The organism is Pseudomonas sp. Irchel s3b2 (genome assembly GCF_900187445.1).
GTDB lineage: Bacteria > Pseudomonadota > Gammaproteobacteria > Pseudomonadales > Pseudomonadaceae > Aquipseudomonas.
This window is the reverse complement of record NZ_FYEB01000021.1, coordinates 1-57671: the sequence shown is the minus strand read 5'-3', so window position 1 is coordinate 57671 and position 57671 is coordinate 1. Positions and strand designations below refer to the sequence as shown.

Below are 57671 nucleotides of genomic sequence, written 5' to 3'. Positions count from 1 at the left end.
TGGAAACCGCCAAGGCGCTGGTGGACATACCCGCGCCCTACGATGGGGTGGTGGCAAAAACGTTCGGTGGCGAGGGCGACATTCTTCACGTTGGCGAACCTCTGCTCGGTTACGAAGGCGAAGCGGATGCGGGCACTGTGGTCGGGCGGCTTGAGGGTGGCGGTACGAATCAGGAGGATGCATTTTTCATCGGCGCTGCGCCTTCGACTCGTGAGCATCTGGCGAACCGTGCCACGCCGGCGGTGCGTCAACTGGCTCGGCAACTCGGTGTTGAACTGAGCGGCTTGACGGGCTCCGGTCAGGACGGCCAGATCACCCTCAGCGACGTAGAAAACTCGGCCCAGATGAAACGCGAACGCTTCGGCGGCGAGAAGCTGCGTGGCGTGCGACGCAGCATGGCACTGAACATGGCCAGGTCCCATGCCGAAGTGGTGCCGGTGACGATTTTCGGTGATGCCGATCTGCATCGCTGGGGACAGGCACGAGAACCGCTGATTCGTCTGGCCAAGGCCATGGCTGCCGCCTGCGCCGTAGAACCGGTGCTCAACAGCGCCTTCGATGGCAAAACCCTGGCGCTAAAACAACACGAACGGCTCGACCTGGGCATTGCCGTGGATACGCCGGACGGCTTGTTCGTGCCGGTGCTGCGCGATGTCGGTCAGCGCACGGCGGCGGATTTGAAAGAAGGTGTGATGCGCCTGCGCGCCGACGTGCAGGCGCGCTCGATCCCGCCCCAGGAAATGATGGGCGCGACCCTGACCCTGTCGAACTTCGGCACCTTGTTCGGCCGCTACGCCAATCCGGTGGTGGTGCCGCCGCAAGTGGCGATCCTCGCTGCCGGGGCGATCCGCGACGAGCCGGTGGCGGTCGAGGGCGCGGTAGTGGTGCATCCGATCCTGCCGCTGTCCCTGACCTTCGATCACCGCGTGGTCACCGGTGGCGAGGCGGCGCGGTTCTTCAAGGCGTTGGTGGAGGCGCTGGAACAACCCGAGGTATAGGTTTCCCGCAGGCATGAAAAAGGCCCTGAGCCATTTGACTCAGGGCCTATTCAATTCGGGCATTGTTTACTTCGGTGTCTTGGCGGCTTTGGCTGGCTTGGTCGGCTCAGCGTCCGTCACTTCAACAGGTGCAGCAACAGGTGCAGCTGCTTCAACAGGTGCATTCAGCAGTTCGGACAGTGCGTCCGGCTGGCTCTTGAATGCCTTGGCGAATACATCACGGTTCTTCGCCATGTAGATCCCGGCTTCTTCCACTTGCTGTTCGGTCAGGGACGGAACGGCTTTTTGCAACACTTCAGCCAGCAATTCGGCCAGTTCGAGCATTTTGTCATGACGGTCAGCTTCGGCTTTATCCATGAACAAGCGCTCCAGATCTCGGCTGCTGCGGTATACCACTTCGACGGCCATTCACCACCTCACATGCCTTCACATTAGTTGTCTGTTTCGACTACTGTATTTATATACAGCGAAAAGGATAAGCGAATCCCTGCGCTTTGGGTAGTGGCTTTTTAATGTAGACCGAATTCAGGGTTTGTCAGGTGGACGGTGGTGCTCCAATCGCGAGCAGGCTCGCTCCCACAGGTTCGGCGATGTCCGGGGCAGGTGCGACCAAACGCCACGGAGCGCGTTTTAAAGCACCTCGCCATCATGTTGCAGGCAACCTCTGGCCTTTTTTCTGCATGCAGAACAACCGTCACGTCCAACCCGCATCATCCGCTCGAACCGAGCTAAGGAACAATCATCGTGAAAATCAACTGGGCCGAGAACCTGCGGCAGAACGTGCATCAACTGGCCGAGTCCCTGGGCAACCTGTTCGTCGAGACCTTCCACTACCTGGCACTGTTCGCCATCGGTGCGGTGACCGCCTGGGCGGCGGTCATGGAATTCCTCGGGATGCTCGAACAGGGGCACATCAAGATCGATGACATCTTGCTGCTGTTCATCTACCTGGAACTGGGGGCGATGGTCGGGATTTACTTCAAGACCAACCACATGCCGGTGCGCTTCCTGATCTACGTGGCGATCACCGCACTGACACGGCTGCTGATCTCCAACGTCTCGCACCACAATCCGCCAGACCTGGGGATCATCTACTTGTGCGGCGGGATTCTGCTGCTGGCATTTGCGATTCTGGTGGTGCGTTACGCCTCGTCGCAGTTTCCTTCGGTGAAGATCGAACACCCGCAACGCAAGATCGGTGCGGGTTCCGGTGAGCATCCCGAAGTGGAGAAGGGCGAGATTTAAAGCCCCATTGAAGGTCGGGGCCGGGATTTGACCAAGGGCGGCGGCGGGTTGCGATTGTCGCCGTCGGTCATGGCTTCGAGGATGGCCACGGCGCTATGGCCCTGTTCGATGGCGATGCCGAATTGAATGCTTTGCACCAGGCGTTTGAGGCGCTTGGGATCATTGCGCTGTTCGGCGCTGATCATCCGTTTGGCCACCACGCGGCCACTTTGGGAGAGGGTCAGCATGATGCTGCCGTCCAGTCCCTGAATGCTCAGGTTGATTTGATAATCCGGTGCAAAGGCATCGGTAATGAGTTGAAAGGGGTTGTCCATGATGCGTCACCGCCTGATTGAACGTGCAGTTGTTGACCGGCCGTGATCGGGATTAGTTCGCAACACCAGACCATCGGCCTTCCATGTTCATGTACTTTCATCCGTGCAACGCAGGAGGCAAAGCAAGGGGCATGCCGGAAAAATTGTCGAACAATGAACACGGTAAAAAAACGGCGGGCAACATGGCCTCGCCTTCTTTTTGCCTGCCCGTTTCAGGGCATGAACGAGTAGATGATCGCAGACAGTGCAATCAAACCGACCAGCCACGAACACGTTCGAGGCCTGGATTTTATGCGACGGGCGCGCTGAGTCATCCGGGCGAGCGTGCGGTGCATGACTGGCTGGTGAAAGAGGCGGGGATTTTTCGTGATCTGCATCCGCTGGGGGCGGGTTGTGAGCAATTGTGACTGAAGAGCGGGGCGACCGAACTCCCGACCTTAACAGCGCTTTTGCCCGTTGTCCGGCTTTTTTTGCGAATCAATATTTATCTTTTTTTAGGGCTTGAATTGTTCAGCGTACAGACCGATTGTGTAACCAAGAGGTCACGGTGATGACGCCCAAGGGCTAGCTGACCGGCCTCTCGCGAGCTAGCTGAAATAAGGGATGAACTATGCAAATCCAAGTCAATAGCGATAACCATATTCAAAGCAGCATCCGACTGGAGGAGTGGGTACGTACGACCATTGAGAGCACACTCGAACGATACGAAGAGGACCTGACCCGCGTCGAAGTCCACCTGCGAGACGAGAACGGCGACAAGCCCGGTCCCCACGACATACGCTGCCAGCTGGAAGCGCGGCCAAAAGGCCACCAATCGATTTCTGTCACCCATAAAGCCGCTAACCTGGAACAGGCGATCGACGGTGCGGCCGAAAAACTCGAACATGCGCTTGAACATCTGTTCGGCAAACTGCGGGGCAAACCACGTGCCGCTGTGGTGCCGTTCGAAAGGCCTACCGCCGATGCGCTGCTGGAAGACGAGTTTCTCGAGAACGAACAGGCTGCGCTCAACGGCTGAGGCCTGATTCACTTTTTACCTTCCCATAGAAAACGGGTCTGCATAAGCAGACCCGTTTTTATTTGGGCGTCTCTATGGCGAGGGGGCTTGCCCCCGAGTAAGGCCTGCTGCGCTACCGCAAAAACGCCTGCCGATATTCCCCGGGCGTGCCCCCCAACGCCTGGCGAAACCGGTTGGTGAAATGGCTCGCACTGGCAAACCCACAGGCCAATGCAATATCCCCCAACGGCTGCGACGTCCCGCGTAACAACTCTCGCGCCCGGCTCAGTCGCCGAGCCAACACATACTGATGTGGCGGCAATCCGAAGCTCACCCGGAACATCCGCGCAAAGTGGTATTCCGACAGTGCGCACAACGCCGCCAACTGCCCAAGGCTGATCGCTTGCGCCAACTGACTGTCAATGAATTCCACCAACTGCCGCCGCTGATGCGCGGCCAGTCCGCCCTTCAAGCGCAAGCCCTGACGAATGCCGACCTGGCTGAGCAGCGTATGGCTGATCAGTTCGTGGGCCAGACTGCTGGTCAGCAAACGTTCACCGGGCTCGTCCCAGTTGAGTGCGAGTAACTGCCGAAAGCGTTGCGCTTGTTGCGGGTCCTCAAGAAAGGTCTGTTCACGTAACTGCAATTCCCGGGGCTCGCGATCCAACAGCGTCACACAGCCCAAGGCAAATTGTTCTGCGCTGAAATACAGGTGGGTCAGGCGAATGTCGCCGTTGATCACCCAGCCTGACTCGTGGTCGGCAGGCAGGATGCACAGTTTGTCCGGGGCGCCCTTGTTGTCCGGCTGTCCGCGGCGAAAAGTACCGGTGCCGCCGGCGATGTAGCAGGAGAGGGTGTGATGGCTCGGAGCTTCATAGTCCCGGGCGTCGTGATGGTTGCTCCACAAAGCCGCAGCCATGCCGTCACCGAGCTCGGCGCTGTGCTCCAGGCGAGCATTGGGCGAGCGGTTGAGGGCTTGAAAGACTTGCAACGTTTCCAGTGCGGCCATGATCGGTTCTCTCCAACGCCTTGCATCCTACTCCGTAGACATTGGCCTGCCAGCCCAACGGCCGACAAAAGCGCAAGTTTATGCAAGTGCAAAAGGGTTTAGCGCCGGACACTGAAGGCCTATTCAGGAGTCTTTACCATGAACATTTCGCTGTATCTACTGACCGTGCTGATCTGGGGCACCACCTGGATCGCCTTGAAATGGCAATTGGGCGTGGTGGCCATTCCGGTGTCGATCGTTTATCGCTTCGGCCTTGCCGCGTTGGTACTGTTCGTGCTGTTGCTGCTCAGCCGGCGCCTGCAACCGATGAACCGTCGCGGGCATCTGATTTGCCTGGCGCAGGGGCTGTGCCTGTTTTGCATCAACTTCATGTGTTTCCTCACCGCCAGCCAGTGGATCCCCAGTGGTCTGGTCGCCGTGGTCTTTTCCACCGCCACCTTGTGGAACGCCTTCAATGCGCGGGTGTTCTTCGGCCAGAAAATTGCCCGTAACGTGCTGATGGGCGGCGCGTTGGGCTTGCTCGGGCTTGGCCTGCTGTTCTGGCCAGAGCTGGCCGGTCATACCGCCAGCCCCGAAACCTTGCTCGGGTTGGGTCTGGCATTGCTTGGAACCTTGTGCTTTTCGGCGGGCAACATGTTGTCGAGTCTGCAACAGAAGGCCGGCCTGAAACCCCTGACCACCAATGCCTGGGGCATGGCTTACGGTGCGGCGATGTTGTCGGCGTGGTGCCTGGTCAAAGGCATCCCGTTCGACATGGAATGGAATGCCCGCTACATCGGCTCGTTGCTGTACCTGGTGATTCCGGGCTCGGTGATCGGCTTCACCGCCTACCTGACGCTGGTCGGGCGCATGGGGCCGGAGCGGGCGGCGTATTGCACCGTACTCTTTCCTGTGGTGGCGCTGAATGTGTCGGCGTTTGTCGAAGGCTATCAATGGACGGCACCGGCACTGTCGGGGCTGGTGCTGGTGATGTTGGGGAATGTGTTGGTTTTTCACAAACCCGGGTCATTTCGATTGTACAAGGGGGCAAAAACGGCCTGATAGAGGGCCGTTCGCCAAGGCGTCAGTTTTCGTTTTTTAAACTGATGTAAATGAGTGCGGGAAATATGAAGTCGAGTATCTGCGTCGCCCACTCGTCGTAGTTCCAGGCGTCTGATTGATCCATGTTGAACCATTCGATACCGACAATCCGAATGCAGATGTAGTAGACGAATATGGCGACCAATAACCCGATCAGTGCAAGTTTCTTAGCGTCGTGGAACGCTTCGGTGCTGGCATTCAACTGTCGGTAAAGTTGATAGGTGCCCATCAGGCAAAACACCGTGTATATAACTTCGAGTGTAATGATGAACCAATAGATTCGATGGTGAAGCATGGGCGAGGTGATCGCCCGGTAGCCATATTTCAGCTTGTCGCGGGTGGTGTCCATACTCAATATGTGTGCGACATATTCATAGTTGGTAGGGTAGTCGGTCACATTGCTGTACATCATCAATAAGCCTACAAAACTGATAAATGACATTAATGCCAGTTTGCTGATTCTAATGGTTTGGTGTGTTGTCAGGTTGTTCAAGTTTTAACGTCTCCAGAATGAATGCTTGTCAGGCAAGTATTGAGGAGAGGTTATAGGTTGGGTCACTACTTGGTCGGGTTACTGATTTGCAAGTTGTGTAAGTGTTTTGTCGCAAATGTCGAAAGTTTACGGGTTGCGGGCAGAACGTTGAAACGCCTGCCCGAACTTTTTTCATTTGAAAACTTGTGGGTTTACCAAATCCTGTGGGCGCCCCCCCAACAGCGCACTGCGTAAATTGGCCAGTGCGCGATTGGCCATGGCTTCACGGGTTTCGTGAGTCGCGGAGCCGATGTGCGGCAAGGTCACGGCGTTTTTCAGTTGGAACAATGGCGACTCGGCCAGCGGTTCTTTCTCGTAGACGTCCAGCCCGGCGCCACGGATCTGGTTGTTTTGCAGCGCTTCGATCAGCGCCGGTTCGTCCACTACGGGGCCACGGGCGATGTTCACCAGAATGGCGCTCGGTTTCATCAGCGCCAGTTCACGGTGGCTGATCAGGTGCCTGGTTTTTTCGCTGAGCGGCACCACCAGGCAGACGAAATCGGCTTCAGTCAACAATTGATCAAGGCTGCGGAACTGCGCACCGAGCTCTTGCTCCAGTTCTGTCTTGCGACTGTTGCCGCTATAAATAATCGGCATGTTGAAGCCCAAGCGACCGCGACGGGCGATGGCCGCGCCGATGTTGCCCATGCCGACGATGCCCAGGGTTTTGCCATGCACATCACTACCGAACAACGGCGCGCCGACGGTGGCTTGCCATTGGCCGGCCTTGGTCCAGGCGTCCAGCTCGGCGACGCGGCGGGCGCTGCTCATGAGCAAGGCGAAAGCCAGGTCGGCGGTGCTTTCGGTGAGGACGTCAGGGGTATTGGTAAGCATGATTCCGCGTTCGTTGAAATAGGCGAGATCGTAGTTGTCGTAGCCGACCGAGACGCTGGAGACAACTTCCAGTTTGCTGGCGTTTTCCAGTTGCGCGCGGCCGAGTTTGCGACCGACACCGATCAGGCCGTGGGCGTGTGGCAGGGCTTCATTGAACTGGGCGTTGATGTCGCCGTTTTTCGGGTTCGGCACGATCACGTCGAAGTCTTGTTGCAGACGTTCGATCATCGGCGGGGTGATACGGCTGAAGGCGAGGACGGTTTTTTTCATTGGAGACGGCTCGTCGGGCTTGGAGAATGCCAAGCACGCTAACATTCTTCCCGGACATTTTGCGAGCGCTCGGATTGCCGGGTGTACGCCATCCAAAACCTGTAGGAGCGAGGCTTGCCCGCGATATAGGCCTGACAGCCAACCAATTTCTTGCGGATCGCGCGCGATGGCGGTGTGTCAGGCGACATCAATGGTGAATGTCACAACGCCTTCGCGGGCAAGCCTCGCTCCTACAGGGGATCAACTGTGTGGCGCGGGATTTGGTACGTTGAGGTTGTCCAGCATCCGATTCACCGCGAGCTCGGCCAGCATGACGATCTGCTGGATCGCCATGGCCGTATTCCGATGCGGGCCTTCCAGATAGGTCGAAAAATTGCTGGCCATCACACTGGCCTGGGCCAACGATTCACAGGTGTGGGCCAAGAGGTCTTCGTCTTTGATCGCCGGTGCGAGCATATACATCGTGCTGGGTTTGCGGATGGTCGGTGATTTGAGGGCCGCGGGATTGAGGTAGTGATTCAGCGCACGTTCGGCGGCTTCGTTGAGTTTTTTGGAATTGGGGGATTCGTAGGGGGAAACGTCGTCGGTTTCCGGGGGATTCGGTGTTTCTTTGATCATGCGGAAGTTACTCATTGGCAGATGAAGTGGAACTGCCATCTTTCGTTTTCCAGACGAAAGGGTGGCAGCCATGCGCGGACTGGAAAAACCGGTACACCCACCAAAAACCGGCAGACCCGAAGGTCTCCCGCGCACAGCCGCCATAACAAGGATTTGCGTGCAGAAAAAAGCGCCGCAGTATGCCATGGGGCGTGGTAAGTGTTCGCCAGGTTTTCCAGACCTGATCGCTGATTTGGCAGCGACCCACAAAGCCTACCCATTTCCCGTCTGACCCAACAACCGACAGAACTCGTCGGAAACATCCCCCAAAATCACCGCGTCTGTAGGACCGTGAAATCAATTCGCCACCCGAACCCCACCCAAACTCCCACTCAACTCATACGCCGCCAATTCCGCCTGATGCGCCGCCAATATCTCCGGCAACGACCCACGCAAGTACTCGACCCACGTCTTGATCTTCGCGTCCAGATATTGCCGCGAAGGATAAATCGCATACAGATTCAACTCCTGCGAGCGGTAGTTCGGCATCACCCGCACCAGCGTGCCATTGCGCAAGCCTTCAATCGCCGCATACACCGGCAAAACCCCAACCCCCATGCCACTGGTGATCGCAGTCTTCATCGCATCAGCCGAGTTCACCAAAAACGGTGAGCTGTTGATGGTGACCATTTCCTGGCCGTCCGGGCCGTCGAAGGTCCATTTTTCCAGCGGGATGACCGGGCTCACCAGGCGCAGGCAGGCGTGGTTGAGCAGGTCGCTGGGCTTGTGCGCGCAGCCGTTGGCTTTTACATAGGCGGGCGATGCGCAAACGATGCTGTAGGTGATGCCCAAACGCTGGGAGACGAAGCCCGAGTCCGGCAGTTCGCTGGCGAGCACGATGGACACGTCGTAGCCCTCGTCGAGCAGATCCGGCACGCGGTTGGCCATGGTCAGGTCGAAGGTCACGTCCGGGTGGGTTTTGCGGTAGCGGGCGATGGCGTCGATCACGAAGTGCTGACCGATGCCGGTCATGGTATGCACTTTCAGCTGCCCGGCCGGACGCGCATGGGCGTCGCTGGCCTCGGCTTCAGCTTCTTCGACGTAGGCCAGGATCTGCTCGCAACGCAATAGATAGCGCTTGCCGGCCTCGGTCAGGGCGATGCGGCGGGTGGTGCGGTTGAGCAGGCGGGTTTGCAGGTGGGCTTCCAGGTTGGAGACCGCGCGCGAAACGTTGGCCGTGGTGGTGTCGAGTTGCACGGCGGCGGCGGTGAAGCTGCCGGCCTCGGCCACGTAACTGAAGGCGCGCATATTTTGCAAAGTGTCCATGGGGTGCTCTCGGGTTCGATGGCAAATTGTGACACGAAGTTTCTGCTTTTTTACAGACGACTAAAGATGGACCACGGGATTATCGCGTTAACGGTAACAAAGATTCACAAGAATCCCGGCTTATCGCCAACAAACCCCACCCCTAGAATTGCGCCTGTTCTTGTAGGAGCGAGGCTTGCCCGCGAAAGGAGCGCTGCGGTGGGTCTGCATGACGGCGGTGTTCCCTTCGCGGGCAAGCCTCGCTCCTACAGGGATCTCGTGCCTCCCCCTATCTCAGGAATTTGCAGCAGTGCCGCGTCGCATCAACAGAGCGCTCAAGACGCTCAGTGTTTTGGCTTTAACCCTGGCAATCAGCGGCTGCATCGGCACCGCCGGTATTGCCCCACAAGGCAAGGCACTGGAGGCCAATTCATTGGCCACCGACGACGCCATTCAGAGCGCTGTGCAGGATGCTCATTGGCCCACCGCTCAATGGTGGCAAGCCTACGGCGACCCGCAACTGAACCGCTGGATCGATCTCGCACTGCAGGATAGCCCGAGCATGGCCATGGCCGCCGCGCGAGTGCGTCAGGCGCGGTCCATGGCCGGCATTGCCGAGTCTGCCGAGTCGCTGCAGATCAATGGCCAATCCACCCTCAAGCGCCACAACTGGCCCTCCGATCAGTTCTACGGCCCCGGTGAGTTGGCCGACACCACCACCTGGGACAACAACGCCGCGCTGGGTTTCAGCTATGCCCTCGACCTCTGGGGCCGTGAAAGCAACGCCACCGAGCGCGCGGTGGACATGGCCCACATGAGCGCCGCCGAAGCACGGCAGGCCCAACTCGAATTGCAGAACAACATCGTACGCGCCTACATCGAGCTCTCGTTGCATTACGCACAACGGGACATCGTCGCGGCAACGTTGAAGCAGCAACAGCAAATTCTCGACCTGGCACAGAAACGTCTGGATGGCGGCATCGGTACGCATTTCGAAGTCAGCCAAGCCGAAACACCATTGCCGGAAACCCATCGGCAGATCGATGCACTGGACGAGGAAATTGCTCTAAGCCGCAACCAGCTCGCAGCGCTGGCCGGCAAGGGACCGGGGGAGGGCGCGCAGTTGCAACGGCCGACGCTGTCGTTGGGCGCGGCGCTGAAGTTGCCGTCGTCTTTGCCGGCGCAATTGCTCGGTCAGCGTCCGGACGTGGTTGCCAGTCGCTGGCAAGTGGCGGCGCAGGCGCGAGGCATCGATGTCGCCCACGCCGGTTTCTACCCCAACGTCGATCTGGTCGGCAGTCTCGGCTACATGGCCACCGGCGGCGGGGCGTTGGAGTTCTTGACCGGCAAGAAGCTCAACTACAGCGTCGGCCCGGCGATTTCGTTGCCGATCTTCGACGGCGGCCGCTTGCGTGCGGAGCTGGGCGAAGCCTCGGCCGGTTATGACATCGCGGTGGCCAGGTACAACCAGACGCTGGTCAACGCGCTGAAGAACATCTCCGATCAGTTGATTCGCCGCGAGTCGATGGACAAGCAACAGGCCTTCGCCACCGAGTCGGTGGCCACGGCGCAGAAGACCTATGACATCGCGATGATCGCGTATCAGCGTGGGCTCACCGATTACCTCAACGTGCTCAATGCGCAGAGTTTGCTGTTCAAGCAGCAGCAGGTGCAGCAGCAGGTTCAGGCGGCGCGCTTGAGTGCTCATGCCGAGCTGGTGACGGCGCTTGGCGGTGGACTCGAGGCGGGCAACGACGTGCCGGAAGACAGCCAGACCGATGCACCGAAAACCCCGACTCTTTTGAAATGACCACTATGTATCAGGCAAACCCACATTTGTGGCGAGGGAGCTTGCTCCCGCTTGAGTGCGTAGCACTCACAAAATTAGCAATGGTTGCCGGAATTTTGGGGCCGCTGCGCAGCCCAGCGCGAGCAAGCTCGCTCGCCACAGGATCTCTTTTGCTTCAGGTTCTTCCAGGATGCTAATGACTCCCTTGCCCGCACCTTTGCGCTGGCTGTATTCCCTTGAATGGCGCCGGGGTTTGTTCGACTGGGCGCGCAGCGATGGCGTGACCTGGGTTTACATCTTCAAGGTGCTGCTCGCCGCCTTCCTGACCCTGTGGCTGGCCATGCGCCTTGAGTTGCCGCAACCGCGCACCGCGATGATCACCGTGTTCATCGTCATGCAACCGCAAAGCGGCCAAGTGTTTGCCAAGAGTTTCTATCGCTTCCTCGGCACCTTGGCCGGGTCGGCGGTGATGGTCGCATTGATTGCCTTGTTTGCGCAGAACACCGAACTGTTCCTCGGCTCGCTGGCGATCTGGGTCGGCCTCTGCTCGGCCGGCGCGGCGCGTTATCGCAACTTCCGCGCTTACGGATTTGTGCTCGCCGGGTACACGGCAGCGATGGTCGGGCTGCCTGCATTGGCTCACCCGGACGGCGCGTTCATGGCGGCAGTCTGGCGCGTGTTGGAAATCTCCCTGGGGATTCTCTGCTCGACGCTGGTGAGCGCCGCGATCTTGCCGCAAACCGCCAGCGCCGCGATGCGCAATGCCTTGTATCAGCGCTTCGGCGTGTTTGCCTTGTTCGTCACCGATGGCTTGCGCGGCCGCAGCCGGCGCGAGGCGTTTGAAGCGAACAACGTGCGGTTTATCGCCGAGGCGGTGGGCCTGGAAGGGCTGCGCAGCGTGACGGTGTTCGAAGACCCGCACATGCGTCGGCGCAACGGCCGGCTCAGCCGTTTGAACAGCGAATTCATGGGCATTACCACGCGCTTCAATGCCCTGCATCAGTTGCTCGAACGCCTGCGCCGCAGCGGCGCCGATCATGTTGTCGCGGCGATCAAACCGGGGTTACGGGCTCTGGCCGAAGTGCTCGACGGCTTCAGCGGTCGCGCCTTGACCAGCCCCGACGCTGCACGCCTGGCCATTGCTTTGGCAGCCTATAAGGAAAACTTGCCGGCGCGCGTCCGCAGCCTGCGGGCGACCTTTCAGGAGAGTGATCCGAGCGATGCCGAGCAACTGGATTTCCACACTGCCTACGAGCTGCTTTATCGCTTCGTCGACGACCTGCACGGTTATGCACAAACCCACGCGTCGCTGGCCGTACACAGCCACGAACGTGAACGCTGGGACGAGCCCTTCACCCCGCAAACCAACTGGCTGGCCTCGGCGGCATCGGGCATTCGCGCAGCATTTATCCTCGTGCTGCTCGGTAGTTATTGGGTGGCCACCGCGTGGCCGAGCGGAGCGACCATGACCCTGATCGCTGCCGCCACGGTCGGCCTTTCAGCGGCGACACCGAACCCCAAACGCATGGCGTTTCAGATGGCCTGCGGGACGTTGCTCGGGGCGTTGATCGGCTTCGTCGAGATGTTTTTCATCTTCCCCTTGATCGACGGTTTTCCATTGCTGTGCGTGATGCTCGCGCCGGTGATCGTGGTCGGGGCGTTCCTGACTTCACGGCCGCAATACGCCGGGGTTGGCCTGGGGTTGCTGATCTTCTTCAGCACCGGTTCGGTGCCGGACAACCTCACGGTTTACAACCCTTACGCCTTCATCAACGACTACATCGCGATGATCCTGGGCATGCTGGTGTGCGCGGCGGCCGGGGCGATCATTTTGCCGCCCAACAGCAGCTGGTTATGGCGGCGGTTGGAGCAGGATTTGCGCGGGCAAGTGGTGTACGCCATCAGCGGCAAACTCAAGGGCTTGGCATCGAGTTTCGAAAGCCGCACCCGCGATCTTTTGCATCAGGCCTACGGTCTGGCAGCGGGACAGCCGCAGGTGCAACGGGACTTGCTGCGCTGGATGTTCGTGGTGCTGGAAGTCGGCCACGCGATCATCGAGTTACGCAAGGAACAGGCGATTCTGCCGGTGCATCCGGCGTACGCCGAATCCCAGCCGTGGCGCCAGTCAATCCGGGTGATGGGGCGTTCGCTGGTGCGACTGTTTCTGCAGCCGAGCCAGAGCAATCTGGAGCGTGCGCTGGTCGCGGTGGATCACGCGATCAGCTGTGTGCAGGCCACCGATGAGCCCTTCGCGCCGCACTTCGATACCTCTGCCTTGCGCCGGGTGAAGAGCTACCTGCACTTCATCCGCACCTCGCTGCTCGACCCGCAATCGCCATTGGCCGGCTACATAAAAGCTAGTGCCATCACCAAGCCCCTAGGACTTGAACATGCCTCGTGAAATCGCCTTCCATGGCGTGTACATGCCGACCATGACCCTGATGTTTTTCATTGCGGCGGCGCTGGCCTGGGCGCTGGATCGATTCCTGTCCGGGTTCGATCTGTACCGCTTTTTCTGGCACCCGGCGCTGCTGCGCCTGAGCCTGTTTACCTGTCTGTTCGGCGCCCTGGCGCTGACTGTTTACCGTTGACTCTCTATTTCTGAAGAAGGCCCCGATGAAAAAGCTTTTCAGCCTGCTCGCGACCCTGCTGGTGTTGGCCCTTGCCCTGTGGATCGGCCGGACCCTGTGGGTGCATTACATGAACACCCCCTGGACCCGCGACGGCCGGGTGCGCGCCGACATCATCAACGTCGCCGCCGACGTTACCGGTGAAGTGGTGGAGGTGCCGGTGCGCGACAATCAGTTGGTGAAGAAGGGCGATTTGCTGATGCGCATCGACCCCGACCACTACCGCATCGCGGTGAAACAGGCGCAGTCGCTGGTGGCTTCGCGCAAAGCCACGTGGGAGATGCGCAAGGTCAACGCCCATCGCCGCGCCGATCTCGACAACCTGGTGATCTCCAGGGAAAACCGCGACGACGCCACCAACATCGCCGACTCGGCCCTGGCCGATTACCAGCACGCCCAAGCGCAATTGGAAGCCGCTGAACTGAACCTCAAACGCACCGAAGTACGCGCCGCGGTGGACGGCTACGTCACCAACCTCAACGTCCATCGCGGTGACTACGCGCGCATCGGCGAAGCGAAAATGGCGGTGGTCGACATGAACTCGTTCTGGGTTTATGGCTTTTTCGAAGAAACCAAATTGCCCCGCGTGCGCGTGGGCGATAAAGCCGAGATGCAACTGATGAGCGGCGAAGTGCTCAAGGGGCATGTGGAAAGCATTTCTCGCGGCATCTACGACCGCGACAACCCGCAAAGCCGCGAGCTGATCGCCGACGTGAACCCAACCTTCAACTGGGTGCGTTTGGCGCAGCGGGTGCCGGTGCGGATTCACATTGATGAAGTGCCAGAGGGCGTGCTGTTGGCGGCGGGGATTACTTGTACGGTTGTGGTGAAACAGGCTGTCGAGGGGTAACTGACAGACCGAGTCGTCTGCTTCGCGAGCAAGCCCGCGAATGGGGCGACTCGGTCCCTCAGGCAGATGGCGACAGTTCACTCCTTGCAAAACGTCTCATGCAAATGCCGCCAAAGCACCTTGCCATCGGCCTGTTTTTCAAACACCACCGAGGATCGCCGATCAGAATGCAGCCCCGTCGCATCGGTCTGCTGCTCGCGATAACTCACCACTGCGCCACCGTCGTACAGCGCGACACCTCGCAACTCGCTGAGCTCAATCCTGAACCCGAGCTTCTTCCCGCCCGCCAGCAGAAACAATTCATTCAACGCCTCGAAATCCAGCACCCGGCCCAATGGCGAGATCATGGAAAACCGCGGCGAAAAACGCGTCAGCAATAGCTTAAGCTCGGACGCGTCTCGCTCCTCGGCCAACCATTGCTCGATGGCTATGTGAGCCTGGATCACTTCGTCAAAGTATTCGGTGTAGTCGGTCATGTTGTTTCCTGAAAGTCTGCAAAGTCTGTTCTGACGCCTTCGCGGGCAAGCCTCGCTCCTACAGGATCGGGGTTGCCGGGGGTATTGCGAACGACACAGGACCGGGGTTGCCGCGGGCGAGGCATAACCTGTAGGAGCGAGGCTTGCCCGCGAACGCGTCAACCCGGTCTCAAAGCTGCCCGCGCAACCCGAACCGCTTCATCAAACCCGACTCCAGCAATCCCTTGGGCAACAACCCCGCCATCAACGGCAATGCCCGGCTGCCGTTACCCAAACGCACCAGACGCGGCGGCTTGCTCTGCTGCACAGCCTTGAGCAACCCGGCCGCAAACTCACTGGCTGGGGTCGGCTTATCCTGAGACGCCTTGGCCCGCGCACGAATACCTTCGCGCAGCGGCCACCACGGCGAGTGCTCGGTGATCAGTTGCTCAGCCTCATTGCCGGCATTCTTGGCGAAACTGGAAGCAATGGCTCCCGGCTGAACTTCCATGACCCGCACGCCAAACGGCGCCAGTTCCATGCGCAATGCATCGCTCAAGGCATGCACCGCAGCTTTCGAGGCGCAGTAGGCGCCGGCAAACGGCGTGACCAGAACTCCGGACACGCTGCCGATGTTCACTACCAGGCCCCTGGCGCGACGCAGCACCGGGAACATCGCGCGAGTGACGCCGACGATCGCAAACACATTGGTTTCGAATTGGCGCTGCATGGCCGGCACACCGCCATCGAGCAGCGGCCCCATGGCGCCATAACCGGCGTTGTTGATCAGCACATCGAGGCCGCCGCGCTGCTGATTGATCCGCTCGCTCAGTTGTTCGAGTGCCGGACCATCGTTCACATCCAGTTGCACGGCGGTGAACCCGGCGGCGGTTAAAGCGGCTACGTCTTCAGCCTTGCGGGCGCTGGCCCAGACTTCGTAACCGGCACCTTTGAAGGCATCGGCGAGGGCACGGCCAATGCCGCTGGAGCAACCGGTAATCAACGCAATGGGCATGGGCGCGGTCCTTGTGCAAAAGAAAAGGGATCAGTCGGAGAAACTACCCTGCAAACGCTCGGCGCGAAACTCCAGGGTTTGCGGGCGATAACCGGGGCGCAGGGGCGGCATTGGCAAACAGTCCTCCCAATTGCCGCCGGCCTGCAATTCGCCGGGGCCGCGATAGCGCGGTGCGGCGTATTGATTGTCAGCCAGATTGACCGTATCGCCCGGTGCATAAGCGGCGATGCGCCAGCGCAGTTCGGTCAGCGGCACATCGTTGCCGTTGTTCATCGTCAGCTTCAAGGGGCGATCCGCTGGACAGTGTTCGGGCGCGTAGGTGATGCGCAGCTCAAGGCGCGCCAGTTGCTTGACCTCGCGGGTGTCCAGCCAGAACACCCACATCGCCACCAAGCCCAATCCGACGGCGGCCGCCATGGACACCGGGACAGCCTTGGCCGGATAGCGCAGCAGCAGGATCAGCCAGGTAATGACCAGCAGGACGCCGATGAACATGACGCGAAACCTCGGGAAGGGAAAGAGCATCCTACCTAAGCGTAGGTGGAATTGGCGATGGTCATTCATTCAGCGGCGGCTGGTCAGGCCCCATCGCGAGCAGGCTCGCTCCTACATTGACCGAGTTCGGACTCTGATTCGGTGAACGACGCAAACCCCCTGTGGGAGCGAGCCTGCTCGCGATGAGGCCAGTTGAGGCAACAAAAAACCTAAAAAAAAGCCCCCGCCCAACCCACTGCGGATAGGGAACGCAGCGGGCTGGACGGGGGCTTAAGGTCTTACTGAACGTTACTGCACGATGGTTTTCACCGACACGCCACGTTCGATCGGGGTGGAGCGACCGTAGATATCTTCAAACCGCTCGATATCGTCTTCACCCAGATAGCTGCCCGATTGCACTTCGATGATTTCCAGCGGGATCTTGCCTGGATTGCGCAAGCGGTGGACCGAGGCGATCGGGATGTAGGTCGACTGGTTTTCAGTGAGCAGGAACACGTTTTCGTCGCAGGTCACTTCGGCGGTGCCGCTGACCACGATCCAGTGTTCGGCGCGGTGGTGGTGCATCTGCAGCGACAGGCACGCGCCCGGTTTGACCGAGATGCGCTTGACCTGGAAGCGGCCGCCCATGTCCACCGAGTCGTAGGAGCCCCACGGACGATAGACTTCGCAGTGGGTCTGGGTTTCGCTGCGGCCCTGTTCATTGAGGGTGTTGACCATCTGTTTGACGCCTTGGACCTTGTCCTTGTGGGCGATCATCATGGCGTCCTTGGTTTCGACGACTACGATGTTTTCCAGGCCGATCACCGACACCAGTTTGCCGTTGCCGTGGATCATGCAGTTTTTGCTGTCCTGGATGACCACATCGCCCTTGGTGACGTTACCGTTGGCGTCTTTTTCATTGACCTCCCACAGCGACGACCAGCAACCGACATCGCTCCAGCCTGCGGTCAGCGGTACCACGCAGGCGCGCTGGGTTTTTTCCATCACCGAGTAGTCGATGGAATTGTCCGGGCAGCAGGCGAAGGTGGCAGGGTCAATATCGACAGTGTCAGCATCCTGTGCGCTACGTTCCAGCGTCAGCATGCAGGTGTCGTAGATGTCCGGATCGTGTTTTTTCAGTTCTTCTAGGAAACGACTGGCGCGGAACAGGAACATGCCGCTGTTCCAGAAGTAACCACCGGACTGGACGAATTCGGTGGCGCGTTTCACGTCGGGTTTTTCGACGAAGTGCGAGACACGGCTGACGCCTTCCGGCAGCAGGGCATCGTTGGTGGACTTGATGTAGCCGTAACCGGTTTCCGGCTTGGTCGCCGGCACGCCGAACAGCACCATCTCGCCACGCTCGGCTGCCACAGTGGCCAGGGCCAGTGCGCGTTGCAGGGCTTTCTGGTCTTCCAGCACGTGGTCGGCCGGCAGCACCAGCATCAACTCGTCGCGACCTTCATTGACCAGCATCATCGCGGTCAGGGCCACTGCCGGTGCGGTGTTGCGGCCGAAGGGTTCCATCAGGATGCGCTGGGTGTCCAGGTTGCGGGCACTCAGCTGCTCGTTGACGATGAAGCGGTGATCTTTGTTGCAGACCACGATCGGGGTATCCATGCCTTCGAACACCAGGCGTTCCAGGGTTTGCTGGAACAGCGTGTGTTCGCCGGTCAGGGCGAGGAATTGCTTGGGGAATTGCTTACGCGAAAGCGGCCAAAGACGTGAGCCGCTACCACCTGACAAGATCACCGGAATCATGTTGTTACTCCTTCAAAATCGATTGGTTAGAGCTACTGCGTTCTGTCGTTTCACTCTTGTTCTTGTTCCGTGTCCGAATGCTTGACTCATTCCTTTTGTAGGAGCCGGCTTGCCGGCGAAGGGGCCTTGAGGACGCCGTCGCTGGCAAGCCAGCTCCTACAGGGGGCGGTCAGCAATCCGGTAAAGGTGTTAGCGCGTCGACACCGGGCGCTTGACCCAGACTGGCGACAGGCTGCTGCCGCTACCGGTGACGTACAGCACCGCGGCTTCACCGCGTTCCAGGGCAACCGGTTTCAGGTCGCCGACTTTGGTGGCGCCGTCGTACAGCGCCAGGCTGACTTTCACCGGGTTGATTTCACGTTCGCCACGGCCCTTGGCTGCCACAGACGGGACCACCTCGGTCTTGCCGTCGGCGGTTTTCAGGGTCAGGGCCTTGTCGCTGAGGTTCTGCACGCGCACCAGGGATTTCTGCTTGTTCTTGAACGGTGGTTCTTCGATCAGTTGCGGCGTGCCGCTGGCGTTGTTGACCAGGGTGTAATAGTGGTCGCTGGCCAGTTTCACCGGCAGGGTCTGGCTGCCGACCTTGGCGCTGTAATCGCCGCCCGGCATGAAGCTGAAGTCGCTGCTGGACAGCGGCGCGACTTCACTCAGGTTGGTGGTGCCAACAGTGGCGCTGACTTCAGCATTGCTGGCGTTGTAGATACGCACAAAGCTCGAACCTTTCGGTGCGGTCGGGCCGTAGAGCGCGGCGTCACCGGCAAAGGCCTGAATCGACAGGACGCTCATGCCGGCGACAAGGGCAACTGCCTTGATGGAGCGAGCAGCGAGACGGCGAGGAGTAGTAGTGAAAGTCATGGAAGTACCTCTCTTTCAGTTTTGCGCCCGGTCGGGCGTCTCGGATTTAGTGTTTGCAGCTACGTTTTGTTGGCGTGCGCCGGCTTGTTTAAGCTCTGCGACCCACTGCGGGTCGGCGTCACCGATTTCGTTGTTCACAGGCAGATATCGTTCAGGGAACTCCCAGATCAGCACTTGTGGCGGGCTGTTCTTGAAGGCGTCGCTTTTCAGGTAGCTGAGCATCGGCAGAATCGGGCCATGGCCGTCTTCGGCGTAGCTGACCACGTCGCTGTGCAGTGCCTCTTTCAGCGCACCGATGAAGTTCCAGTTCGGGTTGGCGCTGTAACTGGTGCCGATCAGGGCCACCGGCACTTCAGTGTTGGCGAACAGGGCGTCGTCACCGGCAGGCTGATCTTGCGCAGCCACGGTGTTGCGCTTCTGCAAAGGCTCTTGGGCCGGCATCAGGTTTTCGAACAGCGGGTCGAGCGGCAGGAACAACCGCAGGTCACCCTTGTGCGTCACCTTCTCCGCAGGTTCGGTGACGAAATTTTGCGGTTCGCCGCTGAGCGGAGCCTTGTCGGCAATGGTTTTGGCCAGGGTCTGGGCAGCGATTTGCGCGCCTTCCGGGGTCCAGTGGGTGTCGGTGCGCAGGAACACTTGCTGACCGTCTTGCTTGCCCTTTTGCAGCGGGCCGAGCAGGTCAGGGGCGAGGATCTTGGTGGCCGCGACACGAGCGTGGAAGTCCTTGTACAGATTGGCGTGGATACTCGCCGGCTTCACTTCACCCAGATGTTCCGGGTACAGACGCGTCTTGGCCGGAACAATCGCCATCACCAATTGCACGCCTTGCTTTTTCAAGGTCTGGCGCACGCCTTCGACCAGCGCGTAGTTGCCTTGCAGGTTCAACTCTTCGTTGACGATCGGGTGGAACTCTTCATCGCTGTAGAGCCACTGATCGCGACCGAGCACCACGCCCGGACGACCTTCGTTGAACAGTTTGAAATCCAGGGCAGCCCAAAGATTGGTGCCCAAGCGCTTGATCGGGAACTCGTCGTCGTAGTGCGTCTCGACGGCTTTGCTCCAGCGACCGTTGAGCACGGTCGCATCGGCGTTGGTACTGAAGCCGAAGAAGCTGCGTACCGACCACACGCCCAAGGCCAACAAGGTCACCATGAACAGGGCGATGTAGAAGATGCGTAATGAGCGGGTCATAGTCAGATCCCTCAGAACTGGAAGTAAAGGAACGGCGAGAAGCTTTGCGCCGAGAGTTTGAGAATCGAGGCGATAAACAGCAGCAGTACCAGGGCGCGCATCACGTAACGGGACCAGTCAGCGGTCCAGTAGGCCGGTTGCACAGTCGCTTCAACGCCGACGGTGTAACCCGGTTCGTGGATGCTGGCCGGGTTGTCGCCCGGTACGGCTTTGATCATTCCAGGCGTAGCCGCGGCAGGACCATCGGTCTCGGTGTTCGCGGCAGGCTTGGTCTTGACCGGCGGCTGGTTGCTGTAGAAATCACGCAGACCGAAGAACGCCAGGGTTGCGTAAGCCACCACCAGGGTCGCCACTTGCAGACCAGTGAGGCTGGCCTGGTTGAGTTCCGACAGCGACCAGTCGCCGAAGCTGAACATCGCGCCGTACATACGACCGGCGACGTGCAGGTTTTCTGCGCGGAAGATCACCCAACCCATCACCACCAGCAGGAACGTCAAGGCCCAACGGACCGGGTTGAAGCTGCGCGGCGAAGTGTTCAGGCCGATGGCTTTTTCGATCGCCAGCCACATGCCATGCCACGCACCCCAGATGATGTAGGTGATGTTCGCGCCGTGCCACAGACCACCGAGCAGCATGGTCAGGAACAGGTTGCGATAGGTCATCAGCGTGCCTTTACGGTTACCGCCGAGGGTGATGTACAGATAGTCACGCAACCAGGTCGACAGGCTGATGTGCCAGCGCCGCCAGAACTCGGTGATCGACTGGCTGATGTACGGCTGTTTGAAGTTTTCCATGAAGCGGAAACCCATCATCAAGCCCAGACCAATCGCCATGTCGCTGTAGCCGGAGAAGTCGAAGTACAGCTGCGCGGTATAAGCCAGGGCGCCGAGCCAGGCGTCGCCCGTGGTCGGGTTCTGCAAGGCGAAGCAATGGTCGGCCACCACCGCCAGGGTGTCGGCGATGAAGACTTTCTTGATGAACCCCTGCATGAACCGCGTGCAACCCTCGGAGAACTTGTCGAGGGTATGGGTGCGGTTGTTGAACTGGTCGGCGAGATCGCGGAAGCGCAATACCGGACCTGCGATCAGGTGCGGGAAGATCGCCACGAAAGCGGCAAAGTCGATCAGGTTGCGGGTTGCCGGGGTGTCACCGCGGTAGACATCGATGATGTAGCTGATGGACTCGAAGATGTAGAACGAGATTCCGATCGGCAACAGCACGTGGGTCAGGATGAACGGCGACAAACCGACCGAGGTCATCATCGCGTTGATGCTGTCGACGCCGAAGTTGGCGTACTTGAAGTAGCCGAGGATGCACAGGTCGATGCCCACGCCCAGGAGCAGCCAGCGCTGGGCCGGTTTGGTCCGAACGCCTGCCGCACCGACTTTCAGGCCGATCCAGTAGTTCCACAGCGTGACGGCTGCGAACAGCGCAAGGAAGTCCACACGCCACCAGGCGTAGAACACGTAGCTGGCAATCAGCAGCAGCAAGTTGCGATAGCGTATTCCGCTCAGGTAGTACATGCCGAGAAAGATCGGCAAGAACAGAAACAGGAACACGTTGGATGAAAATACCATCCCGATCTCTCCATGTTTAACCAACAGTCAAGGGCCAACGGCCCCCCCAAACCCCCCACGAAAATCTGGAGAGTTACGATCGTTCCCACGCTCTGCGTGGGAATGCCTCACTGGACGCTCTGCGTCCGCTTCGGCATGTGACGCGGAGCGTCACGGGCTGCATTCCCACGAGGAGCGTGGGAACGATCAACCCTAAGAGCCTTTGTTGCCTTTTGCGCTGGCCGGGTCGTAGACCTTGGTCAAATCCCCACCGAGGCGGAAGGTCTTGAACGGCTGCATTTTGTGTTTCTGCGCCAGCACATCCGGCGTGCAGGTGTAGAGCGAGCAGAACGGCTCGAGCCAGGCAAATTTCGAGTCGACTTTCAGGTCCGTCATGTCCTGGTCCTTGCCGTTCTTCTCCTCGAATTCATCCGGGTCTTCCACGCCTGCAAGCACGCGATCACCCAGGCGTTTCAAGGCGCCGTTATTTTCCTGACGCAAATCGACACCGTTGACCTGGGCGAAACTGGCGATCATCGCCAGCGGCGGCAGGGCATAGTTGTGATAGGCGAGGGCGCGTTGCTGGCGCTTGAGCTCGTTGGGCAGGAAGCCTTGGGCGTCGACCTGATTGATGCCGACCTTGTATTCCTTGACGGCCCAGTCGAACAGGTCGCGGCGGTTGGTGGCGACCGAGGTGGCCATCACCGACCAGGCGGCCCAGTACGAATGGTTGTTGGTTTGCTCGAGTGGCAGGTTGTCCCAATCGCTAACCACCTGATCAGCCATTTTGCTGAACCAGGCTTCGATCACCTGCGCCTCTTGCTGGTGATTGGCCAGCGGACGCGAATCAGAGAACTTCAGGCGGACATAGGACGAAGCCATGCTACCCAACGCCCATTTGCGCATGGACTTGCCGGTGTGGTTGAAGTCCTTGGACATCAATGCATCAGCCTTGGCCCAGGCGGTTAACCAGTTGAGGGTGCATTCCAGTTGTTCCGGGCGACCGTCGCGCATGAACTGCATCACTTGTTTGCTGATGCCGCGTTCGATCTTGGTGATGTCGGCGGTGGCCTCGCGGAAAGCTTTTTCCGATGCTTCGTTCAGGGTCGAACGGGCCTTGTCGGAGCCTTCGTATTTGCTGCGAAATTGCAGGGCGCCGGTATAGGGCGTTGGCACCGCATCACAACGTTCACTCTTGTCGCCGGTTTTGACTTTTTCAATTGGCGCGAAGTAACCCTGTGGCGGGCGCAGTGGCGCGGCGGCCTGCGTGGCGCCGGCGAACATCGCCAGCGTCAGCAGGGACGGCGCGAGCATTCGTTTCAGCGTTCGGGTGTGCATGCAGTTCATAAGAGGTGACCTCATTGCCCGGCTTGAGCGGTACGCTGCCCGTTGCCGGAGAACACGTTGCGTTTGCAGATTTTCGCTTCGACTTTCTGCGGCGCGGTGCCTGCTTTTTCAGGTCCCTGGACTTCGACGGCCAGCAGATTCTGCGAGGCCCAGTCTTCGTCCGTGCGCAACTCGAAGGCGAAACGCCCGTCGGTGTCGGAGGTTTCCGGTTTGTCGATCTTGATGTCCTCGTGGCGACCATTCATGTACCAGAGGGTGGCTTGCAAGGTTTTCACCGAGGTGTCGGCGAAGCGGATATCGACCTGGTGGCTGCTGTTGCGCAGGTCCAGGTTCTTGCTGTTGACCATCAATTCGTTTTTGCCCGGCTTCAGCGTGGCGCTGGCGCTCATCTGTGCCTCTTTGCCTTCGCAGCCGTTGTCCAGCAGCGCCATCATCTGGCGGTAGATGGTTTCCTGATCGAGGCGATAAAGTGGCGAGAATTCCCAGATGAGGATTTTCGGTGGTTTGGTCTGGAACTCTTCGCTGCCCAGGTACTGCAGCATCGAACCTTCGAAGCCACCACCGGGGAACGCCACGTTGAGGATGTCGGCGCCGATGGCCTCTTCGAGGAAACCGGCGAAGTTGTAGTTCTTGCCACTGTGGCTGGTGCCGACCAGGGTGATTTCCGGATTGCCGGAATCACTGAACAGATCGCCATCGCCCGCTTCGCCTTTGGGCTCGGTGGTGAACTGATCCATGTACTGGATCGCGTAGCTGGTGCCACAGAGTTGACCAGCCATGTTGTGTAACGTTCCGGTCTTGCCCATGCGACCCGACTTATGGGTCTCGAATTCACGCTTGGGAACGTCGGCGAAGGCCGGCAATTGCTTGACCTTCTCGGCGACAATTTTAGCTGTGCGCTGGGCGCCGTACGGCGTCCAGTGCTGGTCGCCGCGGAAATAGAAATCGTGAGCCGGCAGGGTCTCGGGCAGCGATTCGTTGGTCAGCGGCGACAGGTCCGGGACCACGTAACCCATCTGCGCGAAACGCCCGAGCATGGTCTTGTAGTTCCTCAACGCCTTGTCAAAGTCGTAGCTGGCCTTTTCCGCCGGGTTGAGTTTGTTGCGGTTCACCAGGCCACGGGTCGGCTGGTAAACGATGACCAATTCCACGCCTTTGCTCTTGAACGCATCGTGCAGTTGCTTCATGCGTTTGTAGCCGGCGGGGGTGGTGTCGAACTCGGTGCGCAAGTCTTCTTGCGTACGGAACAGCCAATCGCCTTGCGCCTGCACCAGCGTGGTGAAGTTCTGCTGATAGCGGGTGGTGTAGTTCTTCGCGTCGTGGGCTGCCGGGCACAGATTGCAGCAATCCTCGGCCTTGAAGCTGGGTGCTTTGGCGTCTTCGGCACGTACGCCAGTGCTGGCCGCGAGAATGCCCGCGGTCAGGGCCGACAGGCTGAGTAATTTGATCAAGTGTGGGTGCATAAAATTATCCTCAGTCCCGCATTTCGGTCTGGCGTTCGACAGGGTCGATCAGCACGGCTTTCTGCTGGCGCACCAGCAGATCGAGAATTTCATCCTGGCGCTCGCCGAGGATCCCCGAGAAGCTGATACCGCTGGATTTGGTCGGCGCGAGCATGGACACACGGTACAACTCGACACTCAGCGGCGAGTCGATCGACAGCGGTCCGCTGCCATTGGCGGCCAGTTCACCGCCGACCACGATCAGCGACACCTGGGCATCGAACGGGTCGAGCTTGATGTCCCGGTCGGTGTCGGTCAGGTCTTTGATGTGCCCGTAGACACCGGTCAGGCCGTTGGCCATCGAGATGTTTTCGTACAGGCGAATGTTCACGCTGTTACGAATACGGATGCCGTGGCGCTTGTTGCTGATCACCTTGTTGCCCCACAACAGGTTGTCGGCACTCTCATAGAGGGTGATGCCATCGGTGTGGTTCTTGTAGATCTCGTTGTAGGCGATCAGGTTGTTCACGCTGTTACGGTCGATCACCAGGCCCGACAACTTGTTGTCGTAGCTGCGGTTGTTGAAGATGAAGCTGTCGTTGACCTCTCGGGAAATAATGATCCCGTGCTTCTTCTTCGTACCGAACACCGTGTTGTCGGCAATGATCAGGCCATGCGACCGGTCATGCGGGTCGATGCCGTAGACGATGTTGTCTTTGTAGGTGTTGCCCTTGACCACGAAGTCGCGGGTTTCGTAGCAGTAGAAGCCGTACCACATGTCCGAGAACTCGGAGCCGACGATCCAGCCGGACGGTTCAGGACGCTTGAGCACCTTGGCCATGTTCGGCGTGTATTGGGAAATACTCACGCCGTAGGACTTACTGTTGGCGTAGCCGAAACTGGCGATCTTGCTGTTGGCGATGTAGGTCTCGGTGCCACCCCAGGACAGCAGGAACGGACGGAACTCCTTGGGCGACTTGAAGGCCGCCGGGCCGTTTGCCTTCTCGCTCCAGCCGGTGATTTTGGTATCACGCACGAACAGCTGGCCGTCGTTGACCAGGAACGAACCGGCCTCTTGGGACAGGCGCAATTCCTGGGTCTGCTTGTCGATTTCCAGAATGCCCTTGTTACCCACCACGATCGGCAACTTCGCCAGGAACACGCCCGGCGAGGTTTCGCTGAAGTACTGCTTGGGCACCGTCTTCGCCAGGTCCTTGAGGTTCATGTAGCCGTCGTCGACGAAGATCGCCTGCGGGATGCCATGCTGACGCACCACCCACTCGGCCATCTTGTTGTCGCCGCCGATGAAGTCCTTCAGGGCGTTTTCCTGCATCATCCGGCGCACGCTGATTTTGCCGGGCTTGGTGCGCACGATTTTCGCGGCGATGGCTTCGGCGGTGTAGCCCGAGGTGTCCGGCAGTTTCGGCTTGGCCAGGTCCAGCGGCGCGGTTGGCGCGCTGCTGACGGTGTAGGTCTTGGCCTGTTGCAGCCCTTTGGCTATGGTCGCCGATTTGCCCTGTTGCACAGGCTTGGCCGGTTCGACGGTGGCGAAGGCGGCTGCGCTGGCGAGCAGCAGCGCGCCGGCCAGCAGGCTGATCGAGCCTTTCTTGGCACTGTTCATGTCGGGCACTCCCTTCGCGGTTTGCATCAGAAGCGCCAGACCACGTCGACAAACGCGCGGTGCATGTAGGAGTCGACTTCTTTGCCATACGCATCGCCAGGCTTGAACACACCGCCACGGAACCGCACCAGCGCCGAAGGCTCATCGATCGACTGGCTCAACGAAGCCGGCAGCAGGCCTTGCTTGAAGTACTTGGTGACGACCAGGTCCATTTCCTGACCGAGGTCTTTGTTGCCATCTTCCAGCGGCAGCGAGGTGCTGGAGAGGATCGCGCCGGTCACGTCGTCGGTGTTGTTTTCGACGGCGTTGATGCCATTGCTGCCCACCGGCTTGTTGCCGTCGACGCGCCAGAACTTGTGGTAGATCAGACTGGCGTCGTATTCGTCGTTGAGCATCCACGAGCCGAACAAGGTAGCGGTCTGCATGTTGTTCATTTCGCCACGGAAGGCTTCGCCGAAACGGTGAACCCGCGAGCGTGTACCGGTGTAGTTCGAGCGATTGCTTTCCAGGCCGGTCTGTTCGTACTCGGCGCTGGCACGGGCATACGCCGCACCGACTTGCCACTGCGGATCAAGGCGCAAACGCAGGCCGATATCGGTGGCCCAGCCATTGAGGTCTTCACCGCGTTTGGCTTCGGTCGGGCGGGTGCCATCGGCGTTCAGCGGGTTGACCGTGTCGGTGTCGCCGCTCATACCGGTGATGCTGCCCCAGTAATTGACGGTGTTGGTGTTGCGCCAGTTGTAGGCGTCGCTGTCGGCGGTAAGGCCGAGCCAGCTGATATCGCCGTTCTGTTTTTTATCCAGCGAATCGCCGGCCACGCCCGGCTCCGGGTAGTCGAGCTTGCCGTCATCGTGGGTGTGATGACCGCGAATGCCGACCCAGTTACCCGGCGACCATTGAGTGGCCACGTCGCCGAAAACGTGCAGGCGATCCTTGTCTTTGGGTGCCAGCTCTTTCAAGTCGGTGCGGTATTCGCTGAAGCGCTCGGCGATACCGACGTTAGCGCGCAACAGGGTGGTGTCGAAGGTCCAGTTCAGGGCTTCGATGTTGGTATCGCGCCATTGACCATCGTCGTTGCGCAGGCGTTGGCGACCGAGCTTGAGGATCTCGCCAGGGTAGGGCGTGAGGCCGCTGTAGCCGACCCAGAACTCGCGCATCGCCAGGTAGTTTTTCTTGGTTTTGCGATCACCATTGTCGGTGGTCTGGGTACCGTCGTTGTCGGATTGTTGCAGGGTGTCCGTTTCGATGATGTCGGTGGACGTCACGGCCTGGCCCATGGCGTAGGCGCTCCACGCGCCGCTCTCGCCGTATACCCATGGACGCAGGTCGAGGCCAACACCGGAAACGTCGCCGCCGCTGGCGGTGCCCAGGTCACGGTCGTCTTCGGACTGGCCGGTAACTTTGACTTCGAGGCCGAAGTTCTTGTCTTCGGTCAGGGCTGCCAGGGTCGGGCACGACCACAGCAGAGCGAATGTCAGGCCAATACCGGCCTTCACGAAAGGATTGAGCTTCATAGGGATTCCTCGCCGTCTTCTTCTTGCAGGGCGTGCAGTTCCAGCGTGTCCGGACTCACGGTGCTACGAATGGCCTGCTCTTGTTTGAGCAGGCGTTGGGCCTCGGCCAGCCGGTCAGGCGGCAGTTGCGCTTCGAGTGTTTGCGCAAGCTCATTGGCTTGCGGGGTGCCTTGAGCCTTGGCCAATTGGCTGAAGACATAAGCGTTGACCGGGTCGGGTCGGGTGCCTTTGCCTTGAGAGAACAATTGGGCGATGGCGAAATCGGCACTGTTCTGGCCGTTGCGCGCAGCGGTCAGCAGGTGATCCAGGGCTTTCTGCGGATAGACCTTGCCCAGGAAACCACGGCGATAAATCTGGCCGAGGTAGTAATCGGCGGCGACTTCACGGCCGACAGCTTTCTTGAAGTGCTCTTCGGCGACTTTGGCATCGGCCGGCACCATTTTTCCTTCGAAGTAGAGCTTGCCCAGCAGCAGTTCGGCACGCGGCTGGTCGGCGGCGCGGCCGTTGTCCAGGTACTTCATCATGGCGTCGACGTCGCCCAGTTCAGGGAAGTCGTAGAGCAATTGCGCGAGGCTGACCCAGGACGCCGGGTAGCCAGGTGCGATGCCTTCGAGCAGCGACTGAGCGGTTTTCTCGTCGGTCTTGCCCAGGTTTGCATCGCCCAGCACCCGGGCCACGCTGTCCACACGTTGCGCAGTGACGACGCCACGGCTGTGACCAGCCTGCATCTGCTTGATCAGTTCTGCCTGTTGCTCTGGCTGGCCGCGTTTCTGATAGACCGTGGCCAGTTCGACGTAGCAGATGTCGGTGGTGTTCAACGCCGCTTTGCAGACTTTTTCCACGTCATCCAGGTGCTGGTCGTACGTGCCCTGGGTGCGATAGAGCAGCACTTGCGCCAGACCCGCTTCCGGTTTGCCTTCGGCGCGCCATTGGGTGATCTGCTGCTGGGCGTTGACGTTGGGGAAACTGTGCGGGTATTGCAGGTACAGCATCGCCAGCGGGATCAGGGTGTTGCCTTCGCCATTGGCCGCGGCTTTCTTCAACAGTGCTTCGGCTTCCTGGTGTTCTGCTTCGGTGGCGCCGGGTTTGGCCACCAACAAGCGACCCAGGCGAGCCTGAGCCCGCGGCGAGACGCTGGCCGCGGCGCGGTAAGTCGCCTCGGCCTTTTTGATTTGCGCCGGGTCACGGCTGTCGACTTGCAGATCGGCCAGGCCGACCTGAGCTTCGCTGTAACCCAGGTCTGCCAGTTGCTGGTAGTTCTGCGCTGCCAGCGTGGTGTCGCCGCGCTTGAGGGCTTCATTGGCCAGACGCTGGTCGGGCAGGCCGGCACAGCCGCTAAGGCCCACCGCTAACGCCAGTGCACAGAATGCACCCTTGTGGGAGCGGTGGTGCGGCATCCCGACTTGCTCGCGAAGCAGGCGCTGCGGTGCATCAGGCAGACCGTGTTGATCCCTTCGCGAGCAAGCCCGCTCCCACAAGGTGTGCGGTGTGTTCAGGATTTTTGTAATGGTCACGGGCATGTCCTCTGTTTAAAGACCGACGGCCATAGCTTTGTTGATCAGCCAGTTCAGGTTCGGGCCACGGGTGCTGTTCACTTCAACCGGGCGACCGGCGAAGGCGCTGTCCAGCGGCTCGTCAGGTTTGATCTGCACGCGGATGTCGGATGACAGGTCGGCGCTTTTCAGGCTGGTGCTGCTGACGATCTTGCCGGTACGGGTCTGGTCTTCACCGGCAATCTGGAAGCTGACCGTGGTGCCAGGACGCACATCGCCGAATTGGCGATAGGAGAAGCGGGCTTCAACGTTGGCTTCGGTGTTGCGCGGCACCAGTTGGAAGATCACGTCGCCTTTGCTGGCGTACTGACCGTTAGCCACCAGTTGCTGAGACACGGTGCAATCGCACGGCGAAGTCAACGTGCCGGTCATTTGCTTGCCGAACAGTTCTTCAACCTTGGACGGTTGCAGTTGACCTTCGTCCAGATGGCCCTTGAGTACGTCGAGCATGCTGGTGCTGAAGGTCGCCAGCGGTGCGCCTTTGGCGGCAACGCCGTCAGCCTTGATCAGGCTCTGTACGGTGCCGTCGCGCGGCATGGTGATGTTCATGCCCTGCACGCTGACCAGGCCGGCCTGGGCGTGGCTGACGAAGTACATGCCGTACACCGATTTGAAAATAAAACCGAACGCCACCAGGCCGACCACGAAGATACCGGCGCTGAAGGTCACCGCTTTCAGACGGCCGAGCGGGGTCATGCCGTGGCCCCCATCCTTGACCTTGCGCGCCTTGGTGAAGTTGTCGCGCTGCAGGGTCGCGAGCATTTCACCCACACTGACGATGTCGCCGGCCAGGTGCGAGGTGATCAGGTGGCGCAGAGTGGAAATGTCACGGGGTTCCAGGTTCTGGAACTGGCAACCGGTGCGACCGGTCTGGCGATCGACGGAGCGGATTTGCAATTCCACGTCCATGGCCAGGCCGAGGTTATCGATGACGAATTGCAGGCGCGCCTTGTGCACATCGCCGACCTTCAGCAGCAGCTGACCGGCGTTGAACGCCAGGCCGCCAGCGGAAAGGTCGATGACCCGGGCTTCGACCGGGGTCCGGTCAGGACCGAAGAAACGCAGCTTGGCCGGGATTTTCACGCGGGCGTGTTGGCGCTGGGCTTCGGATTCATGCACTACGTTGCTGTTGACGGCGGTATTCATATGGGCGATTTCCTAGTTAATTCAGGCGAGTTCGGTCAGACCATCATCAGCAGCACGGCGACAAAAATGCTGCCGGCGGAGAAGGTCATGGTCCGAGACGACCAAGTGTTGAACCAACGTTGAAAGCTGGCGAGATCACGGGTCAGAGAAGTGGGCTGGCGAGTCCAGGACTGTTGATCGAGGCGGAAGAACACGTAGATCTTCACCAGCGCGCCGACGATCTGGTTGTAATAGAGAATCGCCGGGTAGGCCGGGCCGATCCGGTGACCGGAGCAGGACAGCAGCACGGTCAGGATCAGGCGGGTGATGCCGATCCACAGCAGATAAACCAGGAGAAACGCAGGGCCGTATTTGAAGGTGGCGATGAGCGCTACGGTAAGGCCCAGCAAGGACGTCCACATCGACACGCGCTGATCGAACAGCACCACCGACGTGAACAGGCCGAGGCGTTTCATCCCCAGGCCCAGGGCGCGGGAGTTCTGCCGCAGGTTGTTGCCGTACCAGCGGAACATCAGTTTGCGACTGGCCTTGATGAAGCTCTTTTCCGGCGGGTGTTCCACGGTGTGGATCGCGGCATCCGGCACGTAGAACGTGTCGAAGCCCAGACGCATCAGGCTGAACCAGCTCGACTTGTCGTCACCGGTCAGGAACTTGAAGCGGCCCAGACGCCAGTGTTGCAGCGAGTCGCTTTCCACATCGGCGATGAAGTCCGGGTTGGTGACCACGGAGGCGCGGAATACCGACATGCGCCCGGTCATGGTCAACACGCGCTTGGACAGGGCCATCGAGCACATGTTGATGTGGCGCTGGGCGAATCGCAGTTTGTGCCATTCGCTCATGATGTAGCCGCCGCGTACTTCGCAGAACTCGTTGGTGGTCAGGCCGCCGACATTGCCGAACAGCTGGAACCACGGCACGGTCTTGAGCACGACGCCTTCGGCCAATACGGTGTCGCCATCGATCACGGCAACCACGGCGCGGTCGTCCGGCAGGTGGCGCGAGATGGCGCGGAAACCGTAAGCCAGGCCATCGCGTTTGCCCGTGCCGGGAATGCGCACGAAGTCGAGCTTGACCCGTGGCGGTGGGTTCATGCGTTTCCAGAGGCTCTTGACCAGCAGCTCATCGGACATTTCCACGATGGAGCAGACCACGGTGGTCGGCAGTTCGCAGTCGATGGCCTCGCGGATTACCGAGCTGTAGACCTGAGCGGTGGTCAGCGCATCGATACGAAAACTGGTGACCATCAGAAACACATGGGACGGGTCTGCCGCTTTGCCCAGCTTGCGCACTTTGCGCCGCAGGTGCGGGTAGACCACGTACAGAAACAGCATGCCGCGCAGAAAGTGCGTGGCACCCATCGAGTAGCGCCAGATACCGACGATACCGATCAGGAAGATGAAGTCCTTCGACTCGGAGTCGAACGTGGACGCAGGCAGCGCCATGGCGATGCCCATCAGTAAACTTAGATAAAACAGCCAACCGGCGGCCTGAAGTAGGCCGTGCTTTAGCCTGTGCATAATCTGCATCCGTCTCGATCTCGGGCGAGCCTGTGGGGTGGCCCGATGGGGTTAAGGCAGGCCTGTGAAAACTGGCGACACCCGCTCTGGATGACGCCAGAAATCCCGGTAGGAGCTGCCGCAGGCTGTGATCTTTTGATCTTTGTCTTTGGGTTCACTCAGGACTCAAGTGCCCCGGGAAAGATCGCAGCCTCGTTTCACTCGACAGCTCCTACAGGCGTGTTACCAGCAGATACCTTCGGTGCGCTTACTGACGCTGGTGGCTTGAGACATGAAGCCAACCAGGTCGATCACTTGCTTGCCGTGTGGCGCTTCCTGAGCCAGGGCGCGGAATTTCTCGTCACGGTTGCCGAGGATGATCACGTCGGAGTTGTTGATCACTTCGTCGAAGTCGGCGTTGAGCAAGGACGAGACGTGAGGAATCTTCGACTCGATGTAATCCTTGTTCGCACCGTGAACGCGGGCGTATTCGACGTTGCTGTCGTAGATGCTCAGGTCGTAACCCTTGCCGATCAGCATTTCCGCCAGATCGACCAGCGGGCTTTCGCGCAGGTCGTCGGTACCGGCCTTGAAGCTCAGACCGAGCAGGGCGACTTTGCGTTTGTCGTGGCTGGAGACAATGTCGAACGCGTTCTGCACCTGGGACTCGTTACTGCGCATCAGCGAGTTGAGCAGCGGTGCTTCCACGTCCAGGGAGCCGGCACGGTAGGTCAGGGCGCGGACGTCTTTAGGCAGGCAGGAGCCGCCGAACGCGAAGCCTGGGCGCATGTAGTACTGGGACAGGTTCAGCGTCTTGTCCTGGCAGACCACGTCCATCACTTCGCGACCGTCGACGCCGACAGCCTTGGCGATGTTGCCGATTTCGTTGGCGAAGGTCACCTTGGCGGCGTGCCATACGTTGCAGGTGTACTTGATCATCTCGGCCACGGCGATGTCCTTGCGGATGATCGGTGCGTCGAGTTCTTCGTACAGCGATTGCAGAACGTCGCCCGAGGCCTTGTCGAACTCGCCTATGACGGTCATTGGCGGCTGGTCGTAGTCTGCGATCGCGGTGCTTTCACGCAGGAACTCAGGGTTGACCGCCACGCCGAAGTCGACACCGGCTTTTTTGCCGGAGCAGTCTTCGAGGATCGGGATCACCACGTTTGCCACGGTGCCCGGCAGGACGGTGCTGCGAACCACGATGGTGTGGCGGGTGGTTTTGTCACGCAGGACAAAACCGATCTCGCGGCACACGGCTTCGATGTAGTTCAGTTCCAGGTCGCCGTTCTTCTTGCTTGGCGTACCGACGCAGATCATCGACAGGTCGGTGTCGCGAATCGCTTCGGCGAAGTTGGTTGTGCCGCGCAGACGGCCAGTTTCGATACCTTGTGCCAGAAGTTCGCCCAGACCCGGTTCAACAATCGGCGATTTGCCTGCGTTGATCATATCGATTTTGTCTTTGGCAACATCGACGCCAACGACGTCATGGCCCCGTGCAGACAGGCAACCGGCACAGACTGCGCCGACGTAACCCAAACCAAATATGCTGATGCGCATCGCATTTACCTCTATATTGATCAAGCCATTACATGGCCGGAGTTAATGGTGTTCAGCGGTCGTAGTGCACTCGGAAGTGCGACTTATAAGGCGCAGCAATGCCGTGTGCAGGCATACTAAGTTCCGAGTGTCTAAATAAGTGCACTCAAGGTGTGCGCAACCAGGCCTTATTGTTATGACTTGCCCTGTTATGCAGCCGATCCTCTTTTCAGAAGACATCCGTGCAAAGGTCTTGCGCGCTCAATGCCAGGCCACAGGCCCGTTGAATCAAGCGGTTGGGTGCTCGGGTGAGCACGTTTATAGGGGCGCAGCCGTGGCCTTGTAGGGGATATTAATGGTGCGTTATCTCCTGTCCTTCATGTGTTGCCCAAATAAGTGGTCCATAAGTTCAAGTTAATGTGACAACTTCGCTATCGGGACCGCCTCTCTGCGTAAGTTATCTCGCACAATCGTCGAGAGAATCGTTACCGGTGGTATGAGCGGCGCATTTGGACATAGTTCCTGTCCGCCCATCGCGAATTCTGAAATTTCTTGAAATATTGAAAAAGATGGCACTGCTTTCATATTGATAGCACGTGCCGTTTCGCCCTTTATATATAGGGGTATTATTGCGTTGGATATTTTTTTGCCACTACTCATAAATTTTTTCAGTGCCACTACTGAAAAAATTGGCCACTGTCGAGTGAAACAAAAGTTAGAAAATTAAGTGATATTTTATTGGCGCCAATAAAGCGTCAAAATGGCGAGGAGTATTCGAGGGTAAAAGGAGCGGCGCGCGACGAAGTAACCGATGTCGTGCGCCGACTGAGTGCTGGTTTCAATTACTCCGGTGCGTGATCGCGCAGGAACACCAGATTGTCCGGTTTAGACTGCTCGCTGCTGTAGCGATAACCCTGAACGTCGAACTGCTTGAGAGCAAGCGGGTCATTGATGCGTTCTTCGATGACGAAGCGACTCATCATCCCGCGGGCCTTTTTCGCGTAGAAGCTGATGATTTTGTACTGGCCGTTTTTCAGATCCTTGAACTCGGTGTTGATGATGCGTGCGTTCAAGGCACTGCGTTTGACCGCCGAGAAGTACTCGTTGGAGGCCAGGTTCAGCAGCATGTCGTCGCCCTGATCGGCTAACGCTTCGTTCAGCCATTCGCTGATCCGCGTGCCCCAGAAAGCGTACAGGTCCTTGCCCCGGGCATTGGCCAGTTTGGTGCCCATTTCCAGCCGATAGGGCTGCATCAGGTCCAAGGGGCGCAGCAGGCCATACAGGCCGGAGAGCATGCGCAAGTGTTGTTGGGCGTAATCGAAATCGGCTTCGCTGAAGGTTTGTGCATTCAGGCCGGTGTACACATCGCCCTTGAATGCCAGCAACGCCTGCTTGGCGTTGGCTGGGGTGAAGGCCGGGGTCCAGCTGCCGAAACGCGCAGCATTGAGACCGCCAATCTTGTCGGAGACGTGCATCAGCTCGCTGATCTGCGCCGGCGTCAGGTCGCGCAGTTGCAGGATCAGCTCCTGGGAATGGTCGAGGTATTGCGGTTGAGTGAAACGCTGGGTCGCCGGCGGTGTTTCGTAATCGAGGGTCTTGGCGGGGGAAATCACCATCAGCATGAAGTCGTCTCCTTTAATCGTGGTGGCGATTCTAGGGGGTTGTCTGTGTTGACTCCAGCTATCAAGCCCATAGGTGATCGGTGGTGGGAACGATCATGGGGCCGGCGATCGGCTATAGTGCCGCGCGGGTTTTGTTATGGAGACATCCCATTGCGTATCGTTTTTCTATTCTCGGCCTGGCTCTTGAGCTTCGGCGCCATGGCGGCGCCGGGCGATGTGGCGACGCTTGATCGCAGCACCTGGCCTGAGCAGCTCAGCAGCCCGACGCTTTTCGACGTCGCCTCGCGGGCCGAAATTCTCATGTTTGCCCGCGTTCTGCTGGCCAGTGAATCCCTGGATGAAGCGAGCCTTGCTCAGCGCCTGGGCCTGCGCACCCTCAATCTGGAGTCGGTGAACCAGCTGCGCCAGCGCATGTGGCAGCGTTTGCTGACCAATTACAACTTCGCCCAGCAGAGCTGCGATCAGGATGCCTCCTTCTGTTTCCTGGTCGAGGACATGGCCACCCTGCGTGAGCAAGCGGCGAAGTTTCAGGTGAGCGACGACAGCTATTACATTAAATGGGCCGAGCCGAGCCGGTTGTTCCACACCCAGTACCTGGACGAGCAATTGCGCAAGGCCGCGCTGTTCCCGCAGACCAGCAGTGAAGTCGATCGTTTTGGCGACTATGAGCGCAATGGCGATGCCATGAATGACCGGCTGTTCCTGCTGACCTTCGGCAGCGCCGCCAATGCCACGCCAGATAACACGGCCTGGGTCACCGAGTACCTGCGCAAATCGAACATGAGCGCTACGTTCTTCGTCCTCGGCAAGGACATTCAGACCCGTCTGGCCGAACGTTCGGTGGCCAGCCTGCAAGGGACTTATTCGCAGCAATGCGTGGGCGTGCAGGGTTGGGAGTTCCGCTCTCACAGCCATTGGCAGGACTGGCAAGACTCGGTGCGACGCAGCATCGATCTGGTCAAAGGCAAGCTGCCGGAGAATTACGTGCCGTTGTTTCGTCCGCCCGACGGTCAACGTCGGTCCGATGCTGAAGGCTTCTTCAACTCTCAGGGCTTGCAGGTGGCGCTGTGGGACATCGATGCCCAGGACGGCGCTGGCAAGCTCAAGGGCAGCCAGAGTGCACAACGAGTGTTGACTCTGATGCTGCTGTGGCGGCACGGGGTGATCAATTTCAATGTGAAGCAGGATGCGCTGAAAACGGCGATGCCTTGGCTCATTACGCAAACGGCGCCAAGCGGGATCGGTTGGGAAGACTGTCAGAACGCGTTTCGCTGAAAACGGTGAAACACCGTAAACATTGGGCGAGGGGCGATTTTGGGAGCGATTTCGGTGCAGGCGGACTTCCGACTTTAGCGGGGTGCTGGCAGTCCGCCAAGTGCTATTGGTCACTCTGAAAAATAAACTTCAAAAAAACGTCAAAGTGCTTTTTTCTGTCATGTGTTTTGGAGTATTACGAAGACAGACCGCCGAAACCTGCAACACAGGTGGCGTCTTCCAAGACTCCGTTTGGGTTGCAATCACTTGAGTCTTTGCAGGTGATTTCGGTGGCCACTTCGAGGCGCAGCACTGTCAAGGTATTGCGTCGACTGGCTCCCACAAAGGTGACCGAGTATGGATGATCACGGACGTAGCTCTTCTTCCAACCAGCCAATCCTTTATGTACTCGATACCAACGTATTGATTCACGATCCAAACGCCCTGCTTAATTTCGAAGAACACCACGTCGCCATCCCGATGACCGTGCTTGAAGAGCTGGACAAGCTCAAGGGCGGGCATCACAGCGTTGCCGCAGAATGCCGTCAGGCGATTCGCCTGATCGACAAGACCCTGGGCGATGCCAGCCCCGAAGACGTCGAACTCGGCGTACCGATCCAGCGCGGCAAGAGTGGGCCCAAGGGTTTGCTGTCAATTCTGATGAGCAAGCGTATTGAGCCGAACATCATTCTGCCCGAGCATCTGAACGACAACATCATCATCAACCAGTTGATCGACCTGCGCGCGCGCGATGCGAAGCTGCCCGTGGTGCTGGTCACCAAAGATATCAACATGCGCCTCAAGGCCCGGGCTTGTGGGATTGCGGCTGAGGACTACAGTACCGACCAACTGGTCGACGACGTTTCGTTGCTGCCCAATGGTTATCACACCATGACCGGCTCATTCTGGGATCGGGTGAGCAAAGTCGAAACCCGGCAGGATCATGGCCGCACCTGGCACCAGGTGCAGTTGATCGACAATCTGCCCGCCGTACACGTCAACGAATTCATCATCGACGAACAGGGCTTTGTCGGCTGGATCAAGGAAATCCAGGTCGACAAGTTGCTGATCCTCGATCTGCATCAGGAACCACTGTTGCACCAGGAAGCCTGGGGCCTGAAACCGCGTGACATCTATCAAAGCCTGGCGCTCTATGCCTTACTCGATCCGGATATTCACCTGGTCAACCTGTCCGGCGCGGCCGGTTCCGGTAAAACCATTCTGGCCCTGGCGGCGGCCATCGAGCAGACCATGGTCAGCAAGCGCTATCGGCGCATCATCGCCACCCGCAGCGTGCAGGGGCTGGACCAGGAAATCGGCTTCCTGCCCGGCACCGAGGCGGAAAAAATGGAGCCTTGGCTCGGCGCCATCACCGACAACCTTGAAGCTCTGCACATGGATGACGAGAACACCCATGGCAGCGTCGACTACATCCTCAGCAAAGTGCCGTTGCAGTTCAAATCCCTCAACTACATTCGAGGCCGCAGCTTCCAGCAGAGTCTGATCCTGATCGATGAGTGCCAGAACCTCACGCCGCACCAGATGAAAACCATCATCACCCGTGCCGGCGCCGGTTCCAAAGTGGTGTGCCTGGGTAACCTGGCGCAGATCGATACGCCTTACCTGTCCGCGACCAGTTCCGGGCTGACTTATCTGACCGAGCGCTTCAAAGACTTCCCCAACGGTGTGCACATCACCCTGCAAGGGGTGCCACGCTCGATTCTGGCCGAATACGCCGAATCGCATCTGTAACAGTGACAACCGAACCGGGCGCCCTAATGGTCGCCCGGTTTTTTTATGCCCGACACATACCCTGTAGGAGCGAGGCTTGCTCGCGAAAGCGATGTGTCAGTCACATTGATGTCGGATGTGCCGCCGCCTTCGCGGGCAAGCCTCGCTCCTACAGGAGGTGTGTCGATTTGATAATCAAACGTGCGAAAAATTGACCCACAGGTTTACAATCGATGCTCCTGATCAGGAGTAACCCTGTGCTGACTCATCTCGATTCCCAAGGTCGCGCCAATATGGTCGACGTCACCGAAAAAGCCGTGACGTTCCGCGAAGCGACGGCCCAAGCGCTGGTGCGCATGCTGCCCGAAACCCTGCAGCTGATCGTCAGCGGCGGCCATCCCAAGGGTGACGTGTTCGCCGTGGCACGGATTGCCGGCATCCAGGCGGCGAAGAAAACCAGCGATCTGATTCCTTTGTGCCACCCGTTGATGCTCACCGGCGTCAAGGTTGAACTCAGTGCCGAAGGCGACGACACCGTGCGCATCGTGGCACGCTGCAAGTTGTCCGGGCAGACTGGCGTCGAAATGGAAGCGCTGACCGCCGCCAGCGTCGCGGCGCTGACTATCTATGACATGTGCAAGGCCGTGGATCGCGGCATGACCATCGAGAGCGTGCGGCTGCTGGAGAAACTCGGCGGCAAGAGCGGCCATTTTCAGGCGGATCAGCCATGAACGTAACTGTGAAGTTTTTCGCCCGTTATCGTGAAGCGCTCGGCGTGGAGTCGGTGAAGGTCGAAGGTAATTTCGCCACGGTCGACGATGTGCGCGCGCTGTTGGCCCAACGTGACGGTGCCGAGGTGTTGAGCGAGCAGAACCTGATGTGCGCCCGCAACGAAGACCTCTGCCAGCTCGACGAACCGGTGAGCGATGGCGATGAAGTAGCGTTTTTTCCGACCGTGACCGGGGGCTGAGCCATGGCGATTCGCGTGCAATCCACGCCGTTCGATCCGGGCGCTGAAGTCAACGCCATGCACGCGGCCAATGTAGGCGTCGGTGCGGTGGTGAGTTTTGTCGGCTATGTGCGCGACTTCAATGATGGCCTCGACGTCGCCGGAATGTTTCTGGAGCACTACCCGGGCATGACCGAAAAAGCCCTGGGCAAGATTGCCGCGGAGGCCGAGCAGCGCTGGCCGCTATTGAAGCTGGAAGTGTTGCATCGCATCGGCGCCCTGGAGCCGGGCGAGCCGATCGTCTTCGTCGGCGCCGCCAGCGCTCATCGTCAAGCAGCGTTCGATGCCTGTGCCTTTGTCATGGATTACCTGAAAACCCGCGCGCCGTTCTGGAAGAAAGAAAACACCCGTGATGGGCCGCGTTGGGTGGAAGGGCGTGACAGCGATCATGCGGCGGCAGATCGCTGGAAGCAGTAAGCAATCGATCCGTTCTCACGGGCTCGATTCTTGAAAAACACTTGAAAGTTAATCCGTTCTTAACCGGTTTATCGTTTATTTCCGACGTTGGCCAAGGCGGTCTTGTCGAAGCGGTTGATCGATAAGACCCCCGCCCAAAGGTCAATGCTGCCGTGTAGACTTCCGGGCAATCGACATCAGATCGACAACGGCTTTGCCGCCAAAAGGGCATATCGAAGACAACATCAGCCTGACGCAGCCGCTGCAAGCGCAGCCGCCGGCGAGCTGATCCACGGACACAAAAGGGAAGCGCGATGAGCGAGGAAACGATGCGGTTGGGGCGTGAACGGCGCTATCTGGTGTTGCTGGGCATTATTTGCCTGGCGCTGATCGGTGGTGCGATGTACATGCAAGTGGCGCTGGGCGAGGCACCGTGCCCGTTGTGCATCCTGCAACGTTACGCGTTGTTGCTGATCGCGCTGTTCGCGTTTATCGGCGCGGCAATGCGCACCCGTCGCAGCATCACGCTGTTCGAAGCGTTGGTGGTGATCTGCGCCATGGCGGGCGCCGGCGTGGCCGGGCATCACGTCTATACCCAGTTTTACCCGGCGGTCAGTTGCGGCATCGATGTGCTGCAACCAATAGTCGACGGTCTGCCGCTGGCGAAGATCTTCCCGCTGGGCTTCCAGGTCGACGGTTTCTGTTCCACTCCGTACCCGCCGATCCTCGGTTTGTCCCTGGCACAGTGGGCGCTGGTGGCGTTCGTGCTGATCGTGGTGTTAGTGCCGCTGCTCACTTCGCGTAACCGCAAAGCGCTGCGTTGAGGCTGTCCGCCGCACCGTCAGGTGAAACAAAAAAACGCCCCGGTCCTCGTTGAGAGGCCGGGGCGTTTTGCATGTTCAGAGGGCGGGTAAAAAGACCTTGATGCGCGACAAGGACGGGTGCGACATGCGTGCGACACGTTGTCACAGCGTGAGGGGCGCAAGGCATTTCAATACGTTGAATCAGTGCATCGTCATGCAACAAAAACGGGCCCTTCAAGCAACTGAAGGCTTTAGCGCCCATCGGCCGAAACAGGCAGTTTTAACAGGGGCTGGCGAATGGCCGAAGCCCTTGTCATATAGGGGGTAGAGCAGGATGCAAGGCGAGCGCAGAGCCCTTGAAACTGTCTGAACTTCGCGTGGTAGACCTACATTTTTTGGTGTTTTTGTTGAGAATTAATTTCGATACCATGGCGCACTTTTGCAAAAACCATTAATGATTGTTGTTGGATCGGATAAAAATTATTTCGGGATGAGACATGGTTTATGAATCGCTACATATCTACAATCGCCCGCACTGAATTTCCGGCACTGCTCACCCTGACTCAGGTGCAGGAGCAGCATTAGGGTGTCGAGAGGCCTGATGGCTTCATGTGACACCCAAGGTGTCGGTGCTTCCCGACTATCCGCACCAAATGGAATTGGTCTGTAACAAGGCCCTTGACCACGAATTCGAATAAGAACTTAACGCAGGCCCAGGATTTGTCGAACAGCGTCTGACGCGCGACGGGCAGGCCCTTATTCAATCCAAGAAAAATGCCAACCCTTGGCAGGGTGAAGTGTTGGCGATCAAAACCCAACTGCATTGCGCAAGCTGCTTTAGAGGTCGTGAGATGAGTAAAAACAGGTACCCCAGACTACTAGGCTTATTGCCGCTGCTCGGCACGTTGTTGCTGGGAGGCTGCAACATGACCTTGCTCGATCCCAAGGGCCAGGTCGGCCTGGATGAGCGAAACCTGATCATCACCGCAACGCTGCTGATGCTGTTGGTCGTCGTGCCGGTCATCGTCATGACGTTCCTGTTCGCCTGGAAGTACCGCGCCTCCAACACCGACGCCGTCTACACGCCGAAGTGGTCGCACTCCACCAAGATCGAAATCGCCGTGTGGACGATTCCGGTACTGATCATCATTGCCCTGGGTTACATCACCTACAAGTCGACCCATGCCCTGGACCCGTATAAACCGCTGGAATCCGACGTGAAGCCGGTGACCATCGAAGTGGTCGCGCTGGACTGGAAGTGGCTGTTCATCTACCCGGAACAAGGTATTGCCACGGTCAACAAGATCGTGTTTCCGGCGAACACCCCGATCAACTTCAAGGTCACTTCCGACGCCGTGATGAACTCGTTCTTCATCCCTGCGCTGGGCGGCCAGATCTACGCGATGGCGGGCATGCAGACCAAACTGCACCTGATCGCCAACGAGAACGCTGAAATGGACGGTATCTCCGCCAACTACAGCGGCGCCGGTTTCACCGGTATGAAATTCAAGGCGATCGCCACTTCCCAGGAAGATTTCGACGCTTGGGTAAGTGAAGTCAAAAAGGCACCTAAACAGCTAGAACAAGCTGAATACGCAGCCCTTGCCAAGCAGAGCCAGAACAACCCAGTCGAGCTCTACTCCTCGGTGACGCCGAACCTGTTCCAGATCATCGTCGACAAGTACGAAGGCATGAAACCGGGTCCGAAGGTGAAGCACGAGAAGAAAGAGAAAGAAGTGGCCGCTACGCAAGGAATGGACATGAACTCGCATTCAGCTGCCGGGGCAGAGGAGTAAACGATGTTTGGTAAATTAAGTTGGGAAGCGGTCCCATTCCACGAGCCGATCGTGATGGTGACCATCGCCATGATCGCGCTGGGTGGTCTGGCGCTGTTCGCCGGGATCACTTATTTCAAGAAGTGGACCTACCTGTGGACCGAGTGGCTGACTTCCGTCGACCACAAGAAAATCGGCGTGATGTACATCATCGTCGCCATGGTCATGCTGCTGCGTGGTTTTGCCGACGCCATCATGATGCGTACCCAGTTGGCCATGGCCACCGAGGGTTCGCCTGGCTACCTGCCACCTGAACACTATGACCAGATCTTCACCGCTCACGGTGTGATCATGATCATCTTCATGGCGATGCCATTCTTCACCGGCCTGATGAACCTTGCAGTGCCGCTGCAGATCGGCGCGCGTGACGTTGCCTACCCGTTCCTGAACTCCCTGAGCTTCTGGCTGCTGGTATCCGGCGTGGTGCTGATCAACCTGTCCCTTGGTGTTGGTGAATTCGCCAAGACCGGCTGGGTTGCCTATCCGCCGCTGTCGGGGCTGCAATACAGTCCGGGCGTGGGGATGGATTACTACATCTGGGCGCTACAGCTATCCGGGCTAGGTACGACGCTGACGGGGGTCAACTTCCTGGCCACCGTGCTGAAAATGCGTACCCCGGGCATGAAGCTGATGGACATGCCGATCTTCACCTGGACCTGCACCTGGGCCAACGTCCTGATCGTGGCTTCGTTCCCGATCCTGACCGCTACCCTGGCTTTGCTGACACTTGACCGTTACATGGATTTCCACATTTTCACCAATGAACTTGGTGGCAATCCGATGATGTACGTCAACCTGTTCTGGGCTTGGGGTCACCCTGAGGTTTACATCCTGATTCTGCCGGCATTCGGGATCTTCTCCGAAGTCATCTCCACCTTCTCCGGCAAGAAACTGTTCGGCCATCACTCGATGATCTACGCATCGGGCGCGATCTCGATCCTGGGCTTCATGGTCTGGCTGCACCACTTCTTCACCATGGGTTCGGGTGCCAGCGTCAACGCCTTCTTCGGTCTGGCGACGATGCTGATCTCGATCCCGACGGGGGTGAAGCTGTTCAACTGGCTGTTCACCATCTACCAGGGCCGTCTGCGTTTCACCAGCCAGGTGCTGTGGACCCTGGGCTTCATGGTGACTTTCGCCATCGGCGGCATGACCGGCGTACTGCTGGCCATTCCGGGTGCTGACTTCGTTCTGCACAACAGCCTGTTCGTGATCGCGCACTTCCATAACGTGATCATCGGCGGCGCGGTATTCGGTTACATCGCAGGCTTCGCCTTCTACTTCCCGAAAGCGTTCGGCTTCAAGCTGCACGAAGGTTGGGGCAAGGCAGCATTCTGGTTCTGGATCTCGGGCTTCTTCGTCGCGTTCATGCCGCTCTATGTACTGGGCTTCATGGGCATGACCCGTCGTCTGAACGCCACCACTAACCCTGAGTGGGTGCCGTACCTGTACGTCGCCATGTTCGGTGCGGTGATGATCGCTGTCGGTATCGCTTGCCAGCTGATCCAGCTGTACGTCAGCGTGCGTGATCGCAACAAGCCAGAGAACATGTGTGAACACGGTGACCCGTGGAACGCCCACACGCTGGAATGGTCGACCTCCTCGCCACCACCGTTCTACAACTTTGCCGTGCTGCCGAAAGCAGAAAGCATCGACCCGTTCACCGAAGCCAAGGAAAACGGCACCGCGTACAAGGCCCCGGCCAAGTACGAGCCGATCCACATGCCAAACAACACCGCGACCGGTGTGGTCATGGGTGCTCTGTTGACCGTGTTCGGTTTCGCGATGATCTGGCACATCTGGTGGTTGGCGATCGTCGGTCTGGTCGGCACCGTGGTGTACTTCGTGATCCACGCTGCACGTGATGATCAAGGCTATATGGTGCCGGTCGACGTGATCGAGCGCATCGAAGCCGAGCAGCACAAGCGTCTGGTAGCGGCCGGGAAAGTTCCAGCCACCGCCACCCGTGTTGAAACCTCGTTGGAACAGGCTTAAACCATGTCGAACTTAGTGACCAATGCTGGACACACCCATGTCGATGGACATGGGCATGATGACCATCACCACGACTCGGGCGAGATGACCGTATTCGGTTTCTGGCTCTACCTGATGACCGACTGCATTCTGTTTGCGTCGATCTTCGCGGTGTACGCGGTACTGGTTAACAACGTAGCGGGTGGCCCGTCGGGCCACGACATCTTCGAACTGCCATACGTGCTGGGCGAAACTGCTCTGCTGCTGTTCAGTTCGATCACCTACGGCTTCGCCATGCTGGCGTTGTTCAAGGGTAAGAAGAACCAGGTGCTGGGCTGGCTGGGCATGACCTTCCTGTTCGGTGCCGGCTTCATCGGCATGGAAATCAACGAGTTCCACGTGTTGATCGCCGAAGGCTACGGCCCTAGTCGCAGCGGCTTCCTGTCCGGGTTCTTCACCCTGGTCGGCACCCACGGTCTGCACGTGACCAGCGGTCTGATCTGGATGGCGATCATGATGTATCAGGTCCAGAAAAACGGCCTGACATCGACCAACAAGACCCGTCTGAGCTGCCTGAGCCTGTTCTGGCACTTCCTGGACGTAGTGTGGATCTGCGTATTCACGGTTGTTTATCTGATGGGGACTATGTAAATGGCTAACGCAGCTCATTCCCACGATAGCCACGACGCCGGTCACGGCAGCTACAAGTCGTACGCCATCGGCTTCATCCTGTCGGTGATCCTGACCGTCATTCCATTCGGTCTGGTGATGTACCCGTCGCTGCCGAAATCGATCACCCTGTGGATCGTGCTGGCGTTCGCGGTTATCCAGGTGCTGGTGCACCTGGTGTACTTCCTCCACCTGGACCGTTCCGCCGCCCAGCGTAACAACGTGATCGCGTTTGTCTTCGCTGCACTGGTCATCGTCCTGTTGGTTGGCCTGTCGTTGTGGATCATGTTCAGCATCCACACCAACATGATGGCGAAGTGAGGTAAGTCCGGATGTCCTTGAAGCACTTTATCCAAATCACCAAACCGGGGATCATTTTCGGTAACGTGCTTTCAGTGGCAGGCGGATTTTTCCTGGCCTCGAAAGGGCATGTCGATCTGGCCATTTTCCTGGCCGCCATGATCGGCACGTCCCTGGTGGTGGCTTCCGGTTGCGTGTTCAACAACTGCATCGACCGCGACATCGACCTGAAGATGGAGCGCACCAAAAACCGGGTGCTGGTTCAGGGCTTGATCTCTCTGAAACTGGCCCTGGCTTTTGCGACCATCCTTGGTGTTTTCGGCGTTGCACTGTTGTACAAGGTGGCCAACCCGTTGGCCGCTTTGTTCGCGGTGATTGGTTTCGTCATCTACGTCGGCTTCTACAGCCTGTACCTCAAGCGCAAGTCGGTTCACGGTACGCTGGTGGGCAGTCTGTCGGGTGCGATGCCGCCAGTGATTGGCTACGTCGCTGTGACGAACAGCTTCGACATGGCCGCACTGACGCTGCTGGTGATGTTCAGCCTGTGGCAGATGCCGCATTCCTACGCCATCGCAATCTTCCGCTTCAACGATTACCTGGCCGCATCGATTCCGGTGTTGCCGGTGAAGCGCGGGATCCAGGTGGCCAAGAAGCACATCCTGCTCTACATCCTGGCATTCCTCGTAGCGACCTTGATGCTGACCTTCAGCGGCTACGCCGGCATGAGCTACCTCGCCGTCGCTGCGGCCATGGGCATGTACTGGTTGTACATGGCCTGGACCGGTTACAAAGCAGTGGATGACACGGTCTGGGCACGCAAGCTGTTCGTGTTCTCGATCTTCACCATTACTGCGTTGAGCGTGATGATGTCGCTGGATTTTAAAGTGCCGAGTGAGCTGTTGCTGACTTACGCGCCTTAAGCTTCGGATGCTGTAAAGAAAAGCCCCGCCTTCGAGAGAAGAGCGGGGCTTTTTTGTTTAGCGTTTAGCGTTACTGCGCGGCGATGCTGTAGCCGTCGAACGCGGTTTGTTGCTGAAGCGCGGTGATGATGTTCTTGCGGTTAACCGCTTGTTCGGCCCCGGCATTGTCCAGGAACGTCTCGCTTTCCAGCTCGGCTTCATCGCCTTCGCCGACGAAAGCGAAGCCCAGGAATTCCAGCGCTTCACGGTCAACATTCAGACGCGAACGCGGGGTGCGCAGGGGCAGGGTGACGCTGATGCCGTCCTTGCTGATGGTGAACACTTCGACTTCTTTCTTGGCGCGAGCCGCTTTGCTCTTGCCGCTGCTCGGGTTGCTGATGGCCTGGTGAGTCTGGTTCAGTACCTTCAGTGCCAGGCCATAGACGATTTCCTGAAACGCCGGATCGTCCTTGAAGCTCGACAGAATGCGGCTGATCGGGAACTTGCTGCTCAGGTCTTCCAGGGCAGCAATGTCGGCCGCTTCGGCGTCTTTCAGTTGCTTGAGTTCGCCCATCAATTCGTAGGCTTTATCGTCATCGAAGCTGTCATGAGCCTGGCGAATGGCGGCGCGCAACTCGCGGATCTGGTCGCTTTCCCGGGTGGATTGAAAAGCGTCCAGGACCATCTCGCTGATGGTCTTGGCCTGTGACACATGCTGTGAAAGATTGATGGAGTTTTCGTATTCCGCTTTGGACGACAAGGTGACTACGGATTCAGCGGTATTGGAATCGGACATTGAAATTTCACTACTTCTTTTAACTTGGATTGAGGCGAGAAAGCACGAGGCCTTTTCAGGCCGCCTAATCTATTGGACCGAGGCTGTGTTGTCACGGATGAACAGGCGGCTGGTCAGCATTTTTGCCAGCGCTATCGACTATTGCCCCATCGAATTAATACTCATCGAGCGAACCACACATTGTTCTGCTGTTTGCTCATCCACCGGTAAGGAGAAGCGAAAGGTTGCGCCGCGTCCGGGCATATCGAGCAATTCGATCTCTCGACCGTGCAATTGCAGGATCCGATGCACGATCCGCAGCCCCAGCCCGCCATCACGCCGTGCGCCGCCAATGTTGAACGGGCGCAGGAACAGACCTTCGCGCAATTCGGGGGCGATGCCGGGGCCGGTGTCGCTGACGGTCACTTCGATAAAAGACCCTTGAGGACGAAGACTGAGTTCGATTTCTCCACCCTGAGGGGTATGGCGCAGGGCGTTGTCGACTAGGTTGGTCAGCACCCGTTCGATCAACCCCAGGTCGGCGCAAGCCACGGCGACATTGGGGGCGAAGGTGGCCTTGAGTTCAATCTGGCGTGCTTCGGCGCTGAGTTCGAATTTCTGAAAGATATCCTGCACCAGATCGGTCAGGGAGAAGCGCTCCAGCACCGGTTGCACGAAACCGTGTTCCAGCCGTACCAATTCCAGCAACGATTGCGCCAGGCCGCCGACTTTGCGGCTTTGATCCAGAGCGATCCCTAGATAACGACGGCGGTCGGCGGGGGATAACGTGCTGTCCTTGAGTGACAGGGTTTCCAGGTAACCGTGCAGCGAGGCCAGCGGTGTGCGCAGGTCGTGGGAGATGTTCGCCACCAGTTCACGACGCTCCTGATCCTGACGGGTCAGCGAGCGCCATTGTTCGCCGAGGCGCGCTTGCATCTGCCGGAAGGCGGCGTCGAGTATGGCGATTTCATCATGGCTGGCGGCTTTTTCTACCGATTCTGGCTCGGGCGGGGCGGGCGGAGCAGTCGGCACCCCATTGATATCGAACTGACTGACTTTCTCCGTCAAACGACGCAATGGTCGGGTGATCAGGGCAAATGCTGTGAGGCCGGCAATCAGGCACAGCAACGCCACCAGCCCAATGGACAACAAAGCGGTATTGAGCGCTGCGCTGGTGGCACCGCGTTCGGCGAAGCGGTCATGCTCTTCGCTGAGCAGCACCACATAGAGGTAACCGGCCGGCTGACCATTGACCCGCAACGGCGCAGCGCTGAACACCTTGCTGCCATTGATGCTGCGTGGATCGTCGCCGAGAATCGGCAGGGCCTCGCCTTTGAGCAAACGCTGGATCGGCGCCAGATCAACCTGTTCGCGGCGTATCCGCCCCTCGGGCGCGGCGCTGCCGACAATTCGCCCCCCGGTGTCCAGCAGATAGACCTCCACACTCGGGTTGACCAGCATCAACTGACTGAACAGTTCGCGCACGGCATTGGGCATCGGGCCATTGCGGTCCATCAGCACTGTGTCGTGGGCGATGTGTTGCGCCAGATCCCGCGACAATCCTTGCACCACTTCCAGTTCATGCATGTGGTTGGAGCGCACCTGCATCCATGCCGAGGTGCCGTAGCACACCAGCAACAATACGGCGAACACCAGGGACAGGCGTTGGGTCAGGGTCAACCTCATGGCTGCTCTCCGCTCGTCGCGAATTTGTAACCACGCCCCCACACCGTGAGGATGCGCGCCGGTTGCGCCGGATCAGCTTCGATCTTGGCCCGCAGGCGGTTGATGTGGGTGTTGACCGTGTGCTCGTAACCTTCATGGCTGTAGCCCCACACCGCGTTGAGCAGGTCCATGCGCGAGAAAACCTTGCCGGGCTGGCGAACGAAGAAGTACAGCAGGTCGAACTCCCGCGGCGTGAGGTCAAGACGCCGACCATCGAGAGAGACTTCACGGGTGATCGGGTCGATGGACAGGCCATCGCTGATCAGGCTGCCAGCGTCCATTTTCAGGTTGCGGGCCATGGCGTCGACCCGTCGCAGCAATGCCTTGACCCGTGCCACCAGTTCGAGCATGGAAAAGGGTTTGGCCAGGTAGTCGTCGGCGCCGAGTTCCAGCCCCAGAATCCGATGGACTTCGCTGGAGCGCGCACTGGTGATGATGATCGGTGTGTAGCGTGCCATCGCCCGGGCGCGGCGGCAGATTTCCAGGCCGTCGACGCCGGGCAGCATCAGGTCGAGGATCAGTGCGTCCCAGCTTCCTTGCTGCAGCAGTCGCATGCCCTCATCGCCGTTGGCGCAGTGCACCACCTCGAACTGTTCATCGCGCAGATGCAGGCAGATAAGGTCGGCGATATGCAGGTCGTCCTCGACCACCAGGACGCGTTTGGTCTGTTCCATGGAGCTCAATCCTTTGTGACGCAGTGAACACATTGTGCGGGTTTTCCTGAGGTTGAGTTATCACGAATTATTTAACTCCTCGTGAGGATTTGGCGATCAACTCAAGCCTAGGCTGTGTTCCATGCAAGGCAGCTGGAATTTTGGAGAAGGCCCATGTTTTCACGGCGACAATTTCTTGTAGCGAGCGGCGGGCTGGGGGCTGCAGCCCTGGTGATCGGTGTATTGCCAAAATTTTCCACAAGCACTGCGCTGATCGATGAAGCTCGCGCGGCAGAGGTTTTCGAGGTGACCCACAGCGACAGCGAATGGCGCACCCTGCTCAGCGCCGAGCAGTACGAGATCCTGCGCGAAGAGGGCACCGAACGGGCCTACAGCAGCCCGCTGAACAACGAGCACCGCAAGGGCATTTTTGCCTGCGCCGGTTGTGATCTGCCGTTGTTTTCTTCCGACACCAAGTTCGACAGCCACACTGGATGGCCAAGCTTTTGGGCTCCGCTCGACAACGCTGTGGCCACTCGTCAGGACCGCACCTTCGGCATCCTGCGCGAAGAGGTCCACTGTCGCCGTTGCGGTGGTCATTTGGGTCATGTCTTCGAGGACGGGCCGAAGCCCACCGGTCTGCGTTACTGCATGAACGGTCTGGCGCTGACTTTCAAGCCACAGGCGTGATCCATGGATATTTCCTTTCACTCACTTCATGCAGGTCGACGTTATGTGGCTTCTGGTCCTCGCTTATCTCGGTGGTGTGCTGACGATCGTCAGCCCGTGCATTCTGCCGGTATTGCCCTTTGTCTTCGCTCGCACCGGGCAGCCGTTTATGAAGAGTGGCTTGCCACTGCTGGCGGGGATGGCGCTGACCTTCGCGCTCGTCGCCTCGTTGGCGGCGGTGGGCGGCGGTTGGGTGGTGCAAGTCAATCAGTACGGTCGCTGGCTCGCGTTGCTGTTCGTTGCACTGTTCGGGCTGGCGCTGTTGCTGCCTCGGTTGGCCGAACGCCTGACGCGTCCGCTGGTGGCCGCCGGCGGTCGGCTGTCGGAAGCCGCGGCTGCCGATACCCGGCCGCGTCCCGGCGCTTCGTTGCTGATCGGTGTCGCCACGGGCCTGCTCTGGGCGCCCTGCGCCGGGCCAATTCTGGGCCTGCTATTGACTGGCGCGGCGCTGCAAGGGGCAAACATCACCACGACCCTGTTGCTACTGGCTTACGCGGCCGGTGCCGCCACCTCTCTCGCCGCGGCACTGCTGCTGGGCGGTAAAGTCTTCGCCGCGATGAAGCGCTCGATAGGCGCAGGCGAGTGGCTGCGTCGAGGCTTGGGAGTCGCGATGCTGGCGGGTGTAGTGGCGATCGCCTTGGGGCTGGATACCGGGATTCTGGCGCGGGTCTCGACGGCATCCACCGGCGGTATCGAGCAAGCGCTGGTAAGCCGATTGGCTGGTCAGTTGCCGACCGACAGTGGGGCGATGATGTCGCAGATTCCACGGGAGGGCGATCAACCCGCAGGCAGCATGAAAATGACCGCCAGGATACCGGGCGAACTGCCGATTGAAGGCAACCTTCCATCGCTGGACGGCGCTGTGCAATGGCTCAACTCACCGCCTCTCACCGCCCAGGCCTTGAAGGGTAAGGTTGTACTGGTGGATTTCTGGACGTACTCCTGCATCAACTGCCTGCGCACCCTGCCATATGTGAAGGCCTGGGCCGAGAAGTATCGCGATCAGGGCTTGGTGGTGATCGGCGTCCATACGCCCGAGTTTGCCTTCGAACGGGATGTAGGCAACGTCACCAAAGCCATGAAGGATCTGGGCATCACCTATCCGGTGGCAATCGATAACGACTATAAGGTCTGGCGTGCTTTCAACAACCAATACTGGCCAGCCCACTATTTTGCCGATGCTCAGGGGCGTATTCGTTATCACCACTTTGGTGAAGGTAAGTACGCCGAATCGGAGCGAGTGATTCAGCAACTGCTGCGTGAGGCGGGCGCCGCGAAGGTCGCGGACGGGCTGATCAATGCTCGTGCCGAGGGGGTTCAGCTCGCCCCGGACATGAGTGAAGTGCAATCGCCCGAAACCTATCTCGGTTACGAGCGGGCGGAGCACTTCGTCCCTGAAACCGGTCTGGTGCCGGACAAAATGAAAGCCTATAGCCCACCGTCGCAATTGGCCCTCAATGACTGGAGTCTGGGGGGGCAATGGACTGTCGGTCCGGAGCGTGCTGTCTCAAGCGCATCGGCCAGTCGTATCGTCTACCGCTTCCACGCTCGCGATCTGCACTTGGTATTGGGCCCCGGTGCCGACGGTAAACCAGTGCGTTTCAAAGTGTTGATTGACGGCAAGCCCCCAGTTGATGCCCACGGTGTCGATGTGGCGCCCGATGGCAGCGGCAGCGTCACCGAGCAGCGGTTGTATCAACTGGTACGCCAGAGCGGGGGCGTAAAGGACCGGACATTCAGCATTGAATTTCTCGATCCCGGTGTGTCGGCGTATGCATTTACGTTTGGTTGATAACCCCATTCATTCAGGAGACAGCCCATGAAAACCTCATTCAACTGGCGTTGCACCCTGCTGGGACTGGCCGCTGCCAGCATTATCGGTCAATGCGCAGCGTTCTCCTTCGGAGGCGCCGAAGAGGCGGTCATCATTCCGCCACCAACGCTCGACGAAAACACTCAAGCGCACAGTGAAACGGCGGTTTTTGCCGGCGGTTGCTTCTGGGGCGTCCAAGGGGTATTTCAACACGTCAAAGGGGTGAAGAACGCCGTCTCCGGTTACGCTGGCGGCGCCGCTGACACCGCTCGATATGAGCGGGTCAGCAATGGCGATACCGGTCATGCAGAGGCCGTCGAAGTCACCTTCGATCCCGCTCAGGTCAGTTACGGCACTCTGTTGCAGATCTATTTCTCAGTGGCCCACAACCCCACCGAACTCAATCGCCAAGGGCCAGACAGGGGAACCCAGTATCGGTCGGCGCTTTTCCTGAAAAACGCTGAACAGCAACGCGTCGCCCAGGCCTATATCACCCAACTCGACGCCGCCCATTCGTTCAACAAACCCATCGTCACCAAACTGGAAACCTACAACGGTTTCTACCCGGCAGAGGAGGAGCATCAGGACTTCCTGACCGAGCACCCGACCTACCCGTACATTGTGATCAATGACCTGCCGAAAGTGGCACAGTTGAAGCAGCTATATCCGGATCGGTATCAGGAGAAGCCGGTGTTGGTGAAAACGGGCTTCTAAGCAAACAGCTCGGACGAAGGCCTCGGACATGATCATGATGAACTTGTCATCGCCCTGGCTATGGCTTGCCCCACCTTTGCAGTGCAAAGTCGACGAAGCTGCGCAATTTCGGCAAACGGTAGCGGTCCTGGGCGTACACAAGGTTCATCGGCCGACTTGGCAGTTGGTAGTCCTGCATCAAGGCCACCAGTTTTCCGTCCTGCAGGTCCTGCTCCACCAACGCATCTGGCACCATTACGATGCCCATACCGGTTCGCGCCGCTTGATGCAGTCCCGCCGAGCTGTTGATCAGCATCGGTCCGCTGACCGCCACCATGACTTCGCCTTCGGGTCCCCTCAGGCGCCATTGTTTGGCTACCGAGTGCCAGTCATCTCCTGCCGGGTAGGCGAAGGCCAGACAGTCATGGTGTTGCAGGTCGGTGGGTTTTTCTGGTGTGCCTCGACGCTCCAGATAGTCCTTCGAAGCGCACAGGGTCATTGTGTAGTCCATGAGCGGGCGGGCGATCATGTTGGACATCTCGGTAGTACCCAAGCGAATCGCTACATCGAAACCGTTGTCGAGCAGATCCAGGCGCTGGTTGGTCAAAACGACGTCGAGTTTGACCTGCGGACAACACAGGGCGAATTCGCTCAAGGCCGGCGCCAGTCGTTCGGTGCCAAAGGTCAGTGGTGCGGTGATGCGCAGGGTGCCGCTCGGCTCGTCGAGGGTCTGTTCGGCCAGGCGTTCGGAATCGGCCACCAGCCCCAATACCTCGAGACAACGTTGATAGTACGCCGTGCCGAATTCCGTCAGCCGCTGGCGTCGTGTCGTACGGTTGAGCAGGCGCACACCCAGACGTTGCTCCAAGGCTCGAAGATGATTACCGACCATGGTCGTGGACATTTCGCACTGCAAAGCGGCGGCAGTCATGCTCCCGGCTTCCACCACTCTTACGTAAACGGTCATTGCCTGAAACAAGTCCATTATCAAGCTCGGCTTTAAAATGATTGAAGTGTTGCAGTATTTATCCAGTTCAGGTGGCTAACCATACTGTAAAAACACCGACTATTAATGGAGTTTGATGTCATGACTGCTGCCTGCCTGATGAGCACCTACCAACCCTTGGCCTTGAGTTTCAGCAAAGGTCTGGGCACGCGCCTGTGGGATCAGGCCGGTCGTGAATACCTGGACGCGGTGGCAGGTGTAGCGGTGACCAACGTCGGCCACTCACATCCGCGAATTGTGTCGGCCATTAGCGAACAAGCCGGGCTACTGTTGCACACCTCGAATCTGTACAGCATCGACTGGCAACAGCGGCTAGCTCAGAAATTGGTTCGGCTCTCGGGCATGGAGCGGGCGTTCTTCAACAACTCTGGTGCCGAAGCCAACGAAACTGCGTTGAAGCTCGCGCGGCTTTACGGCTGGCATAAAGGCATCGAGCGGCCGCTGGTAGTGGTCATGGAAAACGCCTTTCATGGTCGTACTCTTGGCACCTTGTCTGCCAGCGACGGCCCGGCAGTGCGCCTGGGGTTTAACGAATTGCCGGGGGATTTCGTTAAAGTGCCGTTTGGCGACCTCGCGGCGCTGGAGGCGGCGCAACACGCCCACGGCCAGCGCATCGTGGCGATTCTGATGGAGCCGATTCAGGGTGAAAGCGGTGTGCAAGTGGCGCCGTCCGGTTATCTCAAAGCGGTTCGTGAACTATGCAACCGCCGCGCCTGGCTGCTGATGCTCGACGAGATCCAGACCGGCATCGGCCGCACCGGTCAGTGGTTTGCTTTCCAGCATGAAGGCATCATCCCGGACGTCATGACCCTGGCCAAAGGCCTGGGCAACGGAATTCCAATTGGTGCCTGCCTGGCCCGGGGCAAAGCTGCCGACCTGTTCACCCCTGGCAGCCATGGCAGCACGTTCGGTGGCAATCCGCTGGCGTGCCGGGTGGGTTACACCGTACTGGAGATCATCGAGGAACAAGGCCTGCTGGAAAACGCCAAACTTCAGGGGGAGCGTCTGCTCGCCAGATTACGCATCGAACTGGCTGACAATCCGAACGTCCTGGCGATCCGTGGCCAGGGCTTGATGATCGGCATCGAGCTCGCCCAACCGATCCGTGACCTGACCCTGATTGCCGCACGCGATCACGGCTTGCTGATCAACGTGACACGGAGCAAGACCATTCGCCTGTTGCCGCCGCTAACGATCGATGAGCGGGAAGTGGAGATGATTGTCAGAGGGGTGGTGCGGGCGGTGAGCGCGGCCTGACTTCTATTGGATGTACGCCTCTGTAGGAGCAGCTTTCGGCAGCTCCTGCAGAAACGGTGTATCCGTCTAGAACGCATCTCCCCAAAAAACCGAAAGCGATCAGTCGTTTTTTTGCATGCTGCAGACAAAAGCCGTGACTTCAGCCTGGTTCATCAGTTGAAGTTTCGAGTTGCTGAACCCTTCATATAAACGCTGATGCGCGGCAAATCCACTGGACCCTTCGCGATTTCGGTAGCTGCCCGCCCAGTCCTGCAACGCTATCAGCAACTCGTCACTATCGTCCCGCTTCGCTTCTCGCTCCCGAATATGACTGACGCAGTCTTCGTCCTCCAGACGCAGCCAGATGAGCGTCGTCGCCTGTCCCACAAGTTCACTGACCATCCACCCATACACACCCTCAATAACCCAACGGTCTTTACTCGCTGCCACTCGCGCCATTCCCAATGCTTCGGCGCGGGGACGAGCGATGCTGTGTTCATCGGATATCCAGTGAATCAGGTCGAGATCGATCCAGGGCACTTGCAGGTGTTCGGCCAATCGTTTGGCCAGCCAACTCTTGCCCGAGCCGGAGTTGCCGATGATCAGGGTTCGGGTGAGGTTCATGCTGTGCAGGTAATCATTGCTCATGGCAACTCGGGCAAAGTCATTCAGCCGCTTCGGAAATTTCAGGCGCAATCATCCGCGTCTTCGGCGATCCATCCGCGTTGAATTGATAAATATCCTGCGGCTGACCCTTTTCATTGAAGAACACTTGGCCGATCCCTGCCGAGTTCCACAGCCGTTCCCCGGCTTCGGCGTGTTCGGGAATGTGCGGAACAATGCGCATGCGTCGGCGCTTGGTCAGCCAGTTGAGGGGGGAACGGGGCGAGTAGAGCCAGCGGTTGAGGCGGTCGAACCATTCGAGCAAGGCAGGCGGGAATTCGTTTTTGATCCCGCTGCTGGTGATCTGCCAGATTCTTGGGCCGGCCTTGCGATGTCGGATCAGTACTTCGTAGACGAAGGAGTAATGCACATCACCGGACAGCACCACGTAGTTACCGGGTGTGCGGGAGTGTCGGAAAATGTTCAGGATCACCTGGGCCGCGCCGCGATGGGCCATCCAGTTTTCGGCGTCCACCAGCAGCGGATAGCCGCACCAGCTAAACACTCGTTGCACGGTTTCGATCAGTTTTACGCCGAAAATCGGTGCCGGCGAAACGATGATCGCCGAGGGATGATCGAGCAATTCCTGTTGCAACTCGCTGAGCGCTTCCCAGTCCAGCAGACCCGACGGTTGCTTGAGGTTCATCTCGCTGCGCCAGCGCCGGGTGCGGGTGTCGAGCACCACCAGCGCCGGGCGGGTGGGCAGCACGTAATGCCACTTCTGAAAACTCAGCAGCTCATCGATCAAGCTATCCTGGACCTCGCTGTCGAGGTAATGGTCTTGCCCGGTAGCACTCAATAGACGGGTTTTTTCCATCATGCTGCCAAACGCGTCCGGGTTGTTGCCCCAACCCTGACACAACATATAAGCGAGCAGCGCGTTGCCGATGATGCGCTTGGAGAACGGATGGCCGTAGGCCGTTTCCTCCCATTGCGCGGAAAGATTCCAGTCATCGGTAATATCGTGGTCGTCGAAAATCATCAGGCATGGCAGATGTGCCATCGCTCGCCCCACACCACCCAGTTCGGTCTTGAACGCATCAATGCGCATCTGTTCCAGGGCATAGCGCTTGCGTCGTTCGGGCGTCAGTGCCGGTGGTTGCGGCGCGATCAGTGTCCAGGGCGTTGGCGACCATACTAATAGGTACATGGCCATGACCTCGGCGAATGTCACCAGATGGTTGTCGGCGCTGCTACTGGTAAAAATCGGCTTACGCGCTCCACCGAAAAATCGTTCGCGCAGGGTTTCGTTGCTCTCAAGCGCCGGTAACAAATCCGCACGATGGTAGTAACTGGCCGGGTGTTCATAGAGCCTGGCACTGTCGCTGACCACCGCACCGTCGAGGTGTTCGTCGAACAGCCCCAGACGCTCGATCAAGGCATGAATTGCCCGCAACATCGGCCCCGCGACATCATCCGCATACACCTGATCGCCGCTCATCATCAATAGCGCGGGGCGCTTGCAAGCGTCAGGCTCGGATTCCAGCAACCGATCGACGCACAGCAAACCATCGGCAGCCGGATGGTGAGGCTTACGGCAGGAGCCATGCAGCAATTGATCGATCTGCGAGCGCAACACGAAATTCGGGCAATGCGCTTCGCCGTACAGCAGATGCGGCGCCCACTCGGCGATGCCCGACGGCGTGCCATCCGCTTCGGTGATCAGCAGGTCGTACTCGATCAGTGTGTCGCAGGGCAGGGCGGCATCCAGTGGCACATCTATCAAATGAATGAAGGCATGAGTGCCGACCGGGATGACCGTGCATTGATCCGCATCGAGACGGATGTCTACTCCTTGCAGGCGTAGCGTCAGCGTCAACGCACGTGACCCCACCAACCACAGCACCAGTCGTTTGGGTTCCAGTCGCCGTAATAGCGGGCCGACGAGGACCGGTGGCAATGGGGAGTGATCGGCGGGCAACGGCAAAGATACGGACATCCGGGTTCAAGACTCTTGGTGCAGAGAGGCGGGCGATGATAGCGCAGCTAGTGGCGAGGATTGTCTGATGGCCAATGGCTTATGCCTGAATCTGTAACAAGCGATGATCGCTCGCACAATACATCTGTCAGGGGAATGGTGAGGCATGCTGGCTTCACCCTGTCCAGATCTGGGTGTGTCGATGAGTAAAGCAAGGACTGCTTATAGAAGCAGAAATCAGTACCCGTCTTGAGGCGCATTGCTAAGGGAAAAATTAATCGCAACAGGTGGTTGACCACGAAATAAAATGCTGTACTATTCGCCTCCCGCTAACGAGAGATCGGAAGCGCAAGTGGTTGAAGTTGTTAAGGAAAACCTTGAAAACTTCTGAAAATAACCGCTTGACAGCAACAGAGGCTGCTGTACAATGCGCGCCTCGGTTGAGACGAAAGATCTTAACCAACCGCTCTTTAACAACTGAATCAAGCAATTCGTGTGGGTGCTTGTGGAGTCAGACTGATAGTCAACAAGATTATCAGCATCACAAGTTACT

Annotated in this window: 51 protein-coding genes and 2 pseudogenes (1 of these 53 running past the window's edge); 24 read left to right on the top strand and 29 right to left on the bottom strand. The window is 58.8% G+C overall.

Annotated features, from left to right (window positions below):
• Positions 1-998 carry the 3' portion of a dihydrolipoamide acetyltransferase family protein gene (locus CKW20_RS27220; protein ID WP_095055649.1) on the top strand. 112 nt of this gene lie to the left of the window's left edge, so 998 of the gene's 1110 nt are visible here — the last part of the coding sequence; its start codon lies beyond the left edge, outside the window; it ends in the stop codon at positions 996-998.
• A gap of 168 nt (positions 999-1166) precedes the next feature.
• Here CKW20_RS27220 and CKW20_RS27215 read toward each other — a convergent pair.
• Positions 1167-1406: pseudogene (locus CKW20_RS27215) on the bottom strand (YebG family protein); the annotation flags it as partial.
• 336 nt (positions 1407-1742) lie between these two features.
• Between CKW20_RS27215 and CKW20_RS27210 the strand changes: the two are divergent.
• Complete coding sequence (locus tag CKW20_RS27210; protein WP_007903272.1) at positions 1743-2243, top strand: phosphate-starvation-inducible protein PsiE; 501 nt, start codon at positions 1743-1745, stop codon at positions 2241-2243.
• Here the strand turns inward: CKW20_RS27210 and CKW20_RS27205 are convergent.
• Positions 2240-2557, bottom strand: a complete 318-nt coding sequence (locus CKW20_RS27205; protein WP_095055647.1) for a DUF3509 domain-containing protein — start codon at positions 2555-2557, stop codon at positions 2240-2242. The two genes, CKW20_RS27210 and CKW20_RS27205, sit on opposite strands and share 4 nt — an antisense overlap.
• Before the next feature lie 290 nt (positions 2558-2847).
• On the opposite strand from CKW20_RS27205, the pseudogene CKW20_RS27200 reads away from it, so the two are divergent.
• Positions 2848-2964 (top strand): annotated as a pseudogene (locus CKW20_RS27200) (LysR family transcriptional regulator); the annotation flags it as partial.
• A gap of 203 nt (positions 2965-3167) precedes the next feature.
• Entirely contained in the window at positions 3168-3575 is a 408-nt protein-coding gene (locus CKW20_RS27195) for an HPF/RaiA family ribosome-associated protein (protein WP_095055646.1), read from the top strand.
• Positions 3576-3687: 112 nt separating this feature from the next.
• Here the strand turns inward: CKW20_RS27195 and CKW20_RS27190 are convergent, their stop codons facing one another.
• Positions 3688-4563, bottom strand: a complete 876-nt coding sequence (locus CKW20_RS27190) for an AraC family transcriptional regulator (protein WP_095055645.1) — start codon at positions 4561-4563, stop codon at positions 3688-3690.
• A gap of 138 nt (positions 4564-4701) precedes the next feature.
• Here CKW20_RS27190 and CKW20_RS27185 point away from each other — a divergent pair, with 138 nt between their 5' ends.
• Positions 4702-5604 carry a DMT family transporter gene (locus CKW20_RS27185; RefSeq protein ID WP_095055644.1) on the top strand — a complete coding sequence of 301 codons (903 nt, stop codon included), beginning with the start codon at positions 4702-4704 and terminating at the stop codon, positions 5602-5604.
• Positions 5605-5626: 22 nt separating this feature from the next.
• On the opposite strand, the gene CKW20_RS27180 is transcribed toward CKW20_RS27185, so the two are convergent.
• From CKW20_RS27180 to CKW20_RS27165, 4 genes are all read right to left on the bottom strand, one after another.
• Positions 5627-6136 (bottom strand): DUF2165 domain-containing protein, encoded by a 510-nt coding sequence (locus CKW20_RS27180; protein ID WP_095055643.1) that lies wholly within the window; start codon positions 6134-6136, stop codon positions 5627-5629.
• 171 nt (positions 6137-6307) lie between these two features.
• Entirely contained in the window at positions 6308-7279 is a 972-nt protein-coding gene (locus tag CKW20_RS27175; protein WP_095055642.1) for a D-glycerate dehydrogenase, read from the bottom strand.
• A 240-nt stretch (positions 7280-7519) separates the two neighbouring features.
• A complete protein-coding gene (locus CKW20_RS27170) occupies positions 7520-7897 on the bottom strand; it encodes a DUF6124 family protein (RefSeq protein ID WP_095055641.1) in 378 nt (125 codons plus the stop codon).
• 336 nt (positions 7898-8233) lie between these two features.
• The gene (locus CKW20_RS27165; protein WP_052966666.1) at positions 8234-9202 is read right to left on the bottom strand and encodes a LysR family transcriptional regulator; all 969 of its coding nucleotides are present in this window, start codon (positions 9200-9202) and stop codon (positions 8234-8236) included.
• A 289-nt stretch (positions 9203-9491) separates the two neighbouring features.
• On the opposite strand from CKW20_RS27165, the gene CKW20_RS27160 reads away from it, so the two are divergent.
• The 4 genes from CKW20_RS27160 to CKW20_RS27145 all read left to right on the top strand — a co-directional run bounded on the left by CKW20_RS27160 (position 9492) and on the right by CKW20_RS27145 (position 14450).
• On the top strand, positions 9492-10991 hold the full coding sequence (locus tag CKW20_RS27160) for an efflux transporter outer membrane subunit (protein WP_095055640.1): 1500 nt from the start codon (positions 9492-9494) through the stop codon (positions 10989-10991).
• A gap of 175 nt (positions 10992-11166) precedes the next feature.
• Positions 11167-13371, top strand: coding sequence for an FUSC family protein (locus CKW20_RS27155; RefSeq protein ID WP_095055639.1), 2205 nt, complete (start codon positions 11167-11169; stop codon positions 13369-13371).
• Positions 13361-13561, top strand: a complete 201-nt coding sequence (locus CKW20_RS27150) for a DUF1656 domain-containing protein (RefSeq protein ID WP_007896379.1) — start codon at positions 13361-13363, stop codon at positions 13559-13561. Before CKW20_RS27155 ends, CKW20_RS27150 begins: the two co-directional genes overlap by 11 nt.
• 25 nt (positions 13562-13586) lie before the next feature.
• On the top strand, positions 13587-14450 hold the full coding sequence (locus tag CKW20_RS27145; protein ID WP_095055638.1) for an HlyD family secretion protein: 864 nt from the start codon (positions 13587-13589) through the stop codon (positions 14448-14450).
• Positions 14451-14527: 77 nt separating this feature from the next.
• Here the strand turns inward: CKW20_RS27145 and CKW20_RS27140 are convergent, their stop codons facing one another.
• The 16 genes from CKW20_RS27140 to yaaA all read right to left on the bottom strand — a co-directional run bounded on the left by CKW20_RS27140 (position 14528) and on the right by yaaA (position 35037).
• Positions 14528-14926 carry a DUF4440 domain-containing protein gene (locus tag CKW20_RS27140; protein WP_095055637.1) on the bottom strand — a complete coding sequence of 133 codons (399 nt, stop codon included), beginning with the start codon at positions 14924-14926 and terminating at the stop codon, positions 14528-14530.
• A 169-nt stretch (positions 14927-15095) separates the two neighbouring features.
• Positions 15096-15920: an SDR family oxidoreductase gene (locus tag CKW20_RS27135; RefSeq protein WP_095055636.1), complete on the bottom strand. Its 825-nt coding sequence runs from the start codon at positions 15918-15920 to the stop codon at positions 15096-15098.
• A gap of 30 nt (positions 15921-15950) precedes the next feature.
• Complete coding sequence (locus CKW20_RS27130) at positions 15951-16415, bottom strand: multidrug transporter (protein WP_095055635.1); 465 nt, start codon at positions 16413-16415, stop codon at positions 15951-15953.
• A gap of 288 nt (positions 16416-16703) precedes the next feature.
• Complete coding sequence (locus tag CKW20_RS27125; protein WP_095055634.1) at positions 16704-18155, bottom strand: mannose-1-phosphate guanylyltransferase/mannose-6-phosphate isomerase; 1452 nt, start codon at positions 18153-18155, stop codon at positions 16704-16706.
• Positions 18156-18344: 189 nt separating this feature from the next.
• Complete coding sequence (locus tag CKW20_RS27120) at positions 18345-19010, bottom strand: alginate O-acetyltransferase AlgF (protein WP_095055633.1); 666 nt, start codon at positions 19008-19010, stop codon at positions 18345-18347.
• Between the two features lie 15 nt (positions 19011-19025).
• Complete coding sequence (locus CKW20_RS27115) at positions 19026-20201, bottom strand: alginate O-acetyltransferase (protein ID WP_095055632.1); 1176 nt, start codon at positions 20199-20201, stop codon at positions 19026-19028.
• A gap of 11 nt (positions 20202-20212) precedes the next feature.
• Positions 20213-21778: an MBOAT family protein gene (locus CKW20_RS27110; protein ID WP_095055631.1), complete on the bottom strand. Its 1566-nt coding sequence runs from the start codon at positions 21776-21778 to the stop codon at positions 20213-20215.
• A 192-nt stretch (positions 21779-21970) separates the two neighbouring features.
• Positions 21971-23104 (bottom strand): mannuronate-specific alginate lyase, encoded by a 1134-nt coding sequence (locus tag CKW20_RS27105; RefSeq protein WP_095055630.1) that lies wholly within the window; start codon positions 23102-23104, stop codon positions 21971-21973.
• A gap of 11 nt (positions 23105-23115) precedes the next feature.
• Positions 23116-24567, bottom strand: coding sequence for an alginate O-acetyltransferase (locus CKW20_RS27100; RefSeq protein ID WP_095055629.1), 1452 nt, complete (start codon positions 24565-24567; stop codon positions 23116-23118).
• Positions 24568-24577: 10 nt separating this feature from the next.
• Positions 24578-26167 (bottom strand): mannuronan 5-epimerase AlgG, encoded by a 1590-nt coding sequence (gene algG, locus CKW20_RS27095; RefSeq protein ID WP_095055628.1) that lies wholly within the window; start codon positions 26165-26167, stop codon positions 24578-24580.
• 26 nt (positions 26168-26193) lie between these two features.
• The gene (locus CKW20_RS27090; RefSeq protein ID WP_095055627.1) at positions 26194-27681 is read right to left on the bottom strand and encodes an alginate export family protein; all 1488 of its coding nucleotides are present in this window, start codon (positions 27679-27681) and stop codon (positions 26194-26196) included.
• Positions 27678-29201, bottom strand: coding sequence for an alginate biosynthesis TPR repeat lipoprotein AlgK (algK, locus tag CKW20_RS27085; protein ID WP_176466965.1), 1524 nt, complete (start codon positions 29199-29201; stop codon positions 27678-27680). The genes CKW20_RS27090 and algK overlap by 4 nt, the downstream gene beginning before the upstream one ends.
• Positions 29202-29210: 9 nt before the next feature.
• Positions 29211-30380, bottom strand: a complete 1170-nt coding sequence (locus tag CKW20_RS27080; protein ID WP_095055625.1) for an alginate biosynthesis protein Alg44 — start codon at positions 30378-30380, stop codon at positions 29211-29213.
• A 35-nt stretch (positions 30381-30415) separates the two neighbouring features.
• The gene (gene alg8, locus CKW20_RS27075) at positions 30416-31897 is read right to left on the bottom strand and encodes a mannuronan synthase (RefSeq protein WP_371857457.1); all 1482 of its coding nucleotides are present in this window, start codon (positions 31895-31897) and stop codon (positions 30416-30418) included.
• Positions 31898-32119: 222 nt separating this feature from the next.
• A complete protein-coding gene (locus CKW20_RS27070) occupies positions 32120-33436 on the bottom strand; it encodes a nucleotide sugar dehydrogenase (RefSeq protein WP_095055623.1) in 1317 nt (438 codons plus the stop codon).
• Between the two features lie 821 nt (positions 33437-34257).
• A complete protein-coding gene (yaaA, locus tag CKW20_RS27065; RefSeq protein WP_095055622.1) occupies positions 34258-35037 on the bottom strand; it encodes a peroxide stress protein YaaA in 780 nt (259 codons plus the stop codon).
• Positions 35038-35187: 150 nt separating this feature from the next.
• Here yaaA and CKW20_RS27060 point away from each other — a divergent pair, with 150 nt between their 5' ends.
• The 11 genes from CKW20_RS27060 (at position 35188) to cyoE (ending at position 45928) form a co-directional block, all read left to right on the top strand.
• Positions 35188-36312: a polysaccharide deacetylase family protein gene (locus CKW20_RS27060; protein ID WP_095055621.1), complete on the top strand. Its 1125-nt coding sequence runs from the start codon at positions 35188-35190 to the stop codon at positions 36310-36312.
• Between the two features lie 336 nt (positions 36313-36648).
• Entirely contained in the window at positions 36649-38043 is a 1395-nt protein-coding gene (locus tag CKW20_RS27055) for a PhoH family protein (protein WP_095055620.1), read from the top strand.
• Between the two features lie 236 nt (positions 38044-38279).
• Positions 38280-38753 (top strand): cyclic pyranopterin monophosphate synthase MoaC, encoded by a 474-nt coding sequence (gene moaC / locus CKW20_RS27050; RefSeq protein WP_007936290.1) that lies wholly within the window; start codon positions 38280-38282, stop codon positions 38751-38753.
• Positions 38750-38992, top strand: coding sequence for a molybdopterin converting factor subunit 1 (gene moaD / locus CKW20_RS27045; protein ID WP_095055619.1), 243 nt, complete (start codon positions 38750-38752; stop codon positions 38990-38992). The genes moaC and moaD overlap by 4 nt, the downstream gene beginning before the upstream one ends.
• Positions 38993-38995: 3 nt before the next feature.
• Positions 38996-39448 (top strand): molybdopterin synthase catalytic subunit MoaE, encoded by a 453-nt coding sequence (gene moaE, locus CKW20_RS27040; protein WP_030128690.1) that lies wholly within the window; start codon positions 38996-38998, stop codon positions 39446-39448.
• 293 nt (positions 39449-39741) lie between these two features.
• Complete coding sequence (locus tag CKW20_RS27035; protein WP_095055618.1) at positions 39742-40251, top strand: disulfide bond formation protein B; 510 nt, start codon at positions 39742-39744, stop codon at positions 40249-40251.
• Positions 40252-41081: 830 nt separating this feature from the next.
• Positions 41082-42026, top strand: a complete 945-nt coding sequence (gene cyoA, locus CKW20_RS27025; RefSeq protein WP_095055616.1) for a ubiquinol oxidase subunit II — start codon at positions 41082-41084, stop codon at positions 42024-42026.
• 3 nt (positions 42027-42029) lie between these two features.
• On the top strand, positions 42030-44060 hold the full coding sequence (gene cyoB / locus CKW20_RS27020; RefSeq protein WP_095055615.1) for a cytochrome o ubiquinol oxidase subunit I: 2031 nt from the start codon (positions 42030-42032) through the stop codon (positions 44058-44060).
• Positions 44061-44063: 3 nt separating this feature from the next.
• The gene (locus CKW20_RS27015; RefSeq protein ID WP_095055614.1) at positions 44064-44690 is read left to right on the top strand and encodes a cytochrome o ubiquinol oxidase subunit III; all 627 of its coding nucleotides are present in this window, start codon (positions 44064-44066) and stop codon (positions 44688-44690) included.
• Positions 44691-45029 (top strand): cytochrome o ubiquinol oxidase subunit IV, encoded by a 339-nt coding sequence (gene cyoD, locus CKW20_RS27010; protein ID WP_095055613.1) that lies wholly within the window; start codon positions 44691-44693, stop codon positions 45027-45029.
• Positions 45030-45040: 11 nt separating this feature from the next.
• Positions 45041-45928, top strand: coding sequence for a heme o synthase (gene cyoE / locus CKW20_RS27005; protein WP_095055612.1), 888 nt, complete (start codon positions 45041-45043; stop codon positions 45926-45928).
• 70 nt (positions 45929-45998) lie between these two features.
• On the opposite strand, the gene CKW20_RS27000 is transcribed toward cyoE, so the two are convergent.
• From CKW20_RS27000 to CKW20_RS26990, 3 genes are all read right to left on the bottom strand, one after another.
• Complete coding sequence (locus CKW20_RS27000) at positions 45999-46703, bottom strand: hypothetical protein (protein WP_095055611.1); 705 nt, start codon at positions 46701-46703, stop codon at positions 45999-46001.
• Between the two features lie 138 nt (positions 46704-46841).
• A complete protein-coding gene (locus CKW20_RS26995; RefSeq protein ID WP_095055610.1) occupies positions 46842-48368 on the bottom strand; it encodes a HAMP domain-containing sensor histidine kinase in 1527 nt (508 codons plus the stop codon).
• Positions 48365-49081, bottom strand: a complete 717-nt coding sequence (locus tag CKW20_RS26990) for a response regulator transcription factor (protein ID WP_095055609.1) — start codon at positions 49079-49081, stop codon at positions 48365-48367. Before CKW20_RS26990 ends, CKW20_RS26995 begins: the two co-directional genes overlap by 4 nt.
• Before the next feature lie 153 nt (positions 49082-49234).
• Here CKW20_RS26990 and msrB point away from each other — a divergent pair, with 153 nt between their 5' ends.
• Genes msrB through msrA form a run of 3 tightly spaced genes read left to right on the top strand, consistent with a single transcriptional unit; the run spans position 49235 to position 52316 of the window.
• Entirely contained in the window at positions 49235-49750 is a 516-nt protein-coding gene (gene msrB / locus CKW20_RS26985; protein WP_095055608.1) for a peptide-methionine (R)-S-oxide reductase MsrB, read from the top strand.
• 43 nt (positions 49751-49793) lie between these two features.
• Positions 49794-51581 (top strand): cytochrome c biogenesis protein DipZ, encoded by a 1788-nt coding sequence (locus tag CKW20_RS26980; protein WP_095055676.1) that lies wholly within the window; start codon positions 49794-49796, stop codon positions 51579-51581.
• 27 nt (positions 51582-51608) lie between these two features.
• Entirely contained in the window at positions 51609-52316 is a 708-nt protein-coding gene (msrA, locus tag CKW20_RS26975; protein ID WP_095055607.1) for a peptide-methionine (S)-S-oxide reductase MsrA, read from the top strand.
• Positions 52317-52374: 58 nt separating this feature from the next.
• Here the strand turns inward: msrA and CKW20_RS26970 are convergent, their stop codons facing one another.
• A complete protein-coding gene (locus CKW20_RS26970) occupies positions 52375-53280 on the bottom strand; it encodes a LysR family transcriptional regulator (RefSeq protein WP_095055606.1) in 906 nt (301 codons plus the stop codon).
• Between the two features lie 102 nt (positions 53281-53382).
• Between CKW20_RS26970 and CKW20_RS26965 the strand changes: the two genes are divergently transcribed.
• A complete protein-coding gene (locus CKW20_RS26965) occupies positions 53383-54558 on the top strand; it encodes an acetylornithine transaminase (RefSeq protein WP_095055605.1) in 1176 nt (391 codons plus the stop codon).
• A gap of 99 nt (positions 54559-54657) precedes the next feature.
• Here the strand turns inward: CKW20_RS26965 and CKW20_RS26960 are convergent, their stop codons facing one another.
• Positions 54658-55185: an adenylate kinase gene (locus CKW20_RS26960; protein ID WP_095055604.1), complete on the bottom strand. Its 528-nt coding sequence runs from the start codon at positions 55183-55185 to the stop codon at positions 54658-54660.
• Positions 55186-55201: 16 nt separating this feature from the next.
• The gene (locus tag CKW20_RS26955; RefSeq protein WP_095055603.1) at positions 55202-57139 is read right to left on the bottom strand and encodes an alkaline phosphatase D family protein; all 1938 of its coding nucleotides are present in this window, start codon (positions 57137-57139) and stop codon (positions 55202-55204) included.
• Between the last annotated feature and the right edge of the window lie 532 nt (positions 57140-57671).

Bases quoted from the DNA above. Each gene is read 5' to 3' on its own strand.
- CKW20_RS27205 (WP_095055647.1), bottom strand. From the start codon at position 2,557: ATGGACAACCCCTTTCAACTCATTACCGATGCCTTTGCACCGGATTAT.
- CKW20_RS27195 (WP_095055646.1), top strand. From the start codon at position 3,168: ATGCAAATCCAAGTCAATAGCGATAACCATATTCAAAGCAGCATCCGA.
- CKW20_RS27190 (WP_095055645.1), bottom strand. From the start codon at position 4,563: ATGGCCGCACTGGAAACGTTGCAAGTCTTTCAAGCCCTCAACCGCTCG.
- CKW20_RS27185 (WP_095055644.1), top strand. From the start codon at position 4,702: ATGAACATTTCGCTGTATCTACTGACCGTGCTGATCTGGGGCACCACC.
- CKW20_RS27175 (WP_095055642.1), bottom strand. From the start codon at position 7,279: ATGAAAAAAACCGTCCTCGCCTTCAGCCGTATCACCCCGCCGATGATC.
- CKW20_RS27170 (WP_095055641.1), bottom strand. From the start codon at position 7,897: ATGATCAAAGAAACACCGAATCCCCCGGAAACCGACGACGTTTCCCCC.
- CKW20_RS27165 (WP_052966666.1), bottom strand. From the start codon at position 9,202: ATGGACACTTTGCAAAATATGCGCGCCTTCAGTTACGTGGCCGAGGCC.
- CKW20_RS27155 (WP_095055639.1), top strand. From the start codon at position 11,167: ATGACTCCCTTGCCCGCACCTTTGCGCTGGCTGTATTCCCTTGAATGG.
- CKW20_RS27150 (WP_007896379.1), top strand. From the start codon at position 13,361: ATGCCTCGTGAAATCGCCTTCCATGGCGTGTACATGCCGACCATGACC.
- CKW20_RS27145 (WP_095055638.1), top strand. From the start codon at position 13,587: ATGAAAAAGCTTTTCAGCCTGCTCGCGACCCTGCTGGTGTTGGCCCTT.
- CKW20_RS27140 (WP_095055637.1), bottom strand. From the start codon at position 14,926: ATGACCGACTACACCGAATACTTTGACGAAGTGATCCAGGCTCACATA.
- CKW20_RS27135 (WP_095055636.1), bottom strand. From the start codon at position 15,920: ATGCCCATTGCGTTGATTACCGGTTGCTCCAGCGGCATTGGCCGTGCC.
- CKW20_RS27130 (WP_095055635.1), bottom strand. From the start codon at position 16,415: ATGTTCATCGGCGTCCTGCTGGTCATTACCTGGCTGATCCTGCTGCTG.
- CKW20_RS27125 (WP_095055634.1), bottom strand. From the start codon at position 18,155: ATGATTCCGGTGATCTTGTCAGGTGGTAGCGGCTCACGTCTTTGGCCG.
- CKW20_RS27120 (WP_095055633.1), bottom strand. From the start codon at position 19,010: ATGACTTTCACTACTACTCCTCGCCGTCTCGCTGCTCGCTCCATCAAG.
- CKW20_RS27115 (WP_095055632.1), bottom strand. From the start codon at position 20,201: ATGACCCGCTCATTACGCATCTTCTACATCGCCCTGTTCATGGTGACC.
- CKW20_RS27110 (WP_095055631.1), bottom strand. From the start codon at position 21,778: ATGGTATTTTCATCCAACGTGTTCCTGTTTCTGTTCTTGCCGATCTTT.
- CKW20_RS27105 (WP_095055630.1), bottom strand. From the start codon at position 23,104: ATGAACTGCATGCACACCCGAACGCTGAAACGAATGCTCGCGCCGTCC.
- CKW20_RS27100 (WP_095055629.1), bottom strand. From the start codon at position 24,567: ATGCACCCACACTTGATCAAATTACTCAGCCTGTCGGCCCTGACCGCG.
- algG (WP_095055628.1), bottom strand. From the start codon at position 26,167: ATGAACAGTGCCAAGAAAGGCTCGATCAGCCTGCTGGCCGGCGCGCTG.
- CKW20_RS27090 (WP_095055627.1), bottom strand. From the start codon at position 27,681: ATGAAGCTCAATCCTTTCGTGAAGGCCGGTATTGGCCTGACATTCGCT.
- algK (WP_176466965.1), bottom strand. From the start codon at position 29,201: ATGCCCGTGACCATTACAAAAATCCTGAACACACCGCACACCTTGTGG.
- CKW20_RS27080 (WP_095055625.1), bottom strand. From the start codon at position 30,380: ATGAATACCGCCGTCAACAGCAACGTAGTGCATGAATCCGAAGCCCAG.
- alg8 (WP_371857457.1), bottom strand. From the start codon at position 31,897: ATGCACAGGCTAAAGCACGGCCTACTTCAGGCCGCCGGTTGGCTGTTT.
- CKW20_RS27070 (WP_095055623.1), bottom strand. From the start codon at position 33,436: ATGCGCATCAGCATATTTGGTTTGGGTTACGTCGGCGCAGTCTGTGCC.
- yaaA (WP_095055622.1), bottom strand. From the start codon at position 35,037: ATGCTGATGGTGATTTCCCCCGCCAAGACCCTCGATTACGAAACACCG.
- CKW20_RS27055 (WP_095055620.1), top strand. From the start codon at position 36,649: ATGGATGATCACGGACGTAGCTCTTCTTCCAACCAGCCAATCCTTTAT.
- moaD (WP_095055619.1), top strand. From the start codon at position 38,750: ATGAACGTAACTGTGAAGTTTTTCGCCCGTTATCGTGAAGCGCTCGGC.
- moaE (WP_030128690.1), top strand. From the start codon at position 38,996: ATGGCGATTCGCGTGCAATCCACGCCGTTCGATCCGGGCGCTGAAGTC.
- CKW20_RS27035 (WP_095055618.1), top strand. From the start codon at position 39,742: ATGAGCGAGGAAACGATGCGGTTGGGGCGTGAACGGCGCTATCTGGTG.
- cyoA (WP_095055616.1), top strand. From the start codon at position 41,082: ATGAGTAAAAACAGGTACCCCAGACTACTAGGCTTATTGCCGCTGCTC.
- cyoB (WP_095055615.1), top strand. From the start codon at position 42,030: ATGTTTGGTAAATTAAGTTGGGAAGCGGTCCCATTCCACGAGCCGATC.
- CKW20_RS27015 (WP_095055614.1), top strand. From the start codon at position 44,064: ATGTCGAACTTAGTGACCAATGCTGGACACACCCATGTCGATGGACAT.
- cyoD (WP_095055613.1), top strand. From the start codon at position 44,691: ATGGCTAACGCAGCTCATTCCCACGATAGCCACGACGCCGGTCACGGC.
- cyoE (WP_095055612.1), top strand. From the start codon at position 45,041: ATGTCCTTGAAGCACTTTATCCAAATCACCAAACCGGGGATCATTTTC.
- CKW20_RS27000 (WP_095055611.1), bottom strand. From the start codon at position 46,703: ATGTCCGATTCCAATACCGCTGAATCCGTAGTCACCTTGTCGTCCAAA.
- CKW20_RS26995 (WP_095055610.1), bottom strand. From the start codon at position 48,368: ATGAGGTTGACCCTGACCCAACGCCTGTCCCTGGTGTTCGCCGTATTG.
- CKW20_RS26990 (WP_095055609.1), bottom strand. From the start codon at position 49,081: ATGGAACAGACCAAACGCGTCCTGGTGGTCGAGGACGACCTGCATATC.
- msrB (WP_095055608.1), top strand. From the start codon at position 49,235: ATGTTTTCACGGCGACAATTTCTTGTAGCGAGCGGCGGGCTGGGGGCT.
- CKW20_RS26980 (WP_095055676.1), top strand. From the start codon at position 49,794: ATGTGGCTTCTGGTCCTCGCTTATCTCGGTGGTGTGCTGACGATCGTC.
- msrA (WP_095055607.1), top strand. From the start codon at position 51,609: ATGAAAACCTCATTCAACTGGCGTTGCACCCTGCTGGGACTGGCCGCT.
- CKW20_RS26970 (WP_095055606.1), bottom strand. From the start codon at position 53,280: ATGGACTTGTTTCAGGCAATGACCGTTTACGTAAGAGTGGTGGAAGCC.
- CKW20_RS26965 (WP_095055605.1), top strand. From the start codon at position 53,383: ATGACTGCTGCCTGCCTGATGAGCACCTACCAACCCTTGGCCTTGAGT.
- CKW20_RS26960 (WP_095055604.1), bottom strand. From the start codon at position 55,185: ATGAGCAATGATTACCTGCACAGCATGAACCTCACCCGAACCCTGATC.
- CKW20_RS26955 (WP_095055603.1), bottom strand. From the start codon at position 57,139: ATGTCCGTATCTTTGCCGTTGCCCGCCGATCACTCCCCATTGCCACCG.